This window comes from Hymenobacter sp. IS2118, from assembly GCF_000715495.1.
Lineage (GTDB): Bacteria > Bacteroidota > Bacteroidia > Cytophagales > Hymenobacteraceae > Hymenobacter.
On the sequence record NZ_JNLX01000191.1, the window covers coordinates 57672 to 114075 of the forward strand.

The 56404-nt window shown below is 59.1% G+C and carries 58 protein-coding genes and 1 pseudogene (2 of these 59 only partly in view); 6 read left to right on the forward strand and 53 right to left on the reverse strand.

Annotated features, from left to right (window positions below):
• The 3 genes and pseudogenes from GM79_RS21165 to GM79_RS26200 all read right to left on the reverse strand — a co-directional run.
• Positions 1-347 carry the 5' portion of a GNAT family N-acetyltransferase gene (locus tag GM79_RS21165; protein ID WP_035567813.1) on the reverse strand. It extends 169 nt beyond the left edge of the window, so the window shows 347 of its 516 coding nt (coding positions 1-347); the start codon lies at positions 345-347; its stop codon lies beyond the left edge, outside the window.
• 63 nt (positions 348-410) lie between these two features.
• The gene (gene dapF / locus GM79_RS21170; protein WP_035567815.1) at positions 411-1208 is read right to left on the reverse strand and encodes a diaminopimelate epimerase; all 798 of its coding nucleotides are present in this window, start codon (positions 1206-1208) and stop codon (positions 411-413) included.
• A gap of 199 nt (positions 1209-1407) precedes the next feature.
• Positions 1408-3228: pseudogene (locus tag GM79_RS26200) on the reverse strand (peptidoglycan D,D-transpeptidase FtsI family protein).
• A 164-nt stretch (positions 3229-3392) separates the two neighbouring features.
• On the opposite strand from GM79_RS26200, the gene GM79_RS21185 reads away from it, so the two are divergent.
• The 3 genes from GM79_RS21185 to GM79_RS21195 all read left to right on the forward strand — a co-directional run bounded on the left by GM79_RS21185 (position 3393) and on the right by GM79_RS21195 (position 6384).
• Complete coding sequence (locus tag GM79_RS21185; protein ID WP_035567822.1) at positions 3393-4277, forward strand: class I SAM-dependent methyltransferase; 885 nt, start codon at positions 3393-3395, stop codon at positions 4275-4277.
• Between the two features lie 88 nt (positions 4278-4365).
• Positions 4366-5310 (forward strand): hypothetical protein, encoded by a 945-nt coding sequence (locus GM79_RS21190; protein ID WP_035567824.1) that lies wholly within the window; start codon positions 4366-4368, stop codon positions 5308-5310.
• A gap of 9 nt (positions 5311-5319) precedes the next feature.
• Positions 5320-6384 (forward strand): Ldh family oxidoreductase, encoded by a 1065-nt coding sequence (locus GM79_RS21195; protein WP_035567826.1) that lies wholly within the window; start codon positions 5320-5322, stop codon positions 6382-6384.
• 92 nt (positions 6385-6476) lie between these two features.
• Here GM79_RS21195 and GM79_RS21200 read toward each other — a convergent pair whose 3' ends face one another.
• Positions 6477-7283 carry a murein L,D-transpeptidase catalytic domain family protein gene (locus tag GM79_RS21200; RefSeq protein WP_235184134.1) on the reverse strand — a complete coding sequence of 269 codons (807 nt, stop codon included), beginning with the start codon at positions 7281-7283 and terminating at the stop codon, positions 6477-6479.
• 202 nt (positions 7284-7485) lie between these two features.
• Positions 7486-8355 (reverse strand): murein L,D-transpeptidase catalytic domain family protein, encoded by an 870-nt coding sequence (locus GM79_RS23445; RefSeq protein WP_161787231.1) that lies wholly within the window; start codon positions 8353-8355, stop codon positions 7486-7488.
• 294 nt (positions 8356-8649) lie between these two features.
• Between GM79_RS23445 and GM79_RS21210 the strand changes: the two genes are divergently transcribed.
• On the forward strand, positions 8650-11043 hold the full coding sequence (locus GM79_RS21210) for a T9SS type A sorting domain-containing protein (RefSeq protein WP_035567829.1): 2394 nt from the start codon (positions 8650-8652) through the stop codon (positions 11041-11043).
• A 129-nt stretch (positions 11044-11172) separates the two neighbouring features.
• Here GM79_RS21210 and GM79_RS21215 read toward each other — a convergent pair whose 3' ends face one another.
• The 7 genes from GM79_RS21215 to GM79_RS21245 all read right to left on the reverse strand — a co-directional run bounded on the left by GM79_RS21215 (position 11173) and on the right by GM79_RS21245 (position 20377).
• Entirely contained in the window at positions 11173-12735 is a 1563-nt protein-coding gene (locus GM79_RS21215) for a DUF4139 domain-containing protein (RefSeq protein WP_161787232.1), read from the reverse strand.
• An 87-nt stretch (positions 12736-12822) separates the two neighbouring features.
• Positions 12823-15141 (reverse strand): TonB-dependent receptor, encoded by a 2319-nt coding sequence (locus GM79_RS21220; RefSeq protein ID WP_035567834.1) that lies wholly within the window; start codon positions 15139-15141, stop codon positions 12823-12825.
• 96 nt (positions 15142-15237) lie between these two features.
• A complete protein-coding gene (locus tag GM79_RS21225) occupies positions 15238-15471 on the reverse strand; it encodes a hypothetical protein (RefSeq protein ID WP_035567836.1) in 234 nt (77 codons plus the stop codon).
• A 124-nt stretch (positions 15472-15595) separates the two neighbouring features.
• Positions 15596-15985 carry a hypothetical protein gene (locus GM79_RS21230; protein ID WP_152560129.1) on the reverse strand — a complete coding sequence of 130 codons (390 nt, stop codon included), beginning with the start codon at positions 15983-15985 and terminating at the stop codon, positions 15596-15598.
• A gap of 106 nt (positions 15986-16091) precedes the next feature.
• Entirely contained in the window at positions 16092-16784 is a 693-nt protein-coding gene (locus tag GM79_RS21235) for a HupE/UreJ family protein (protein ID WP_051719160.1), read from the reverse strand.
• A gap of 1 nt (position 16785) precedes the next feature.
• Complete coding sequence (locus GM79_RS21240) at positions 16786-18114, reverse strand: tetratricopeptide repeat protein (protein ID WP_051719161.1); 1329 nt, start codon at positions 18112-18114, stop codon at positions 16786-16788.
• 112 nt (positions 18115-18226) lie between these two features.
• Positions 18227-20377 (reverse strand): DUF4331 family protein, encoded by a 2151-nt coding sequence (locus GM79_RS21245; RefSeq protein WP_072008693.1) that lies wholly within the window; start codon positions 20375-20377, stop codon positions 18227-18229.
• A gap of 311 nt (positions 20378-20688) precedes the next feature.
• Here GM79_RS21245 and GM79_RS21250 point away from each other — a divergent pair, with 311 nt between their 5' ends.
• Entirely contained in the window at positions 20689-22647 is a 1959-nt protein-coding gene (locus tag GM79_RS21250) for an Hsp70 family protein (RefSeq protein ID WP_035567843.1), read from the forward strand.
• Positions 22648-22667: 20 nt separating this feature from the next.
• On the opposite strand, the gene GM79_RS21255 is transcribed toward GM79_RS21250, so the two are convergent.
• The 40 genes from GM79_RS21255 to rplC all read right to left on the reverse strand — a co-directional run bounded on the left by GM79_RS21255 (position 22668) and on the right by rplC (position 55367).
• Positions 22668-23138, reverse strand: coding sequence for a hypothetical protein (locus GM79_RS21255; protein ID WP_152560130.1), 471 nt, complete (start codon positions 23136-23138; stop codon positions 22668-22670).
• Between the two features lie 56 nt (positions 23139-23194).
• On the reverse strand, positions 23195-25639 hold the full coding sequence (locus GM79_RS21260; RefSeq protein ID WP_051719163.1) for a TonB-dependent receptor: 2445 nt from the start codon (positions 25637-25639) through the stop codon (positions 23195-23197).
• A 7-nt stretch (positions 25640-25646) separates the two neighbouring features.
• Positions 25647-26582 (reverse strand): DUF4249 domain-containing protein, encoded by a 936-nt coding sequence (locus tag GM79_RS21265; RefSeq protein ID WP_035567847.1) that lies wholly within the window; start codon positions 26580-26582, stop codon positions 25647-25649.
• 300 nt (positions 26583-26882) lie between these two features.
• Positions 26883-30905 (reverse strand): CARDB domain-containing protein, encoded by a 4023-nt coding sequence (locus GM79_RS21270; protein WP_035567849.1) that lies wholly within the window; start codon positions 30903-30905, stop codon positions 26883-26885.
• Positions 30906-31006: 101 nt separating this feature from the next.
• Positions 31007-31321, reverse strand: coding sequence for an FtsB family cell division protein (locus GM79_RS21275; RefSeq protein ID WP_035567852.1), 315 nt, complete (start codon positions 31319-31321; stop codon positions 31007-31009).
• Between the two features lie 74 nt (positions 31322-31395).
• On the reverse strand, positions 31396-32667 hold the full coding sequence (eno, locus tag GM79_RS21280) for a phosphopyruvate hydratase (protein ID WP_035567854.1): 1272 nt from the start codon (positions 32665-32667) through the stop codon (positions 31396-31398).
• Between the two features lie 74 nt (positions 32668-32741).
• Positions 32742-33527 (reverse strand): LytR/AlgR family response regulator transcription factor, encoded by a 786-nt coding sequence (locus tag GM79_RS21285; RefSeq protein WP_035567855.1) that lies wholly within the window; start codon positions 33525-33527, stop codon positions 32742-32744.
• Entirely contained in the window at positions 33524-34579 is a 1056-nt protein-coding gene (locus GM79_RS21290; RefSeq protein WP_035567857.1) for a sensor histidine kinase, read from the reverse strand. The genes GM79_RS21285 and GM79_RS21290 overlap by 4 nt, the downstream gene beginning before the upstream one ends.
• A 46-nt stretch (positions 34580-34625) precedes the next feature.
• On the reverse strand, positions 34626-36983 hold the full coding sequence (locus tag GM79_RS21295) for an outer membrane beta-barrel protein (protein ID WP_161787233.1): 2358 nt from the start codon (positions 36981-36983) through the stop codon (positions 34626-34628).
• 206 nt (positions 36984-37189) lie between these two features.
• On the reverse strand, positions 37190-37792 hold the full coding sequence (rplQ, locus tag GM79_RS21300) for a 50S ribosomal protein L17 (protein ID WP_035567861.1): 603 nt from the start codon (positions 37790-37792) through the stop codon (positions 37190-37192).
• A 184-nt stretch (positions 37793-37976) separates the two neighbouring features.
• Positions 37977-38966 carry a DNA-directed RNA polymerase subunit alpha gene (locus tag GM79_RS21305; protein WP_035567863.1) on the reverse strand — a complete coding sequence of 330 codons (990 nt, stop codon included), beginning with the start codon at positions 38964-38966 and terminating at the stop codon, positions 37977-37979.
• A gap of 91 nt (positions 38967-39057) precedes the next feature.
• Positions 39058-39663 carry a 30S ribosomal protein S4 gene (gene rpsD, locus GM79_RS21310; protein WP_035567866.1) on the reverse strand — a complete coding sequence of 202 codons (606 nt, stop codon included), beginning with the start codon at positions 39661-39663 and terminating at the stop codon, positions 39058-39060.
• Between the two features lie 26 nt (positions 39664-39689).
• Complete coding sequence (rpsK, locus tag GM79_RS21315) at positions 39690-40082, reverse strand: 30S ribosomal protein S11 (RefSeq protein WP_035567868.1); 393 nt, start codon at positions 40080-40082, stop codon at positions 39690-39692.
• A gap of 87 nt (positions 40083-40169) precedes the next feature.
• Positions 40170-40547 carry a 30S ribosomal protein S13 gene (gene rpsM, locus GM79_RS21320; protein ID WP_035567870.1) on the reverse strand — a complete coding sequence of 126 codons (378 nt, stop codon included), beginning with the start codon at positions 40545-40547 and terminating at the stop codon, positions 40170-40172.
• Between the two features lie 111 nt (positions 40548-40658).
• A complete protein-coding gene (gene ykgO / locus GM79_RS21325; protein ID WP_035567872.1) occupies positions 40659-40775 on the reverse strand; it encodes a type B 50S ribosomal protein L36 in 117 nt (38 codons plus the stop codon).
• Between the two features lie 175 nt (positions 40776-40950).
• On the reverse strand, positions 40951-41169 hold the full coding sequence (gene infA, locus GM79_RS21330) for a translation initiation factor IF-1 (protein ID WP_035567874.1): 219 nt from the start codon (positions 41167-41169) through the stop codon (positions 40951-40953).
• Between the two features lie 87 nt (positions 41170-41256).
• Positions 41257-42045 carry a type I methionyl aminopeptidase gene (map, locus tag GM79_RS21335; protein ID WP_035567877.1) on the reverse strand — a complete coding sequence of 263 codons (789 nt, stop codon included), beginning with the start codon at positions 42043-42045 and terminating at the stop codon, positions 41257-41259.
• 9 nt (positions 42046-42054) lie between these two features.
• Positions 42055-43374, reverse strand: coding sequence for a preprotein translocase subunit SecY (gene secY, locus GM79_RS21340; RefSeq protein ID WP_035567878.1), 1320 nt, complete (start codon positions 43372-43374; stop codon positions 42055-42057).
• Positions 43375-43389: 15 nt separating this feature from the next.
• On the reverse strand, positions 43390-43839 hold the full coding sequence (gene rplO / locus GM79_RS21345; RefSeq protein ID WP_035567879.1) for a 50S ribosomal protein L15: 450 nt from the start codon (positions 43837-43839) through the stop codon (positions 43390-43392).
• A 13-nt stretch (positions 43840-43852) separates the two neighbouring features.
• Positions 43853-44032, reverse strand: a complete 180-nt coding sequence (gene rpmD, locus GM79_RS21350) for a 50S ribosomal protein L30 (protein ID WP_035567880.1) — start codon at positions 44030-44032, stop codon at positions 43853-43855.
• A 5-nt stretch (positions 44033-44037) separates the two neighbouring features.
• On the reverse strand, positions 44038-44613 hold the full coding sequence (rpsE, locus tag GM79_RS24410) for a 30S ribosomal protein S5 (protein WP_051719164.1): 576 nt from the start codon (positions 44611-44613) through the stop codon (positions 44038-44040).
• 6 nt (positions 44614-44619) lie between these two features.
• Complete coding sequence (gene rplR, locus GM79_RS24415; RefSeq protein WP_035567882.1) at positions 44620-44970, reverse strand: 50S ribosomal protein L18; 351 nt, start codon at positions 44968-44970, stop codon at positions 44620-44622.
• Positions 44971-44979: 9 nt separating this feature from the next.
• Positions 44980-45534: a 50S ribosomal protein L6 gene (gene rplF / locus GM79_RS21365; protein WP_035567885.1), complete on the reverse strand. Its 555-nt coding sequence runs from the start codon at positions 45532-45534 to the stop codon at positions 44980-44982.
• Between the two features lie 27 nt (positions 45535-45561).
• Complete coding sequence (gene rpsH / locus GM79_RS21370; protein ID WP_035567887.1) at positions 45562-45960, reverse strand: 30S ribosomal protein S8; 399 nt, start codon at positions 45958-45960, stop codon at positions 45562-45564.
• Positions 45961-46339: 379 nt separating this feature from the next.
• On the reverse strand, positions 46340-47884 hold the full coding sequence (locus GM79_RS21375; protein WP_035567889.1) for an aldehyde dehydrogenase family protein: 1545 nt from the start codon (positions 47882-47884) through the stop codon (positions 46340-46342).
• Positions 47885-48297: 413 nt separating this feature from the next.
• On the reverse strand, positions 48298-48639 hold the full coding sequence (locus GM79_RS25160; RefSeq protein WP_152560131.1) for a hypothetical protein: 342 nt from the start codon (positions 48637-48639) through the stop codon (positions 48298-48300).
• Positions 48640-48746: 107 nt separating this feature from the next.
• Positions 48747-49016, reverse strand: coding sequence for a 30S ribosomal protein S14 (gene rpsN, locus GM79_RS21380; protein ID WP_035567891.1), 270 nt, complete (start codon positions 49014-49016; stop codon positions 48747-48749).
• A gap of 12 nt (positions 49017-49028) precedes the next feature.
• Positions 49029-49583, reverse strand: a complete 555-nt coding sequence (rplE, locus tag GM79_RS24420) for a 50S ribosomal protein L5 (RefSeq protein WP_035567893.1) — start codon at positions 49581-49583, stop codon at positions 49029-49031.
• A 15-nt stretch (positions 49584-49598) separates the two neighbouring features.
• Entirely contained in the window at positions 49599-49940 is a 342-nt protein-coding gene (rplX, locus tag GM79_RS24425) for a 50S ribosomal protein L24 (protein WP_081867929.1), read from the reverse strand.
• A gap of 3 nt (positions 49941-49943) precedes the next feature.
• Complete coding sequence (gene rplN, locus GM79_RS21395) at positions 49944-50312, reverse strand: 50S ribosomal protein L14 (protein ID WP_035567895.1); 369 nt, start codon at positions 50310-50312, stop codon at positions 49944-49946.
• Between the two features lie 9 nt (positions 50313-50321).
• A complete protein-coding gene (rpsQ, locus tag GM79_RS21400; RefSeq protein ID WP_051719165.1) occupies positions 50322-50618 on the reverse strand; it encodes a 30S ribosomal protein S17 in 297 nt (98 codons plus the stop codon).
• A 5-nt stretch (positions 50619-50623) separates the two neighbouring features.
• Positions 50624-50836: a 50S ribosomal protein L29 gene (rpmC, locus tag GM79_RS21405; protein ID WP_035567897.1), complete on the reverse strand. Its 213-nt coding sequence runs from the start codon at positions 50834-50836 to the stop codon at positions 50624-50626.
• A 3-nt stretch (positions 50837-50839) separates the two neighbouring features.
• Entirely contained in the window at positions 50840-51265 is a 426-nt protein-coding gene (gene rplP, locus GM79_RS21410; RefSeq protein WP_035567899.1) for a 50S ribosomal protein L16, read from the reverse strand.
• Positions 51266-51350: 85 nt separating this feature from the next.
• On the reverse strand, positions 51351-52226 hold the full coding sequence (rpsC, locus tag GM79_RS21415; protein ID WP_035567901.1) for a 30S ribosomal protein S3: 876 nt from the start codon (positions 52224-52226) through the stop codon (positions 51351-51353).
• 6 nt (positions 52227-52232) lie between these two features.
• Positions 52233-52649, reverse strand: coding sequence for a 50S ribosomal protein L22 (gene rplV, locus GM79_RS21420; protein WP_051719166.1), 417 nt, complete (start codon positions 52647-52649; stop codon positions 52233-52235).
• A 1-nt stretch (position 52650) separates the two neighbouring features.
• Positions 52651-52929, reverse strand: a complete 279-nt coding sequence (gene rpsS, locus GM79_RS21425; RefSeq protein ID WP_035567903.1) for a 30S ribosomal protein S19 — start codon at positions 52927-52929, stop codon at positions 52651-52653.
• A 3-nt stretch (positions 52930-52932) separates the two neighbouring features.
• Complete coding sequence (gene rplB / locus GM79_RS21430; RefSeq protein ID WP_035567906.1) at positions 52933-53760, reverse strand: 50S ribosomal protein L2; 828 nt, start codon at positions 53758-53760, stop codon at positions 52933-52935.
• Between the two features lie 51 nt (positions 53761-53811).
• Positions 53812-54099, reverse strand: coding sequence for a 50S ribosomal protein L23 (rplW, locus tag GM79_RS21435; protein ID WP_035567908.1), 288 nt, complete (start codon positions 54097-54099; stop codon positions 53812-53814).
• Entirely contained in the window at positions 54099-54737 is a 639-nt protein-coding gene (gene rplD, locus GM79_RS21440) for a 50S ribosomal protein L4 (protein ID WP_035567910.1), read from the reverse strand. Before rplD ends, rplW begins: the two co-directional genes overlap by 1 nt.
• A 9-nt stretch (positions 54738-54746) precedes the next feature.
• On the reverse strand, positions 54747-55367 hold the full coding sequence (rplC, locus tag GM79_RS21445) for a 50S ribosomal protein L3 (protein ID WP_035567912.1): 621 nt from the start codon (positions 55365-55367) through the stop codon (positions 54747-54749).
• A gap of 345 nt (positions 55368-55712) precedes the next feature.
• Between rplC and GM79_RS25165 the strand changes: the two genes are divergently transcribed.
• Entirely contained in the window at positions 55713-56276 is a 564-nt protein-coding gene (locus GM79_RS25165) for a hypothetical protein (protein WP_152560132.1), read from the forward strand.
• Between the two features lie 71 nt (positions 56277-56347).
• Here GM79_RS25165 and rpsJ read toward each other — a convergent pair whose 3' ends face one another.
• Positions 56348-56404, reverse strand: the 3' end of a protein-coding gene (gene rpsJ / locus GM79_RS21450; protein ID WP_035567915.1) for a 30S ribosomal protein S10. 249 nt of this gene lie beyond the right edge of the window; the window shows 57 of its 306 coding nt (coding positions 250-306); its start codon lies beyond the right edge, outside the window — the gene reads right to left on this strand; it ends in the stop codon at positions 56348-56350.

Genomic DNA, 56404 nt, shown 5'->3' on the forward strand with positions numbered 1-56404 from the left:
AGACGCAGGGCATTTCGGGCGTGGTTTTTCAACCATTCCAGCGCCCGCCGGGCGTAGCCGTTTTCGCGCTCATTAGCCAGAATAGTGATGCCAACGCCGGCCCGCTGGTGCAGCGGGTCGAGGTCGAACAGGTCGACGACACCCACGGCCGGGCCACTAATCTCAGTAGTAATCACGAGCCGCAGCTGCCGCACTACGTAGAAATCCGCGGTGGCGTGCGCGAGGTATTCACGCAGGGCGTGCCGCGAAACGGGAGCCAGCGTATCGGACACGCCCCAGATAGCCGGGTCGTTTTCGAGGGCGTAGAGAAATTCGAGGTCGTCGGGTTCGAGGGCGCGCAGGTGCATGATGAGCTGTGGACGGCTTGGAAGCAGTGGTGGCAGACTTTTCTATTGGTAAAGCCTGCTTGCCTAGATTTCGCCGCCAAACACCCGCACAGCCGGCCCGCTCAGCCACACGTTGGCGAAACCACCATTGGGGTGCTGCTCAAAAGCAACTTCCAGCTCCCCGCCGGGCGTGCTGAGCCGTACCGGCGAGGTAGCCCCGCGTTGCGAAGCCGCCAGGGCCACGGCCGTCACGCCCGTGCCGCAGCTCAGGGTTTCGTCTTCCACGCCCCGCTCGTAGGTGCGCACGGGCCAGGGCTGGCCGGGGTCGGCGGGTACTTCCACGAAGTTTACATTGGTGCCGGCGGGGGCATAAGCGGAATGGCGGCGAATGGCCTGGCCGGTGGCGAAGACGTTGAAACCGGCCAGCGTGGGCGCCTCCGCGGGGTCAAGAAAGTGGACGTGGTGGGGCGAGCCGGTGTGCAAAAAGACGTCGTGCCCGCCGGTTTCGGCGGACTGCGGGGCGGCGGCATCCTGCATTTTCAGGCGCACGGTCCCGTCGGCGTCGACGCGGGCATCATGCGGGCCGTCCACAGCCAGGAAACGGGCTTCGCTTGCAATGATGCCCAAGTCTTTGGCAAAAGCCACGAGGCAGCGCCCGCCGTTGCCACACATGGAGCTAGGGCGGCCGTCGGCATTGAAATACACCATCTCAAAGTCGAAATCGGGCTTGTTGCGCAACAGAATCAGGCCATCGGCTCCAATACCAAAACGGCGGTGGCAAAGGCGCGCAACCAGCTCCTGGTCGGCCTCATCGAAGGCTTGGGCGCGGTCATCAATGATGATGAAATCATTGCCGGTACCCTGGTACTTGTGGAATTGCATGGCGCGGTTGTACTGGGCGGGCCGTAGTTGACGGCCTGCTGAAAAGCAAAGCTAGGTAATGAGCCAATAGCTTTCAGCCAGTAGCTGGGACGTAGCTTCCCTGGGCACTTATCCTATTTTGAATCTGCCTCCGCTATTCTGGCCTGCTGTTCAATTCGTCTGTCCGCCCCCAAATGCAGCCCAACTGCCTCTCCGGTCGCTACTCCTGCAAACGACTCCGACGTTTAATGCGGGCCTCCCAGCGCTTGCGGCTGGGCGCGATGCTGCCACGCAGGTACTTTTCGATGACCATAACGGCACACGGCGCGGCGGCAGTAGCCCCGAAGCCCGCGTTTTCGAGGTACACGGCTACGGCAATGCGCGGGTCGTTGGCCGGGGCGAAACCGAGGAAGGTGGCGTGGTCGTCGCCCTCGTCGTTTTGCACGGTGCCGGTTTTGCCCGCCACGGCGATGCCTACGTCGGCCAGGCTGGAGGTTTCGGCGGTGCCGCCGCGCTGCATCACGGCCAGCATACCGGGTATCAGGGCTTCAAAATGCACGCTATCGACGAGGGTGTGGTGCTTTTCGGTGAAGCGCGGCAGCGGGCCGTCGTCGCCCACACTGCGCGCAAAATGCGGGGTGTAGTACCAGCCTCGATTGGCCACGATGGCCGCCATATTAGCCATTTGCAGGCCCGTAAGGTTGATTTCGCCCTGGCCCACACTCAGGGAGTAAATGGAGCGGTAGGTCCAGCGCCTGGTGCGGCGGGCCTTGTCGTAATAGGCGGCGGTGGGCAGGAAACCGGGACTTTCGCGGGGCAGGTCCACGCCCAGCAGCGAATCGAGCCCAAACGAGCGGACGTAGCGCCGCCAGGCGTTGAGGTTGGCGTGGCGGGCGGCCACGGTGTCGGCCTGCAGGCTGTCGGGCACGTGGTCGATAAGGGCGCGCATTACTTGGTAGAAATACGGATTGCAGCTGTATTACAGGCCCATGGTCAGATTCTTGGCCCGCGGGTGGTAATGCACGCAGCTGATAAGCGTCTGGTCGCAGCGGAACGAGGCGTTGGGCGCGATGGCACCCAATTGCAGCGCCACGGCCGCGTTCACGAGCTTGAATACCGAGCCGGGCGGGTTGGCCAGCATGGCGGGGCGGTTGATGAGCGGCATGTCTTCGTGTTGCAACAGCTTGGCCCGGGCGCCAGCCTGGTCGGGCGCGGTGATGGTGCCGGCCGGGTACGTGGGGCCCGACACGGCGCACAGAATTTCGCCGGTGCGCGGGTCCAGGGCCACCAGGTAGCCTTTGCGGCCGCCCAGCAGACTTTCAGCGTAGGCCTGCAATTTCACGTCGAGGGCCAGGTGCAGGTCCTGGCCCTGCTGGAAGGTGGTATCGGCGGCCCAGGTACCGTGCTGCTGCCCCGCCGAATCCACGAGCGGGTGCAAAAAGCCCTGGCGCCCATTTAGCAAACCGTTGTAGTAGGTTTCGACCCCGCCATTGCGCAAGCGGTAGAAACGCCCGCGCCGGTAGCGCGCAGCCTGTCTCAAAAATGCCTGGGCGTTGGCATTGGTGTAGCCCAGCACGGGCGCCCCCACAGGCGTGGTGTAGGCGCGGCCCGGCCGCTCGGCGAGGGTAAGGGCGGGCCATTCGGAACGATGGCGGCGCACACGAGCGGCTTCGGCACTGGTCAGAAGCAGGTGCACCGGATAGCCGGCAGGGGCTTCTTCGTAAGGCAGGGCGGCGGCAATGCGCTTTTTGGTGGCCACCGGGCCCCAGCCCAGCAGTCGGCCCAGGGCAACGGTATCAAGCGGGGCGCGGCGCGGCAAACTCAGCACAAACTGCGGGCGGGTGGCCACCAGCACGGAATCGTTGCCGTCGAGCACGCGGCCCCGCCGGGGCACTTCCGATACTTCGCGGCGCGGGGTGAGGGGTCCGGTGGTGGAATCTGGCACCAGCACTTCGGGCTGTTGGGCCGGCGACGAGCAGGCATTCAGCAGCAGCCCACAGGCGAGGAGACCGATTTTCCAAGGAGCAAGAACCATTGACATCTGCTAAAGCTAGGCGGGAAACATCGGGGCAGCCGGTATTATTCGATAAACCAGCCTGACCCTATGCTGATTGCTGCGCTATACGGCCCCAAACTTTAAACGGTGCCGGCTAAGCGCCGGCCCCATCGGCCCTGCCGGACATGGCCCCTACCTTTGCACCTTCTATGTACGATTTCCTCACCACCTCTCCCTGGCCCGACTACGAGCTCATCGACTGCGGCAACTTTCAGAAGCTGGAACGTTTCGGCAAGTACGTGTTGGCCCGGCCCGAGCCCCAGGCCATCTGGGACCCGCATCTGCCCCTGAAAGAATGGGGACGGGCCGACGCCGCCTTCGCCCGCGCCCCCGGCAGCACCGAAAAGGGCCAGTGGCGCCTCAAGCCCGACATGCCCGAGCAGTGGGTGATTGGCTACGAGCGGCCCGACGGCCTGAAGCTGAAGTTTCGGCTGGGTTTGTCCTCGTTCAAGCACGTGGGCCTGTTTCCGGAGCAGGACCCGAACTGGCAGTTCATTTATAACCAGACGCGCCTGCGCCGGGCCAAGCTGCCGCGCGTGCTCAACCTGTTTGCCTACACGGGCGCGGCCACGCTGGCCGCCCGCGCCGCCGGTGCCGACGTTACGCACCTCGATTCGGTGAAGCAGGTGAACTTCTGGGCCCGCGACAACATGGAAGCCAGCCAGCTCGACGGCGTGCGCTGGCTGGTGGAAGATGCCATGAAGTACGTGCGGCGCGAAGTGAAGCGCGGCAGCAAGTACCAGGGCCTCATCCTCGACCCGCCCGCCTACGGCCGCGGCCCCAACGGCGAAAAGTGGCAGCTCGAAGACGAGTTGAATGAACTGCTCAAGCTCAGCCAGCAGCTACTGGACCCGGAAGACCATTTCTTCGTGGTGAACTTGTACTCCCTGGGCTTCTCGGCCCTGATTCTGGACAACCTGACGACGGCCATTTTCCCCGGCCCGAAAGCGGTGCGGGAGTTGGGCGAAATTTACCTGCACGATGCCGGCCAGCGCAAGCTGCCGCTAGGCACCTTCTGCCGGTTTGCAGTGTGAGGTAAGCTTTAGCTTACCGTCCGTTATTTACTCCTTATTTCCGTACGTCCCGCCGCCTCCTATCCGGCAAGCCAAAGCTTACCTCACTATGCACGCCCATCGCCGCCTCGCACTCATTGATTTGGGCACCAATACCTTCCACCTGCTCATTGTGGAGATGCCCACCCAGCCCGGCGAAAAGCCCGTAACCCTGCTGCGTACCAAAGCCGGCGTGCGCCTGGGCGAGGGCGGCATCAGCCAGGGCATCATCGCGCCCGAAGCTTACGCCCGTGCCCTGCACACGCTAGCAGGCTTTAAGGAGGAAATTGAGCTGCACGAAGTGACCGAAACGCGCGCCACGGCCACCAGCGCCATGCGCGTAACCAGCAACGGCCCGGACCTGGTGCGCGACATTTTCGCCCAAACCGGCATTCAGGTCGACGTTATTGCCGGCGAGCGGGAGGCGGAGCTGATTTGCGCCGGCGTACGCCAAGCCGTAGCGCTGGGCTCGGAGCCGAACCTGATTATGGACATCGGCGGCGGCTCCGTGGAATTTATTGTTGCCACGCAAACCACCATTTTCTGGAAGCAGAGCTTTGAAATCGGAGCCCAGCGCCTGCTCGACCGGTTTTTTCCGGACCCGAGCGGCATTTTTCCGGCCGCAGCCGTCGCGGCCGAGCAGGAGTACCTGCGCGCCGCACTCGACCCGCTGCTCGAAGCCGTGCAGCGCTACAAGCCCGTGGGCCTGGTCGGCGCCTCGGGCAGCTTCGACAGCCTGGCCGACATGCAGCTGGGCCGGCTGCGCACCGAATCCGAGCTGCCTCCTTACACGGAGCTGCTCGTGAGCAGCTTCCAGGCCAGCTACCGACACCTGCTGAGTGGCAACCACGAGCAACGAGCGGCTTTGCCCGGCATCCTGCCCATGCGGGCCAATATGCTGGTAGTGGCCGCAGTACTCATCGACTTCGTGCTGGGCATTTCTGAAATCACCCGCATCCGCACCTCAGCCTTCGCCCTTAAAGAAGGCTTGCTGGCGGAAATGCTCGCCGCTTAATCTCCTCCAATGACGTTTTCCTATAACCAGCTTTTCACCTTCACCGAGGCCGTTTTTCGCAGCATTGGCTGCCCCGAAGATGATGCCACGCTGGCCACCGAAACCCTGCTCGCAGCCGACCTCCGCGGCATCGACTCGCACGGCGTGGCCCGGCTGGTGGGCTACGTGCGCCTCTGGGAAGCGGGCCGCATCAACCCCACTCCCAGGGTGGGCGTGACCTACGAAACGCCCAGCACGGCCGTAGTGGACGGCGACGGCGGCCTGGGCCTCGTGGTGGGCCCCAAAGCCATGCGCGTGGCCATCGAAAAAGCCCGCCTGGTAGGCACCGGCTGGGTTTCGGTGAAGAACTCCAACCATTTCGGCATAGCCGGCTACCACGCCATGCTGGCCTTGGCCCACGACATGATAGGCGTGGCCATGACCAACGCCTCGCCCCTGGTGGCGCCCACCCACTCGCTCGACCGCCTGCTGGGCACCAACCCCATTGCCGTGGCCGTGCCCGCCGGCGAGCAGCCCGATTTTGTGGCCGACCTGGCCACCACCACCGCCGCCAACGGCAAGCTGGAAATTGCCCAGCGCAAGCAGCTGCCCGTGCCCGAAGGCTGGGTGCAGAACGCCGACGGCAGCCCCTCAACCGATGCCAACGCGGTGAAAAATGGCGGCGCCCTGCTGCCGCTGGGCGGCGCCACGGGCTCGCACAAGGGTTACGCCCTGGGCGCGGTGGTTGATATCTTTTCGGCGGTGCTTTCGGGGGCCAACTACGGGCCGTGGGTTCCGCCGTTTGTGGCGTTCCTGCAGCCCCCTACCGACCCGGTGGGGCAGGGCCTGGGCCATTTTTTCGGGGCCATGCGCGTCGATGCATTTCGGCCTGCCGACGAGTTCAAGGCGCACATGGATAATTGGATTACCACTTTCCGCAACGCGCACGCCATGGAGGGCAAAAAAATTCTTATTCCTGGCGACCCGGAGCGAGAAATGGCCGCCGTGCGCCTACTCGGTGGTATTCCGCTGCTGGATGCGGTAATAAAGGATTTGGAAAGCGTCGGGCAGAAATTTGGCGTGAAACTACAGTAAGACACCCCTGCAAACTGCTAAAGCCAGCTAATAAAAAAAGGCCCTTTCTGGAATTCCAGAACGGGCCTTTTCTATTTCATTGGGCTAGTTTTCTAGCTGTGAGTAGCGGTTGCTGAAGCCGTGGACACCAGCGCGGTGAGAGCGGCTTCCTGGTTTAGATATTTAGAGTCGTAGCCGGCGTTGGACTTGTTGATGAACAAGCAGGTGCCACCGTTCACGGCTTCGATAATTTCGTCCTTCAAATCCATTGGCAACGCGGGGCAACCGAGGCTGCGGCCCAGGCGACCGTTCTGCTTAATGAAAGCCTCACTAACGTAATCGGCGCCGTGCATCACCACCGAGCGGGCGGAAGCATTGGTATTGAAGCCTTCATCGAGACCTTCAAGGCGCAGGCTACGGCCGTGCTTGCCCTGGTACTCGTTGCTGGTGGCATAGAAACCCAGGCTACTCATGTTGCTCTGGTCGGTGTTGGAAAAGTTGGTGGCTTCGTTTTCACCGGAGTTGTGGCCGTGGGCCACGAGGGTGTGGAACTTGGTTTCGTTGGTAGCCAAATCGAAAACCCAGAGCCGCTTCTCGGTAGAAGGCAGGTCGAAGTCCACCACCGTCAGCAGCTGCTTGTCGTTGGCCAACTGGCCCGCCTCGCGCAGGTTGAGGTAACCAGTTATGGCCTTGGCGAAGGTTTCAAACTTGAGGCCCTGCTGCTCGGCACCCAACGCGTTGTAAGTAGCACGCAGCTTGGTATCGAACACGTTCGTGGGCGAAGCTGCCATACCGGACGTACTCATCTGATAACCAGTGCTACCGGCTACCGATTTGGCCACGGGCATTGCAATGGGAGTAGCCAGAAACAACGCCGCCAGAAAAGGCAAAACGCGACGTGTCACACGGGTTCGCATCATCTTGCGTTTACGCTGAATTACGCTGGTCTGGTACATATTTCCTGGAGTTAGCGGGTGAGGCAGGCCAAACCAATGGTTTGACTTGTAACTATTGGCTTGCCGCCTTATACGTAGTTCGCAGTCCGGCGGCTGCTTTGTAAACGGCTCTTTGGCCCGAATGATTCATTGGCCTGGTTTGGGAGCAGGGGTGCGGCCCGAAAAATTACTCCCAGCCACGAGCCAGAAAACGCTTGCCAGCGGCGGCGCCATCGAGCCAGCGTGAGGCCAGCCCCGGCCCACTGATGAGCAGCATGCTGCCCACTCGTACTGAGGCAATTATTTCTTTGTACTGCTCGGGTGGCAGCGCGGGACAGCCGCGACTATAGCCCAAACGGCCGTGCTGCGCAATGTATCTGGGGCTGGCGTAGTCGGCGGCGTGTAGCACCACGTAGCGGTCGAAGGCATTGGCATTCTGGCCCTTGTCGAGGCCCTCAATGCGGCGCGAATAGCCGTGAATACCGTCGTAGGTGCCAGCCGTGCGGTAGAAACCTAGCGAGGTGCAGGCCGATTTTTCCTGGTTGGAGAAGCGCGTGGCCCGCAGCCGGCCCGAACCTTCGCCGTGGGCCACCAAGCTGTGGTGCAGCACTTGGCCGGCGCGCAGGTCCAGCACCCACAGGCGGGGAGTGGTATTGGGCAGGTCCATATCAGCCACGGCCAGCAGGCCGGCGCGCTCAATGCGGCCGGTGGGGTGCAGGGTGAGGTAGCCCACGCAGGCTTGCTCCAGCACCTCGGGGCGCAGGCTGGCGGCCTGAGGGCCCAGGGCGGCATGCAGGTGCCGGATTGCCTGGCGCAAAGTATCGGGCACATCGGGCAGGGCCGACACCGGCGTGAGAGCCAGCGAGTCGGGGACAACCGCAGCAATAGCAGCTACCGGAACCACCGCACTGGCCGCCAGCAGCGGCCCCGCAATCGGCGCCTCATCAGCCCGCAGCTGGCAGCCCGCCACCAGGAGCAGGCCCAATATGTAACCCCGCGAAACAATGCTTGCAAACAGCGTGTCGAAAGCCGCTTCTGTTCTTTTTGACTTGGGCATAATCTTAAAGGTACTGCCGAAAGCATGTTGCCCAACCCTCGTGTGCGGCGCGGCGCATGCCATCGTCCCTGCCACCCGCTAGGTTGGCCGCCACCCACCGCTCCCCGGCGTAGCCCGGTTTAGTCTGAATGAAAAATACAATTTTTATCCAGCCTTCAAAACAGCGTGACGTTGCAATTTCAATGATTATAATTACCTTAACAAGCTAATTGAGTGCATAAACTACTTATTGCTTTCAATTCTTCGCAAACTTGCACGCTTCTTTTTTTCACCTTAAAACCCAATTCCCACGCCATGATGCACTTTTCCTCGTATTTCAGTCACCGCAAACGATTCCGGTGGACTGCGCTGCTAATCTTTCTTTCGTTATTTTCAGTAAATCAGCAGGTTAAAGCCCAGCAGGTTGTATTGCAGGGCTTTTGGTGGGACTACTGGAACACCAACTACCCCAATGGCTGGGCCAACTACATTGCCGACCTCGCTCCGCGCCTCAAAGCCATAGGTATCGACGCGGTATGGATGCCGCCGAGCATAAAAAACAGCAACCAGGGCAACGGCTATTCGCCCTTCGATAACTACGACTTGGGCGATAAGTACCAGAAGGGCTTTCTGGCCACCCGCGTGGGCAACAAGGACGAGTTGCTGCGCGGCGTGGCCATTCTGCACGCCAACGGCATCGATGTGGTGCAGGACATTGTGCTGAACCACAACGACGGCGCGGGCTCGGCCAGCGGCGGTGGCGGACAGGACCCGTCCGCCTGGGAAGATGGCACCACCAGCAAATACAAGAACTTTCGCTACGTGAGCTATACGAAGGCGGCCACCGACGAAACTGCTGCCAACTACCTGGCCCGCAACGGCCGCTTCTCCAAAAACTGGCAGAACTTTAACCCCAACCCCGGTAACAATTCCACCAGCGGCGACCTCAATTCCATCCTCTTCGGCCCCGACATCAGCTACTACAACGGCTCCTACGGCCAAAGCTCCAACGCCACCTTCAACCCGACCCAAAGCGCCGACTACATGCGCAACGGCAACCGCGACTGGCTGGTATGGTACAAGAAGCAGGTGGGTTTCGACGGCGTCCGCGTTGACGCCGTGAAGCACTTTCCAGCTTTTGCCATGGAAGACTTCCTCTATAACCTGCAAAGCAACGCCGGCTGGGCCAACGGCGGTGCTACCATGTACGCCGTGGGCGAATGGGTGGGCGGCGCCGGCCAGCTCGACCAGTGGTGCACCGATGTGCAGAACCGCGCCGGCACCTTCGACTTCGGATTCCGCGAGGGCCTCTACGGCATCGTGAGCGGCGGTGGCAACTTCAACATCGGCACGCTGCCGGGCTACCAGCAGGGCACCCGCACAGTGCTCACCAACGGTACATACGTGCACCGCACAGTGCCTTTTGTGAACAACCACGACACCTTCCGGCCCCAGGTAAGCAGCACCGGCAACTACACCGGCTGGAATTCCGGCTCGGAGCTGGCCCCGCACATCGACCCGTTCGACCCGCGCCTGTCGGCCGCCTACGCCGCCGCGCTGGCGTTTGATGGTTCGCCCCAGATTTTCTTCGAAGACTTGTTCAACATTGGCAATACGGGCAAGCGCTACTCGCACAGCCCCAAAAGCACCGTGGATTTGCCCGTACGCTCCGACCTCGAAAACCTGATTTGGTGCCACCAGAACCTGAAATTCAAGCAGGGTGCTTACAAAGTGCGCTGGCAGGCCGCCGACCACCTCGTGATTGAGCGCAGCACCAAGGCCATTATCGGCATCAACGACAACTTCAGCACCTGGCAGAACAGCACCGTGAGCTGCGACTTCGCGCCCGGCACCGTACTCAAGGACTACTCCGGTGCCAACGGCACGTCCACCGTCACGGTGAGTGGCTCGCAAACGGTGGTTATCAACACGCCGCCCTGCAACGGCACGGCCGCTGGCGGACGCCGCGGCTACTCGGTGTGGGCGCCCACCAACGCCGTCACCGGCTACGTGAAAACGCCCCGCACCACCACCCAGGAATGGGAACTGGCCGACGACCTCGGCGACAAGGACAGCCGCTCGTTGGGCCAGGGCGGCCAGCTGCCGGCTGCTTCCACAGCCGTGCGTAAGGCCGGCCGCATCTACGTGGCGTCGGGCAAAGCCATTTCCTACGTACTCTACCCCACCGACGCCACCCGCAGCCTCACGGTTTCGATAGCAAACAGCGCCGGCACCGTGGTGAGCACCCGCACCGGCACGGGCAACCTCACCGGTTCCTACACCACTACGGCCGAGGGCTGGTACACGCTGCGCGCCAACAACGCTTCTACGGCCAACCCTGCGCAGCGCTGCTTCATCAAAGCTACCTACATGCCTCCCGCGGTGGTAACCGGCGCCATGACCGGCCGCCGCGACGCTAACACCGACGCGCCCGCCGCCGCCCTGCAGGCCGCGCTGAGCACCGACCTGAGCGTGTACCCCAACCCGACGTCTTCCGACCGCATCGACGTGGTGCTGCAATCGGAGCTGCAGCAAACCGCCACCATTCGCCTGCACGACCTCACCGGCCGGCTGGTGCACGAAGAAACCGTGCGCCTTAACCCCGGCTCGAACGAGGTGCGCCTGGGCGTGAAGCGCCAGCTGGCAGCTGGCATGTACCAACTGTCGGTGCCGGAGTTCCGGCTCAGCCGCAAGCTCGCGCTGCGGTAAGCGGCTCTGGTCCTACTTGAGTTATTCTTCTCTCAAGAGACTGAGAAACACAAAAATGCCCATCTGCCATGCGGATGGGCATTTTTGTGTTTGAATTTTGCGAGCCGCGCAAGCCGTATCCGGTTGAGCTTACCGAAATTTCGGGTTGGATATTCGGACCTGGTGGTTGATTATTTCCACTTTTTTGTCTTTTGGGTAATCGACCTGGAAGCTGAAACGCAGTCGCTGACTGGCCCCGGAAGGCACGGTGAGCAGCCAGGTAAGCTTGCCGGAGCGCGCATCGAGCTGTGCGCCGCTCATTTCAAGCACTTTCACACTGATTTCCTTTTCCTCGGATATCGGTATTTGGTCGAGCAGGCGCAGGCGCACCGTTTCGGTGTGGCGGTTGCGCACGTTTAGCTCGTAGGTGAGGCGCACGCGGCGCTTGTCGCTCAGGGGCACGTTGCCGCTGTAATCTTCGAGCTTGGCCCGGCCCACCACCAACAGCTCATCGTGGCCCAGGGCCACTTCCAACGAGTCGTTGTAGGCGCGGTCATTCAACTCCGTATCGCCCACAAACATGCCTTGGTGGAATACTTTGGCTCTTTCGGGCAGCTGCAGCCCTTCCCAGCCCGATACTTTGGACTGTAGAAATACGTGCTCGGACAGCCGCGGCACGGCCAGATATTCGGGCCGGCCGGCCAGTTTCACCGAAGGCAGCGTAAGCTCGCGGCGGGCTCCCGGAGCCAGCGTCACCAGCTCGGGCACCTCGTAGCGGGTGCCCTGCGACACTTCTACCGGGCGGCCCTTGGCCGTGCCCTTCACCACAAACTCGTCGATACGGCCTTCACCAATGTGGTCACCCCCGTCAAAATCCAACGACCAAGGCTCTAAGTCGGGCCGCGAAACATCTTCCCCCTGCGCGTGGCGCATCAGCACCAAGCGGACCTGCTGCCAGGGTAGACCGGTGCTGTTGCGCACCAGCCCGTGCGGCACAAATTCCACCACCCGGCCCGGCGCATCCGCCCGGATGTCCAGCTTGGGATACCAAGGCATCCGGGTACGGACGAAATAGCGCACGCTCATTGTTACCGTGAGGGGGCGCGGGGCGCGCACCAATAGCACCTGCCAACTGCCCAGGCTGGTTTCGGTGGCGCGCGGGCGCAGCTTGTTGGTTTGCGTTTTCAGCAGCTCCTGCCGGGTTTTCAACTGCTCGGTTTCCTGCTGAATGAGCGGCAGGCGGGTACGCATGAGGGCGCTGCCTTTCTGCACCTCGGCGCTCCAGTTGGCTTGCGTGCCCGAAGGCAGCGTTTGATTGGCCAGCAGGAAGGCTTTCTCCTGCTGCAGGCCCTGCAACTCGCCTTCAATGGTTCGCAGCTCGGTTTCGGCGCGGACCAGGCTGTCGGCAGCAGTTTGGTTGAGTAGCTTGGGCGGCGGAGCCTCGTCGTCGTCGTCGCTCACCGAAAGCAGCTCGGCCGCCTCGCCGAGGCGCACTTCCAACGTTTGGGCGTCGATGCGGGGCGACAGGTTGCCGACCACCAGCCGGTTGAGGCCGGCGGCCAGGGTCACTTGTCCTTCATGTTCCAGCGCCGAGCCGTTCAGGTACACCGTCACGTTGGTAAGCCGGGGCTTTATGGTTTGAGTGGGCGTTTGGGCCGCGCTGCCGAATGCGGCGAACCAACCTGAGACGAGAAAGAGTAATTGTTTGCGCATAAAAAAGCGAAGGCTGACAAGCATAAATCAGGCGAAATTGCACAACTTTAGCTCAGCGCAGCCGCAAATTCCCTGCTCAGCCCCCACTTAGAAGAACACGCTGGCATTCACCTTCACGAAAAAGGGTGTGCCGGGCGTAAAATGCAGCTGTTCCTCCACGGGCGTGGTCTGGCCGCGCAGGCGGCTGGGGTTGGCAAACTGGGCTTCGTTCCAGTCCACGTTCAGCAGGTTTTCGGCAGTGGCCCCAATCTGGAAGCGGGGTTGGGTGTAGCTCAGCACACCGTCGAAGAGGAAGTAGCCGCGGGCGCGAATGGAGTTGTCCTCGTTGGCCGCGCGGCTGTCGAGGTGGCGGTAGCGCAGGCTGGCGCTGAAGCCCTGCGGGTTTTTGAGGGTGAGGCCGCCTACGCTGGTAAAGCGCGGCGCCAGCGGAATGAAGTTTTCGCCCTCGGCCACTCCTACCAGCCGGCCGTGGTTGTAGTTCAGGTCCACGTCGGCAAACAGGGCGTGGGTAAGCTGGTAGCGCACCGAAAGGTCGGCGCCGTAGCGGCGGGTGCGGCCGGCGCTTTCCACCACGGCTTCATCGCCCACGTACACCAATTCATCTTCCAGGTGCAGCGCCCAGAGTGCGGCGTTCACCACCACGCCCGGCAGCGGTTTGAAGGTGCTGCCCGCCTCGTAGCCCAGGGCGCGGGGCAGCACGTTGTCGTTCACGGTGCCGCGAATTACGCCGCGGGCGTCGTTGGAGTGAAACCCGTAGCCGGAGCGCGCAAACAGCTGCACCGTGGGCGTGAGCTGGTAGTACAAATTGAGCTTGGGTGACACGCGGGCGCGGGTTTTGCGGCCTCGCAGCGGCTCCCGGTTACCATCGTCGTTGGTGATGAGGCCGCGGAAATCGAACACGAATACGTCGGCGCGCACGGCGGCGTTCAGCGTGAGGCGGTCGGTCAGGGTCAGGGTTTCGTCGAGGTAGGCGTTGATGTTCTGCTCAAAAACCTTGCCGGCCGTGATGGTGTCGGTGATGGTGCGGCGCACGGCCCGGCGCAGGGTCAGGTCCGTATCATCGAGGCGGGTGCCCAGGCCGAAGGTGCTGTGCAGGCTGCGGGCGCCGATGCGGTCGTCGCGGTCGTAGGTGCCGGTGTAGCCGTAAATGTTGCGGGCGTCGGTCTGATTGATTTCGTCGCCATTCTCCTCATCGTTGAGGAAGAAAGTGAAGTTGGAAAACAGGTTGAAATTGTAGCGCGAGTAGTACACCTGCTGGCGAATAATGGCGTCGCCGGGCAGGCCGGTGGTGAGCACCGCCGAGGCGTTGGTGCGGTCGGTGTCGCCGCCCTCGCTGGGGTCGATGCTGCCGAAGCGCGTGATGAGGCCGTCGCGCACGGCGCTTTCCGGAATCTGGCCGCTGGCGTCCCAGCTGGAGGTGAAGTGCGAGCCCAGCAGCGTGAGCAAGGTGCGGTCCGATAGCTGCCCGGTGTACTTGGCCAGGCCGTTGAAGCGCCGGAAATCCTGCGGCTGGTCGAAGTAGGCGTTGGTGAAGTTGTACTCGGCGGCCACGTAGGCGCTTTCGGGCTTTTTGGAGAACAGATGGCGGTTGGTGTTGCCCAGCAAATCCAGCATCACCAGCGCCCGGTAGATGTCGAAACGGCCCACCTCCAGCTTCACCTGGCTGGCATCGAGGCGGGTTTTGGTACTGAACTCGCCCGCGCCAGCCGTGGCAAAATCGCCGAAGCGCGCCGTATACGGGCCTTTGTACACCTTCAGCTGCTCCACCGTTTCGGGAATCACGAAGTGAAAGTCGGCGTAGCCCTGGCCGTGGGCGTGGCTCACCATGTTCACCGGCAGGCCGTCCACGCTCACCGCAAAGTCGGTACCGTGGTCCACATCAAAGCCGCGCAGAAAAATCTGCTCGGCCTTGCCGCCGCCCGCATGCTGGGCAATAAAGAGGCCCGGCACCAGCCGCAGCAGGTCCTGGGCCGAGTTCACGGGCCGTAATACTTTGTCGATTTGGTTGATGGCGGCCAGGCTCTGGTTGGGGTCGCGCGGCTGGCTCACGGTCACTTCCGCGAGGTTCAGGGCCGCGCCGGCGATGGTAAACGGCACGGCGCGGGTTTCGCCGGCCGCCAGCGTCACGGCCTGGGTGGCGCTGCGGTAGCCCAGTGCGCTCACCAGCAGAGTGTAAGTGCCGGGCGCCACACCCGCGAGGCGGAAGTTGCCCAGCGCGTCGGTAGCAGTGCCGCCGGGCTGGCCTTGCAGGCCCACGCTCACACCCACCAACGGCTGACCGGAGAGCGAGTCGGCCACGCTGCCGCGCAGTGTAGCTGTGCCTTGGGCCTGGGCGCATTGCCCCGTTAAACCCAGCGCCAGAAAAAAGACCCACAAGAATGAGGTAGTAGTAACTAATTGTTTCATCTATAGAACAGAATGCGGGCTGATGAAGCCCTGCCGTAGCAGCGCTCCATTAGCAAATCCGGATTGAAAAATGAGAATGCGCCGGTGCCGACAGGCTTAAAAATTAGCCTTGCTCATGCAGTTGGCCCGGCACTGGGCCCGGTGTTGGGCCTGGTGCCGGGCCTGGCCGCTGCGCTGCGTGTTAACCAGCGAAGCCGATTGGTCCGAAGGCAGGCCGCGAACCTTGTCGAGGCAAGAAATGGCAATGCGGCCGGCGGCGGGCAGTTGCACACGGGAGGAAGCGCCCATAGCGCCCGCTACGGGTTGGAGGGAGTTGGCCCAGAAATTCATAAACAGTCGGGGATAGACGGGCCGGGGCATGTAGCCGCGCCGGCAGCGTCAGGTTGTGGATAAGACGAAACGGCCCGGACGCCCAGCGCTCGGTACCTCCCGGGCCCGCAGGCCCGCGCACGGCTTATCCCCGACGGGGTGGCAACTCAATCTGGCCCCGGTACCCACTGGGCACGGCTAGCTCGCGGGCGGCCAACCGGGGCTGAGGAAGACGAAAAACAGCCGTGCTCACCACCATCCGCACTTCGGGCAAGCAGTGCTTGTCCAGGCCTTTGAGGGTGTTGAGAAGCTGCTGCAAAGGCGGCCGCTCGCCGTTTTTCTTCACTTGGTACTGCACGCCGTTGCAATCGTCAAAACAGGCCAGGCGCAGGGTGTGCTGCAATTGGCAGTCGTGGCTGTGCACGTAGGCAAAAGGCCGGTCAATGACCCGCGCGGGGCGTTCCACGAGGCCAGCCCCAATTACCAAAAGGTAATTGAGGAGCAGCAGCAACGTAAAATGTGAGCGAAGGGCCACGGGTGAACTGGTAATCAGGTTGCGCAATCTACGGCAGACGGCGGGAATTGGATGCCGCTTTTAGTAGCAGCCACTTCTGGGTAATTGCTTTATTATTTCTCAGTTATCAGGTAAAAAACACGCGCTCTATCGTCCAATAGGCGGCAACCAGGCCAATAACTACGGACACCGGCACCACCACACGCTGCTTGTACCAACTCTTGCGGGCAGCCCAGCGGCCTACCAAGGCCCAGCACAGCAGTATGACCGAAACCTGGCCCAGCTCCACGCCCACATTAAAGGAAATGAGCGAGCCAACGTAGTCTTTGGCCGGCAGCCCCAGCCCGGTGAGGACGCTGGCGAACCCCATGCCGTGCACCAGCCCGAAACCGAATACGATAACCAGCCGCCACGGATTCAGCCGGTCGGTTATAATGTTTTCGAGGGCCACAAACAGAATGGACAGCGCAATAATAGGCTCCACGATTTCGGTAGGGGGCGAAATCAGCCCGTACATGGCCATTCCCAGCGTGATGGAATGCGCCACGGTGAAGGCCGTGGCCTGCAGCAGCACCGGCTTGAGGCGCGGCTCCAGAATGTAGAGGCTGATGATAAACAGAATATGGTCAAACCCCAGCGGGATGATGTGCGTGAAGCCAAGCTGCAGGTAGGTTCCGAAAATTTCGGTACGCGAGAGCTTGCTCAGGTCCGTGTTGAGCACGTGCGCGGCGGCGGGCACTGCCAGCAGCACCAGCAGCGGCAGCGCCACCAGGGCGCGACGCGGCAGGCGCAGGCTTTGTGCCGGGGCATTGGATTCCATATTAGCGGGCGGCGAGCAGTTTCTGACCTTCCGCCGCTACTTCAGAATCGAGGTAGGGCGCGGTGCGAAGCGAGGACTCAATCAGAGCCTGGCCTTCGCTGGCCTTACCGAGCTTGCTGAGTAGCAGACCGGCGCGGCCCAGCAGCACCGGGTTCTTCGAGCCCGTGCGGCGCGCCACTTGCATGTATTTCTGGGCCTCGGCGTAGTTACCGCGCTTGTAGAGTACCCAGGCCATGGTTTCGTTCACGTCGATGTTGTCGGGCCGCCGGTCATACTCGATTTTGGCGTGCTCCAGGGCCTTGTCCAGCTCATTGGTTTTGAGGTAGGCGTAGGCCAGCTCACGGTCGGCGTAATGGCCCATTTCCTCGTTGTCATCGGCAGCCTGCGCGGCATCGGCCAGCATGTCAATGGATTCCTTTGCCATTTTCCGGGCTTCCTCAGGCTGCCCGTTGAGGCGGTAAAGGTCCGTTAGCTCATCGGTAAAGGCATAGTCCTTAACCATGGCGCGGGCCCGTTGGTGGTATTTGATGGCTGTCGCGTAATCTTTTTTGGCGGCGGCTACGCGGCCCAGGCCCGCCAGCGCGTAGGCATAGCCGGGCCGGGCAGATAAGGCCATCAGGAAGGCATTGCGGGCACGGGCAGTATCGCCGCTTATTTCGTAGAGGCGCCCCAGCGCCACGCGGGTCCACTCCGTTTGCTCCAGGCCAATGTAGCCGGCTTTCACGGCATAATCCATGGCCTCGATAGCGCCCGGCATATCGCCATGAATCTCACGCAGGTAGCTCACGCGGGCATACGCCGGCAAATCGGGCCGGATAGTATTCATTTTATCGGCCATTTTCACGGCTTCTTCATAATGGCCCATTTCCACGTTGGCATCGGTCAGCAGGCCATACACGAAGCCACTGTTGGGGTTTAGCTGCTGGGCTTGCTGGGCCAGGCCAAGGCCTTGGGCAAAGTGGTGCTGGGTGAGGCTGAGTGCGGCCTTGCAGCACAAGGCCTCAAAGTTTTCGGGCTCTGCTTTCAGCACTACGTCCAGCAGCTGCACGGCGGCCCCGTCGTAATACGAGTGGTCGCCGGTCACGCGGGCTTCCTGCATGTACGCTTGGGCCAACAGCAGGCGGCTTTTCTGGTCGTCGGGGTTGGTGCGCAGCTTGGCTTGCAAGCCCTGCATGGCGGCCTTCGCGTTCAGCCACTCCTTGCCCGCCGAGAGGTCGGCACGCCGCTCCTTCAGCTCCGGCGTTTGAACTACTGGTTTTTTAAACAAAAAAATGGCCGCTGCCAGCAGGCAGAATACCACAATTAGGCTGGGGTAAAGGAATTTTTTCAAAATAATCAGAGAATAAAATGCGGTGGGAAGCCAGCGGTTAAAGCTACAAAAAAAGAGCCGTCGGGAGCCCAACCTGGACCCACGACGGCTCTTTTCAACTAGCTACGGTAGCTTATTGGCGCTGCAGGCGCACCGACTGAACTACGGTTTTGCCGTTGTACAGCGTCGCGATGTACTGACCGGGGGCCACATCACGGCCGGGCTGCCAGCTCACTTCGTTGGCACCTTTAGCAAAGGTCTTGTCCTTGGTAATGGTAGCCACCTTGCGGCCCGTCATGTCGCTGATTACGATGCTCATGTTGGCCTTAGAAGGCAACTCAAAGCGCAGCGTAGTGCGGTCCAGGAATGGGTTGGGGTAAGCTTGCGCCACGGTCAGGTTAGGCGAGAGGCCGAGGCTGCCCGAACGCTGCGAAAGGGCGGTACGCTGGGCGTTGGTGCCGCTCCAAGGCGTCTGAGCGTATGGGAAAGCAGTTTTGAACGTGGTATCGTTGGCCGTGATGCCAGCGTTGAAACCAAGCACGTTGCCCAACTGGGGCGTTACCGGGTTGGTAGCGGTAGCGGTGAAATCGTCGTACCACAGGCCGATTGCGGCCAGTACTACGCCACCTACAGCTTGCAACTCAATGCGCACCACGTCGTCCTCCAAACGGCGGCCGTTGGGGAAGCCGTCCATGTTGGGGATGTTCTGGATGGTCGTAGTGGTGTTGTAACGGGAATCGGTCAGACCCAGAACGGCGGCGGCCAACAGGCCCTCCGAGCTGAAGTCAGCCGAGGTACGGGAAGTAGGCGGCACGGCCATATTCAGGCGCAGCATGTCGCCACCGGGGTTGTTGGCGGCACCACCTACCAACAGGAAGTTGTTGATGAAAGGCTTGCCAGCGGCCAGCGGGTTACCAGCTTTGCCGGTAGCCAGCTGGTAAGGAACCAGATTAGGAACACCGGTGTGGAAGATTGGCAGCAAGTCGACCGAGCGCGGCTTGTCGGCACGCAGCAGGTAAGGACCGAAAGCCGTAGGAGCCAGTGCTGTACCGTTGAGGGCAGCGTTACCAACCAATACACTCAGACCGTCAGCACCGTTGCGGAAGTCGAAACCAGCAGTGGGCAGACCAGCGCGGCCAGCCAACGACTTGGTTTGAATGCGCAGGGGGCCGAGGCCGGGTACAGCCTCACCAAAGTAGGTTTGACCAGCAGGCTTAGGCGCGGCAGGAGCTACGGGCGTATTGTCGGCCATGTACAGGCCCAACTCAGGGTTCGAGAGATAGTCGTCGGTCTCCGCAGCTTCGGCGTAGGGCGTGCGGGCGTTCCAGGCGTCCTTGGAGCCGATGGGCTCGATTACTTCGTTGGTCAGCGGCATGCCAATGCGCGAAACCTGAATAAAGTTACCCGTGTGGGCCTGGGTGCCATTTACGTTAAGGGTACGGATGGCGCGGCGGCTGGCTGAGGCCCACACGCCGATGATGTAGTTAGAGTCCAGAATGTTGGTGCTGGCCGTCAGGGCCGGCGTACCGGTTTTTGCCAGCACCGATACCGGAATTTGCATGGCAATAGCATGGGTATTTTTCTTGGCCAGGCCGTCGCGGGCCGCGCCGGGAGCACGAATGCCACCCAGGTCAAAAATACCACCCAGGTCGGCGAAGAACGGGTCGTCGGTTGGGCCGCAGAAAATCTTGGTGCCGTCGGCCAGCGTTTCGATGGCGTTAGTTGCCAGGGTATTATAAGGAGTATTTAACCCGGCCGCGCCAGCAATGGAGCGCGGGCCGACGTTGGGTGGGGGCACAGCGCCATCGGTCACGATGGTGGTGAAGGCACCGTTGCCCACTTTTTTCTCGCACTTGTAGGTGGCTTTCAGATTTTCCTTGCCCAGGCGGATGTTGAAAAACGTGGTAGGGTCCTCGTTTTCCCGCTCAAACGTGAAGCGGTATGTGATGTCATCCCCGGCAGTTTCCGAGTTGTTTTTCACGTGGATTTCGTACTGGATGTTCTCACCGAACGTGTTGTAGTTCGGGCCACCTTGGGGCAGCTCCAACGGAATGTAGTTGGCGATAATCGTCACGGTGGCGTTGCCATTGTTGGCGGCCGACTCGGGGCTACGGAAGGCGTAGAGGTCGGTGTTATCGGCCAAAGGGTCGTCGGCGATAAGAGGCGCTTCGCGGTGGCTCGAAGCCTCCAGGGCGTTGTGTTGGCCACTCCAGGCCAAAATCCCTCCCACCGATGTTGCGAGTAGCGCAGCGTGGAAAAGGGGACGAGTAAGCAAATTTTTCATAAAATGAAAAGGACTTGAAATGAAAAAAAGGGAAACGAAGTAAGCTCCTCAGTGTGGGCATAACCTGCCAACATTCAACCAGCTGCATGTAGTATGCCCCGGCTTCCTGTTTCTACGAGAACCGGAGCTCATCCGGTTTCAAACGTTTGCGGATTCTTCTAAATAAAATTCGGGCTTCTGGTGCATCCATCACTTCATGACGAAGCGGGTTTCAATGCCGGGGTGGTTTACCCGCTACTTTTGCAGCGCGAGGGCGGCCGCTTTTTTTATCATTTCCCTGCGCTGTTTCTAAGCAGCATCGACCATAACTTATGGCTACCGTAGCTATCAATATTGCCACTGGCACCTTTCAACAGGAAGAAATTATCGTGGGCATCGACCTGGGCACCACCAACAGCCTCGTGGCCTACGTGCACCCCGACAGCCGACAGCCCGTGGCCATCAACGACCAGGGACGCGGCAGCATCGTGCCCTCCGTGGTGCACTTTCCGGCCGATGGTTCCGACCCTTTGATAGGAACCGAAGCCCGCGAATACCTGCTCACCGACCCGCAGCGCACCATTTACTCGGTGAAGCGTCTGCTGGGCAAAAGCTACGGCGACCTGAACGCCCACGCCGACCAGCTCGGCTATAAGGTCATCGACGACAACTCCGAAGGCCTGGTCAAAATCCGGGTTGGCGACCGGTTCTACTCCCCCATCGAGCTGTCGGCCGACATTTTGAAGGAGCTTCGCGCCCGCGCCGAGCACGCCCTCAAAACGCCCGTCAACCGCGCCGTTATCACGGTGCCGGCGTATTTCAACGACTCGCAGCGCCAGGCCACCCGCGATGCCGGTCGCCTCGCCGGCCTCGAAGTGCTGCGCATTGTGAACGAGCCCACGGCCGCCGCCCTGGCCTACGGCATCGGCCTCGACCCCGATGAGGAGAAAACGGTGGCCGTGTACGACCTCGGCGGCGGCACCTTCGACGTGAGCATTCTGCGCATTCAGCAGGGCATTTTTGAGGTGTTGAGCACCCACGGCGATACCTACCTCGGCGGCGACGACATGGACCGCGTGGTAGCCGAACACTGGACCAGCGCGTTCCAGCTGCCCGCCGCCTTTCGCTCCGACCCGCACCTGCAGCAGCAGCTGCGCCTGGCCGCCGAAATGGCCAAGAAATACCTCAGCCAGCACACCGATTTCACCACCCACCTCACCGACCAAACCGGCCAGAACATCACCGTTACCCTCACCCGCGCGCAGTTCAACGACCTGATACGCCCGCTGGTGGAGCGCACCATTGCCGCCTGCCGCCAAGCCGTGCAGGACGCCGGCTTAGGGAATGAGGGTAAGGGAGTAGGAGGATTTAAGGGTGAGGATTTGGCGAAGGGCAACCCCTCCCACCCTCCTACCCTCTCACCCTCCTACCCCAAACTGGATGCCGTGCTGCTGGTGGGCGGCTCGACGCGCGTGCCGCTGGTGTATGACGCGGTTTCGGCGTTTTTTGGCCAGCCCGCCAATAATTCTCTCAATCCCGACGAGGTAGTGGCTTTGGGCGCCGCTATTCAGGCCGACATTCTGGCCGGCAACCGTCGCGACGTGCTGCTGCTCGACGTAACGCCGCTCACGCTGGGCATCGAAACCCTGGGCGGCCTGCTGGACCCCATTATTCCGCGCAATTCCAAGATTCCGACCAAAGCCGGCCGCCAGTACACGACCAGTGTTGACGGGCAGGTGAACCTGAAAATTGGCGTGTACCAGGGCGAGCGCGACCAGGTGAGCCAGAACCGCAAGCTGGGCGAGTTCATCCTTTCGGGCATTCCGGCCATGCCCGCCGGCCTGCCCAAAGTCGACGTCAACTTCCTATTGAATGCCGATGGCATTCTCCAGGTCGAAGCCATTGAGCTGCGCTCTAACACGCGCCAGCAAGTCGAAATCAAGCCCCAATACGGCCTGACCGATGACCAGGTGGAACAAATGCTGATGGATTCGCTGGTGAATGCCAAGGATGACGTGGCCGCCCGCCTGCTCATCGAAGCCCGCACCGCCGCCGAGCAGCTGCTCTACCAGGTCAATAATTTCGTCCGCAAAAATCGCCCGCACCTCACCGAGGAAGAGTTGACCGCCACTGAGGCGCAGGCTGAAAAAGTCCGTGCCGCCCTCGCCGGCACCGAGCGCGACCCCATCCTGAAAAGCATGGATGAACTGGACGAGCTGACCCGGCCCTACGCCGAGCGGGTGATGAATATTTCCATTCAGCAAGCGATGGCGGGCAAGAAAATAAGCTAACCCAAACGCCGGCTTACGATTTAGGGCCGGGTTTTGCCCTGCGTTGGGCGCTGCACCGGGCGCAGGGCAAACCCCAGCACGGCCCGGGCGGCCGTGTCCCGGAACACCACTTCGAGCACTGCCGGCGGGGGCTTGACCGCCGAGTCGCGAACAAACGAAAAGTCATAAAACAGCCGCGACGAGCCGCTGGCTTCCAAGCGAATGCCCAACTTGTAAAGCTCGATTTGCGGGCCGCGTCGCTGACCACTTTTCCACAAGGGGTAGGCCGCCGTGGTGAAGCGCGGTAGGCTTACGCCCCGGCGCACTTCGGGTGCCAGGCGGCTGTAAGCCGCCGCGTAGTCAGCCCGCAGCACCGCCCGCAAAAACTGCCCGGCCGCCTGCCCCTGGCTGGGGCGGCGAGGCGGGCGCAATTTACCGGACCCGCCAGCTACTACCGCCGCCAAAAGCAGCACCAGGCCCAACACAAGCCGACGAATGAGAGGAAGCCGCATAAACAAAAATACGCGGGAGCGGCTAGGGCGACAGAATGCTAATACAGTCGTCACGCTCAAAAGCTGCGCTCGTAGCTGACTGCCGGCAGGATGGGAAATAAACTCAACTGATACAACCGCCGCTGTCCCTTGGTGTAGTACCCGTCATTCTCGCCCGCGCTGTAGTAAATGTAGTACGGATTGTGCCGGCTGTAGGCGTTGTAAGCCCCTACCCGCCAGATTCGCTCGCCGTGCCTGACCGATTTGGTAAAGGTGGCGCCCAGGTCCAGGCGGTGGTAGGCGCGTAGCCGGTAGCTGTTTTTGTCGCCATAAATCTCGGCTTCGGCGTAGAAATAACGGTCCGAGGCGGCTCCGGCAATGAGGCCGTAGCTCTGGTCCACCACGTTGTAGTTGCCCTGGGCCAGGGTCAGGGCGTTGCCGGTGCCGTAGGTCCAGGTCATCGAGAGCGTGATGTGGGGGCGCACCGTGTAGATGAGCACCACCGACGCATCGTGCCGGCGGTCGTACTTGTAGGGGTACCAGCGGCCCGTATTCAGCTGGTCGAACTGCCGCTCGTTGCGGGCCAGCGTGTAGCCCACCCAGCCCGTGAGGCGGCCGGTTTTGCGCTGCACCAGTACTTCCAGGCCCCGCACCCGGCCCTGCCCGCCGGTCACCACTTTGTCCTGCCAGTTCTGCGAGCTGTTGTAGAACGTGGCGCCTTCCCGAAATTCAATCAGGTCGCGCAAGGTCTTCTGAAAGGCTTCGATGCTGATTTCCAGGCCCAGCCCGGCCAGGGTGTGGGCCACGCCCAGGGCCAGCTGCCGCGCCCGCTGCGGGGCCACGCGCCGGGTGGCCGGCACCCACAGATCGGTGGGTAGGCCGGCCCCGTTGTTCGAGAGCAGGTGCAGGTACTGCTGCATGCTGGCGTACGAGGCCTTCACGGCGGTGTGCTCGCCCACCAGGTAGGTGGCCAGCAGGCGCGGCTGCACGCCGCCGAAGCCCTGCCCCTCCACCCAGTAGCGCACGGCCCGCAGGCCCACGTTGGCTGAGAGCCGGGCGGTTACCCGGATTTCATCCTCGGCGTACAGCGCCACCTCCTGCGCTCCCACGCGCTGCGCCCCAAAGGTGGTATCCTGCGCCGCGGCCGGGGTGCGGGTGGTGAAGAAGTTGCTGCCGGGCGTGAAGGCGTGCTGCACGGCGGTGCCCCCGAACCGGATTTGGTGGGCCGGCCGGGGGTAATAGTCGAAGTCCGCTTTCAGCAGAATATCCTGCACGCCGGAGGTGAAGCTGGCCTCGCTGTCCTCGGTCAGCGCGCCGCCCGGCGACCGGTCTTCCAGCTCGAAGGTTTGCTCGTTGGCGTAGCGAAACCGGGTGGCGGCCAGCGTGGCGTTGCCGAAGAGCTGGGGCGTGATTTTCCGGTTCCAGCGCAGCGAGGCCAGGGCGTTGCCGTAGCGCAGGTTGCTGGCGTTGCGGTAGCGCAGTTCGCCCTGTGGGCCACGAATGGTCTGGGGCTTTTGCCTCACAAACAGCCGGTCGCCACCCAGGTACACGGCCGCGAAGAGCTGGTCGCGGGGCGTGAGCTGGTGGCTAATTTTGACGCTGGCGTCGTAAAACGAGTAGCCCACCGTATTGTCTCCATCGGACGAGAGCCGGCTGGCCACCCGCGAAAACAAGTCCAGGTTGCCCCGCCGGGCCGACACGAGGAAGGTCGTCTTCCCGTCTTTGAGTGGCCCTTCCAGCGAGAAATGGGTGGCTAGCACCCCGATGCCGGCGCTGCCGCTCAGCTGTTGCTTGTTGCCCTCTTTTAGGCGCACGTCCAGCACCGACGAGAGCCGGCCGCCGTAGCGGGCCGGGAAACCGCCCTTGATGAGGCGCACGTCGCTGATGGCGTTGGCATCAAAGACGGAAAGAAAGCCACCGACGTGGCTGACGTAGTAAATCGGCACGTCGTCGAGCAGCGTCAGGTTCTGGTCGGGCGAGCCGCCGCGCACGTAGAGCGCGCCGCTGCCCTCGCGGCCGGCCTGCACGCCGGGCATGAGCTGGAAGGCGCGTAGCACGTCGGACTCGCCGAGCAGCGCCGGCAGCTGCTTGAGCTGCCGCACCGGAATCTGAACCGTGCTCATTTCCACCCGACGCTCCAGCGGCACCTCGGCCGCGCCGCTCACCCGCACCTCGTCCAGCTCGTTGCGGGCGGCCAGGGCAAAATCGTGGGCCGTCGTCCGGCGACCGGTCAGCACGACGGTGGCCCGGTCGTAGCCCAGGTAGCTGGCCGTAAGGCGCACCGAGTCCTGCGCCGGCAGGGTCAGGGAGTAGAAGCCCGCCGCGTTGGTGCTGGTGCCTACCTGGCCCCCGGCCGTGTACACGGCGGCCCCCGGCAGCTTCTCGCCGGTGCGGGCGTCCTGCACCGTGCCGCTGAGGGTAACGCGGGCGGTAGGGGTTTGGGCCTGAATGGTGGTCGTCGCGGCCAGTAGCAGGAACGGCAGAAAGCCCAGCGGCCTGCGGTAGATAGAATAGTCAGTCAAGGTCGTATTAGCGTTTGTGCAGGAAGCGGACAGTCTGGGCATGGCCCACCACCACGCCATAGCCGCCGTTCACGTTGGAATACATGCGGGAAGGGTCGCCCAGAAATAGCAGCTGGTTCAAATCACCGCCCGGCCCCTTGGTGCCCTGGTTGTAGAAGTGGCGGGCCCAGCTTTTGCGGTACTGGTAATAGGAGCGGCTGATGGAACGCAGTGACACAAACGCCTCGCCCAGTATTCGTTCTGAACCTGCGAAACTCCAGGGCTTAAACGAGGCCCGCAGCTCAAAAGCCTGGCCGTTGAACAGCTTGTCCGAAAAAACCAGCGAGCCGGGGCTGAATTCCGCGTCACCTTCGGCTACTAACGCGGCATTACCCCGCGCATCCAGCACGAAGTCCTGGCTCCGGAAAACCCGGCCCTGGCCCCCATACTGCTGCTGGTAAGCACTTATTTCGTAGTAATTGACCTCATCCGCCGGGTCATCGAATCGCACGACAATAGTCCCTAACAGCTCGTTGTTGCGGTCCGTACCCGTGGGATAGGAATACCACGTTTCCCGGATGGGCACGGCGGCCGGCACCGTGTCGGTGGCAAGCGCGGCCGGGTAGCCGTCGGCCTCGGCCCGCAACGTGTAAGCGCCCCCCTCGGCAGGTTTGTTCGGGCTCACGTACAGCCCCCGGCCCTGGTTACGCAGCTGCTCGTCGCTCCGGCCGGGGGTTTGCAGGTACACGCTGGCCGTGGAAAATAGCCGTGAAGAAGAATCCACCGTGCTGGTCACGCGGCTCACCTGCACCCGAAACACGCTATCCGGGTTCATTATCGAATTCACCACCAACACCTTGGGCGGCTCCGGCAAATCGGCGCTGATTTGGTCAACACAGCTGGCGGCAAGGACCGAGAGACCGGCGAGAATCAACAGGGCAAGTGGCTTGGGAAGGGCTTGCATTACGCGCAGTATAAGGATGGTGCAAGCAAACGGCAAACAACCGCTAATGGTATAAATACAAACGGGTTTTTCGGCTTTTGACTGGGCGATGCTTCTGCCGGCGCAGGCTCCAAGACGCTGGTTTTTCTACTACTCTCCCGCAGACCCCATCCCCTAACCCCTTCCCCTCCGGGGGAAGGGGACTAACTTCTAGTTTTCTAGTTTACGAAGTCTAAGTTAGAGCTAGTTCCCCCTTCTCCCGGAGGGGAAGGGGTTAGGGGATGGGGTTTACGGGCGGCGAGCCGGGCCTAATCCCCTAGCCTATTCGATTACCACTCGGCGCGTCACGTTCAGGCCCGGCCCGCTCAGGCGCACCATGTACACGCCGGTAGCTAGGTTTTGCGTGGCTATTTCTGCCTCATTGGCCCGGCCGGTGCCTAAGGGCAAGGGCTGCGAGCGGACGCGCTGTCCCAAGGCATTGTAGAGGTCAAGCGTGGCTTGGCCGGGAGTGCCCGCCCCGCTTAGCTGCACGCGCAACGGGCTGCCGCTGGCCACGGGATTGGGCGCGATGCTCACGGTGTAGCCGGCCGTTTGCGTGCGGTTGGGCAATACCTGCGTCACCGTCACGGCCAGCGCGGCGAGGTTGTTGGTTTCGTCCAGCTCACTCACCACATTTAGCGGGTCGGCCATAAACAGCACGTAATAAGTGCCGCCCGGCATATTGCCGGGCACGGCAGCGGTCAGGCGGCGGTTGGCGGTCAGGTTGGCGGCCATGATGCTGCCGGAACTGGTGCCCAACAGCAGGTCGCCCGCGTCCAGGGTTTGGTCGGTGGAAAGGTAGTAGCCCAGTACTGAGCTGGCGGCCGGGCCGGCGCCCTCGTTGGCAATCACGCTGCTTAGCGTCAGGCTGCCGCCTGCAACCACCGTCGTGGGCGAAGCCCCAATCTGGGTGAGCAGCAAATCGGGCTGAGGCGCCGCCAGGCAGCTCACCGTGGCCTCAAAGCCGGCAGCGGTCACGCCCGCATCGCTGGTGAACTGCACCGTGAGGGCGCCGCTGAGGCTGGTGGCCACAATTGGCGCGGGTATCTGGTAGCCGGTAAAAATGCCCAGCAACGGCGCATTGGCAGTAGGCCCGTCGTACACGCGCACGAAATCGTAGCCGTTTTCCAGGGCAAAGGCGGTAAATACCAACTGCACCACGCTGCCCGGTGTGCCGGGTAAAATGGTCAGCGAGCCATTGGCATTATCGGTGTAGTTATTGAAACCGCCGTTATCATAAATCGTCGTCGAGCAAGTGGTAATCGTAGCTCCGCTAGCAGCGGGCACGATGGTACCGGCAAAGGGACCTAGCACCGTGAGCGGCAGCGAAGCGGTGTTGTTGGTTTCGTTGGTTTCGGCCACCACGCCCAGGGGGTCGGCGTCGAAGTGCAGGTAGTAGCTGCCAGCTGAAGTGCCCACCGGCACCTGAAGATTGGTAGTGCGCACCGCACTGGCACTGGCCGGCAGGGCCGTACCAGGGGCAATGCCCAGCAGCACATCGGCGGCGGTGCGTACCGGACCGGTGCCCAAGTAAAAGCCCACCGCGCTGCTGGCGGACGTGGCATTGCCAATGTTCTCAACAAAGCACCTGACTGACAAAGAAAAGCCGGAGTTGACGTTACCTGAGGTGTTCAGAGGCTGCCAAATCCGTAAATCGATGCCCGGCGTGGCCACTTGCAGCGCGGCGGCGGCTACATTGTTGGTTTCATTGCTTTCGGCCACGGCATTTAGCGGGTCGGCCACAAACAGCACGTAGTAGTTGCCGGGAACTACGCTGGCGGGCACCATCAGGCCGGGGTTGCGGTATTGGGAATTGCTTTGGCCGGCCGCCAGGGGCCCGCCCGAAATGGTTGAGAGCAGCAGGTCGGTGGCTTCCCAGGTGGGGTTGGTCGAAAGGTAGTAGCCCACCGTGCTGCTGGCCGCCAGGGCATTGCCTTGGTTTTGAACAAAACAGTTGACGTAGACGATGCTGCCCGGCACCGATGCCTGCGAGTTCACATTAGCCTGCCTGATAGTTAGGTCTACTTCCGAGGCTACCACCCGCAGGGGCTGCGCCATCAGGTTGTTGTTCTCGTTGGTTTCGGCCACCACATTTTGCGGGTCGAGCACGAACAACACGTAGTAGTTGCCGGGCGCCGTGCCAGCGGGTACCACCGGGGCGTCGTAGCGCTCGTAATACTGCTGGGGCGACACCGGTCCGCCCGGGCTGGTCAGCAGCAGCACGTCGCCGGCATCAAGAACCTGGTTGGTCGATAGATATATCGCCACCGCGCTGCTGGGCGCAGTAACATTGCCCAGGTTCTGTAAGTAGTAGCTGGTGTAGAGGATGTTGCCCGAAGCCGTGTTATTGGAGAATGAGGGGGCCTGCGGAAATATAAGGTCGATGCCCGGCGCCAACACTTGCAGTGCCACACTGCTCAGGTTGTTGGTTTCGCTGGTTTCGGCTATCTGATTGAGGTGGTCGGCTGCGAACAGCACGTAATACGTGCCCACCGCCGTACCCGTCGGCACCGTCAGGTTGGTGTAGGGCGAGATGTACCCCCCGCCGGCCAGCGGCTCGCTGCTGGTGTTCAGCAGGACGTCGGTGGCATCCAAAACGGTGTTCCTGGACAGGTAGTAGCCCACCGTAGCGGGGTTGGCCGGCGCGTTGCCTTGGTTGTAGAGGTAGCAATAGGCCCCAACCGTGCCCCCCACGGCCACCGAAGTTGCGCTGAGAGAGGGGCTTTGGATGACCAAATCGATGGTTGGCGGCACCACCGTGAGGGGCAGGCTGCGCACGTTATTGGTCTCGTTGGTTTCCGCTACCCGGTTCTGCGGGTCGGCCACAAACAGCACATAATACGTGCCCGGCGCCGTGCCCGCGGGCACCACCGGATAAGCCGTGCTATAATCGGATTGGTAAGGAGCGAGGGCCCCGGTATTGCCCACACCCAACAGCACGTCGCCGGCGTCAAAGGTTTGGTTCGTCGAAAAATAAAAGCTCATGGAAGCCGAAGCTACCGCCGTGTTGCCCTCATTTACCAACGAGGCGCTTACCTGAATCTGCTGGCCGGCCACCATCGTATTGGGCCACCGCTCTTCGTACTGAACGACCAAATCGACACCGGGCGGCGCCACGGTCAGGCTGACCGCCGACACGTTGTTGGCCTCGTTGGTTTCGCTCACCTGGTTCTGGTAATCAACTACGAACAGAATGTAGTAGCTGCCCGGCGCCGTGCCGGCGGGCACCGCTGCCGAGCCGTAGCGCTGCTCCGAGTAAGCCGGCCAAAGTTGGCCACCGTACTGCGATGTCAGGAGCCGGTCGCTGGCGTCGAGCGTAGCGTCGCGCGAGAAATAGAAGGCCACATTGCTGCCGCTGGCAACCGAATTGCCCTGGTTGGCAACGTAGCAGGACATATCGAGTAGGGTGCCTGCCGCCGGATTAACCGGCGATACCGCGCCCTGAAGCGTCACCAGGTCTATGCTGGGTAGCGTCACCGTCAGAGTGGTGGCCGAGACATTGTTGGTTTCGTTGCTTTCACCGATTTGATTCAGCGGGTCGGCCACGAACAACACGTAGTAGCTGCCGGGGACCGTGCTGCCGGGCAGCGTAAAAGTGTCGTAGCGCGAAGCGTACTGGCCCGCCGATAGCGGATAGCCCTGCTCACTGCTCAGCAGCTGGTCGCTGGCATCCAATTGCGCATCGCGGGAGAGGTAGTAGCCAATGGGGCTGCTACCGGCCTGCGCCCCCGAAAGGTTATAGATACTACAGGTGGCCGTGAGCTGCCCCCCAGCTACCACGCTACCCGGCGATACTGCCGCTCCTTGCACCGTCAGGTCGGGCTGGGCCTGGGGCGGAATGGTTTGCACGCACCCAATTGTGGCCGCGAAACCATCGAGCTCCACCGAGCTGTCAGATGTCAGGCGCACCGTTAGCGCGCCCGAGGCGGAAGTGCCGTACACGGTGCCGGGCTGGTTGCCGGAGCTGTAGGCACCAATCAGGGGCGCGCTGGTGCTGGTGCCGTCGTAGATGTACAAAACGTCGTAGCCGCTTTCCAGCACCACCGACGTGAACGCCAGCCGAACCTTATTGCCGGCAATGGCCGGCAGCACGGTTATTGAGCCGCTGGCGTAGGGCGCGTACGTGCCGCTGGGGCCGCCATTGTCGTAGAGCGTGCCGGCGCAGGTGGTTACCACGCTGGTGCCGGTGGCCGGCAGCAGGTAGGTTTGGGCACGCAAGGCCGCTGGCGCTGCCATTCCCATGCCGACCAACCAAATCAAAACTCCCAAAAACAGCCGCGAACCGGCCGGGTAAATGTGTTTCATATGGCGGTAGCTACAAGGAAAGGCCGGGGGTGAATTAAGTAAATGGAACCGTTGAGAAAACGGCCGTCGGAGAATGTCTGCTCAGAAAAGCGTTTCACCCCCTATTCCTCGGTTGCTGGTACCAGCACAAAAACGTCCTCGCCGGGCCGTTTCATCAGGTAACGCTCCCGCGCAAATTTTTCCAGCAGTGCCGGTGAGCTCATCAGCTCGGCCCGCTCGCGCTTCACCACCTCAATGTTGTCGAGGTAATACTGCTTCTCATCGCGCAGCTCTTTCCACTTCTGGTAAATGTCGAACTGCTTGCTCAGGTCATTAGCATCGAACACCAGCATCCACACCAGAAAACTTGCTCCGGTAAGGAAATAAAAGCTGCGGGCTACGCGCAGAATCGAACTAACAAAAGGAGGTAATTGCATCAGGGTAAAAGTAATACAAACGGCCGATTCAGCTCTCGCTAAATCGGCCGTTTGGCAGTCACGAACGCAACAAATTACATTTTGCGGCCGGGGAAGTAGGCCACCTCGCCCAATTCCTCCTCAATGCGGAGCAGCTGGTTGTACTTGGCCATGCGGTCGGAGCGCGAAATGGAGCCGGTCTTAATCTGGCCGGTGTTCAGGGCCACGGCCAGGTCGGCAATAGTGCTGTCTTCCGTTTCGCCCGAGCGGTGGCTCATAACGCTCTTGTAGCCGTTGCGGCGGCCCAGGTTCACGGCCGCGATGGTTTCGGTGAGCGTGCCAATCTGGTTTACTTTGATGAGAATGGCGTTGGCAACTTTCTCGTCGATGCCCCGCTGCAGGCGGTCCACGTTGGTCACGAACAGGTCGTCGCCCACCAACTGGATTTTGTGGCCCAGGCTTTCGGTGTGCAGCTTCCAGCCGGCCCAGTCGTCCTCGTCCATGCCGTCCTCAATGCTGATGATGGGGTATTTGCTCACCCAATCGGCCCAGTAGTCGGCCATTTGCGAAGAGGTGAGCTTGTCGCCGGTACTCTTCTTGAAGTGGTACATGCCGTCGGAGTAGAACTCCGATACGGCGGCGTCCATGGCAATCATCACGTCCTCGCCGGGGCGGTAGCCGGCCACCTCGATGGCTTGCAGCACCACTTTAATGGCTTCTTCGTTGGATTTGATGTTGGGCGCAAAGCCGCCCTCGTCGCCCACGTTGGTGCTCAGGCCCTGCTTTTTCAGCACGCCTTTCAGGGTGTGGAAAATCTCCGAGCCCCAGCGCATGGCCTCCGTAAAGGACGACGCGCCCACCGGCATAATCATGAATTCCTGGAAGTCAATCGAGTTGTCGGCGTGCGAACCTCCGTTCAGGATGTTCATCATCGGCACGGGCATGGTGGAAGCACCCACGCCGCCCACGTAGCGGTAGAGCGGCATGTTGGCGTCGAGCGCGGCGGCGCGGGCGGCGGCCAGGCTCACACCCAGAATGGCGTTGGCACCCAGGTTGGCCTTGTTGGGCGTGCCATCCATCTCCAACATAATCTGGTCGAGCAGCGCCTGCTCATACACCGAAAAGCCCACCAGCTCCTCGGCAATGCGGCTGTTCACGTTGTCCACGGCTTTCAGCACGCCCTTGCCCATGTACTGGGAGTTGTCGTCGTCGCGCATTTCCACGGCCTCGTGCTTGCCGGTGCTGGCGCCGGAGGGCACAGCGGCGCGGCCCATCACGCCTGAATCGAGCGTTACATCAACTTCCACGGTGGGGTTGCCCCGGGAATCAAAAATCTGGCGGGCGTGAATCTGCGAAATGAAGCTCATAGCGTCTCGGTTTAGGTTCAGTTGAATGAGCTACAAACCTACGGGAATCAGCCCGCAAAAGCACAATACCCCCTTCATCCTTCGAGCCAGCGGCGGAAATCGGGCGTTTGGGCGGCGCTGGTCGTCAGTACTACCTCGGGCTTCACACGCAGCTTCACGGCCAGCCGGTTGTTGAAATAAGGCTCCATCTTCTCCACAAACGCAATATTGACGAGCTCCGAGCGGTTGAGACGACCAAAGCGGCTGGGGTCAAGCTGGCGCTCCAACTCCGCCAGGCTGCCATTGAGGGGGTAGCGCTGCCCGGCGCCGTCCACGGCAAAGGTCACGCCCTCGTCGGCCTGCACGTAGGCAATATCATCCGTCAGCAGCAGATGAAAACCCGTGCGCATACGCACCGAAAACCGCTGCTTGTACTGCGGCTGGGCTTGCTGGCGCAGGGCCGCGCTCAGCTCGCGCAGCACTTGCGGGCTGAGCGCGGGTTCGGCGGGGACGGCGGCGCGGGCACCTTGCAGCAGATGGTACTTGTCCAGGGCCTCGCAAAACTGCTCGTAGCTGAAGGGCTTGAGCAGATACGCAATGCCGTTGCCGCGAAACGCGGGCAGCAAAAACTGGTCGTAGGCGGTGGTGAAAATAACCGGGCACGTCACCCGAAACTGCTCATACAGCGAAAATACGTTGCCATCCAGCAGCTCAATATCGGAGAAAATCAGGTCGGGCATGGCGTTGGCGCCCAGCCAGGCCAGGGCTTTGTCCACGCTGCGCACCACGGGCGGCGCAGTGGCCGCCAGCCCGGCGCGCTCCAGAAACTGCACCGTTTGGCGGGCGGCCAGCACTTCATCTTCCAGAATCAGGATATTCATACGATGGGTTCGGGGTGGGTTTTGGCCGGGGCCACGGGCCGGTTTCGGGTGGCCGCCACCAGCGGCACGGCCACGGCAAACGTAGCGGCCGTGTCGCTCACCCTGATTTCCTGGCCCACCAGCAGGCGGTACCGCTCGCGCAGGTTAGCCAGGCCCGTGCCCAGCGAGTCGATGGCCGTGCGCTTGGGGCGGCGCGGGTGCGTCACGGTCAGCTCGGTGGCCGTGGCCCGAATGGTGATGAGCAGGGGCGCGTCCTCGTCGCCGGCGTTGTGCTTGATGGCGTTTTCGACCAGCAGCTGCACCGTACCCGGCACCACCAGCAGGTATTCCACGGCCAGATTATCGGCCAGCTCGGTTTGGAAATCGTAGGCCGTGCCGAAACGGTGACGCAGCAGGTACACGTACTCGTCCACGAAGCGCAGCTCGTCGGCCAGCGGCACAAAGTCGTCGTCCTTGTGCCGAATCAGGAAACGGTAGAGGTTGGCGAAGCGGCCCAGGTACTCGTTGGCCTCGGCGGGGTCCTGCTGAATGAGGCCGCGCAGCACGTTGAGGTTGTTAAACAGAAAGTGCGGGTCAATCTGGGCTTTGAGGTTGCGCAACTCGCTTTCGGTCTGGGCCTGCTGGGTTTGCAGAAGTCGGCGCTGCACGTCGGCGTAGCGTTTGCCGGCCAGCAGAATGCCCAGCATGCCGTAGCTCTGGGTGTGCCGCACCACGCCGCTCAGAATAACCAGCGGACTCCAACCAAAATCCTGGTACCCCAACACTATTCGGTAGCCTAGCCAGTAAAAATGGGCATCAATCAGTACGAACAGCACCAGCCCGCTTAACAAAATGAACGGGCTGCGGCCCCGCAGCACCAGCGGCAGAAATCCGAATACGAGCAGGTACACCGCCGCCGAGTCAAGGGTAATGGTATACAGAACGCCCGCCACGGCCCGTTCCAAGCCATAGGTGCGCTGGTTGCTAAAAACAATGATGGGTACCGCCAGCAGCCAGTACACCAGCACCAGAAGCAAGTCGGAGCGGCTGGGCCGCTGTAGCTGCATTTTCATCGCGTGAATAACTGAATAAAGTCTGAAGTGAAACAGGATACAGCGTCTATTCCTTGTCCGATTTCACCCGGCCGCGCTCCTCTTCGAGCCCGGTGCTGCGCTTGCGGGCGGCTTTCAGCTGCTGGTTGCCCAGCTTGTAGCTGAAGCTGGCGCGCAACTGCCGGCTCTCGCCGTAACTCAGGAAACTTACGTCGAGGTCCTGGTAGCGCACCGTGCCGCGCTGCCTAGCCGAAAACAGGGCATCGTTGAGCGAGAGCCGTAACGTGGCCCGCTCATTCAGCAGCGACTTCTGCACCCCCAAGTTCAGCGCCCCAAACCCGCGGAAGTTGATGAGGCCGTTCACGCCCGCCGTTTGGTAGTAGCCCGAAATCTCCAGGGCCACGCCCTGCGGTAGCTTCACGTTCGACTGCGCGTAGAACGTGGCCGCCGTGCGCCCGTTGCGGTAGGTGCTGCCCAGGTACTGGCTCAGGTATTGGTTGTAGAACACGTTCACGCCGGCGTAGCCCGTCATGCGCTTGCCCAGGTTCAGGGGAAAGTTCAGGGTGGCGCTGTACCGCTCCAGGTGGTCGAGGTTGGCAGTAGTTGAGTACACGGCGCTGTCCTCAGTGGCCGTCACCAGACTGATGGCATCCCGCGTGCGGCTGTAGCCCAGTAGGAAAAACGGCTGTTTCTGGTACGTGAGGGCCAGTTTGTAGTCGTTGGTGAATTGCGGTTTCAGAAAAGGGTTGCCGCGCTGCGATGTGTATGGGTCCAAGTACACGATGCTGGGGTTCAAATCCTGGTAGCTCGGCCGGTCGATGCGGCGGCTGTAGGCCAGGTTCAGGCCCACGGCCTTGTACACTACGCGGTCCAGGCTCAGGCTGGGAAATAGTTGGCCGTAGCTGCGTTCCACCGTGCGCTCCTCAGCGCGCGATATGGCGCGGGTGGTCGTCCACTCGCCCCGCAGCCCGCCCTGCCAGCTCACGCCCAACGCCTCCCCTTCCGCCCGCGCATACCCCGCCCTAATAGTCTCGGTGTAGCGGAAATCGTCGTTCCGGGGCATTGCGCCGCCGCTCAGCGCCACCACGCTCCCCACTGTAGCCTGGCTGGCCTTCGCCCCTACTGCCACCTTCAGCGCCGGGCTCATTGGCCGGCGGTAGTCTACTTTACCCGCCCGCAGGGTGATGTCCGTGAGCTGGTCGTTTTGCAGCTGTTCCATCCGGCTCCTGCTCCCGGCCGATACCTCATTCCGCAGTCGCCCGTAACTGTCCGACTGGTACCGGGAGTAGTCCGCATCGGCCGTCAGCTCCTCCCCCAGCGTGTCCAGCAGCGCCTTGTAGTTCACATTGGCCGCGTACGAGTCCGTGCGCCGACGGGTGTTGTTGGTCGTTTGCACGCCGGTGCCGCTGCTGGCCTCGGTCTGGTTCTGGCCCGTTACCTGCGTGCGGTTGGTGTAGCCGCTCAGGAGCACGCCCACGGTTTGCCGCGGCGTCAGGTTGTAGTCGGCGCCCAGGCGGGTGGTATGCACGCCGGCCACGCGCGGCTGGTAGCTGGTTTGCCGGTAGCTGCCCTCGGCTTCGGCGGCCTGCCGCTCCGTGTTCAGCTGGTCGTAGGTTTTACGATGCGTGTAGCCGTAGTTGCCAAACAGGTTCAGGCGCTTGGTGCGGTGGTTCAAATCCAGCGTCGCGCCGCCCTTGCCAAAGCGGCCGTAGCCTGCCATCAGCGTCAGCGTACCATTGGTGCCAAGATTGGCGTTTTTGCTCAGAATGATGTTGATGATGCCCGCGCTGCCCGCCGCATCGTGGCTGGCATCCGGCTGGGTCAGCACTTCAATCCGCTCGATGCTGCTGCTCGGAAAATCTTTCAGCACGCTCACCACGTCGGTATACTGTGTGGTGCGCCCATCAATCTGAATAATCACTCCCTCACGGCCCGCCAGGCTGATTCGGTTACTCATCACCACTAGGCCCGGCACCTTTTGCAGCGCCTCCAGCGCCGTGGCACCCGCCGTGAGGCTGCCGGCTACGTTCACCACCATTTTACCGGCCTGCATCTCCAATAGCGGCTTGCGGCCCAGCACCTCCACGCCTGCCAGCTCCTGCGTGGCGGCTACCATCATCAGGTCCGGCACCCGCACGCGGCTGCTGCCCACTACAAAAAGTCCGCTTCTCCGCTTCTCAAATCCCACTGCCGTCGCCGTCACCAGGTACTTGCCTGCCCGCTTCGCCTGCAGTTCATAAGCGCCCTGCTCATCGGCCTGCGTAGCTGCTGCCACCACCGAATCCGACGCCGCCAGCAGCAGGACCGTCGCATAGGGCACTGCTCGGTGTTGGGCATCTATCACGCGGCCCGTTACAGGCAGTTGCTGACCAAAGCTCCGGCCCATTGCCAGCAGCAGAACGAGAAAGATAAAGCAGGTTTTCATGGCATTGGGCTTTGGGTTAAAAGATGCCCAAAACACGCTCCCCATTCCACCCAAAATACTTCCTACTTGGCCAACCAACGCAAAAACTTCACGAACTCCGGTAAACCTGCCACGAACTAAAAGGCCTGTGCAGCTACCAGCTAACCCAAACAAAAAAGGGACGCACCTCACGGCGCGTCCCTTTCAACTGTAGCAAGAATGCTGGATTACGCTTTAGCCTCATCAGCCTGAGCTTCGTCGCGGCTCTCGCCGTCCTTAACGGTTTCAGTAGCGGTATCAGCCGGAGCCGACTGCTCAACTACTGCGTTAGGAGCAACTGCTTCGCCTTTCACCTCGGTGGCCGAAGTAGCGGCTTCGTCAGTCGTAGCCTTCTTACCACCACGGCTGCGCGAGCGGCGGGTAGTGGTCGACTTCTCAGCAGCAGCCGATTTAGCTTCCAACAGGGTTTCGTTGAAGTCAACCAACTCGATGATGCACAAGTCAGCATTGTCACCCAAACGGGTATCACTCAGCTTCAGAATGCGGGTGTAGCCACCGGGACGGGTAGCAATTTTGCTCGAAATGTTACCGAACAATTCCTTAATGGACTCCTTGTCCTGCAACGCGGCAAACACCATCCGACGCGAGTGCGTGGTGTCTTCCTTCGACTTGGTCAGCATCGGCTCCACGTACTTACGCAGGGCTTTCGCTTTGGCAACCGTAGTCGTGATGCGCTTGTGCAAGATGAGCGACGAAGCCATGTTCGACAGCATCGCGTGACGGTGGGCGGTAGTCCGGCCCAGGTGGTTGATTTTTCTTCCGTGTCTCATTGGACGTTTGAAAAAATGTGCGCTTGCGGGCGGCGACCACGGCGGGCCGAAGCCTCATTAGAACCGCTGCCCCTTGGGCGCACTGTGGATAAATGTGAAAGCAAAAAAATGTGGAGATGTGAAAATTATGGGCTGAGCGCGAAGCTCACATTTCCACATTTTCACATCTCCACATTAAAAAAATCTAGTCTTCTTCGAGGCGGTACTTGCCCAGGTCCATCCCGAACTCCAAACCACGCTCTTCAACGAGGTTTTCCAGTTCGGTGAGGCTCTTCTTACCGAAGTTGCGGAACTTCATCATGTCCGCAATTTCCAAGGTCACCAGTTCGCCCATCGTCTTGATGTCGGCTGCCTTGAGGCAGTTTTTGGCGCGTACGCTGAGCTCCATGTCCTCCAGAGGAGTTTTGAGCATCTTGCGCATCTGCATGGTTTCCTCATCAATCGGCTCGTCTTCCGTCACACGCGGACCTTCGAGGGTCATCGTGTTGTCCGAGAATAGCATGAAGTGCTGAATGAGAATGTTGGCTGCACCTTTCAGTGCTTCCTCCGGGTGAATCGAACCGTCGGTCTGAATCTCGATAACGAGCTTCTCGTAGTCCGTCTTCTGCTCCACACGGGTGTTCTCAATGCTGTACTTCACGTTCTTGATGGGCGTGTAGATAGCATCGATAGCAATCTGACCGAAAACCTGGTCAGTTGGCTTGTTTTCGTCGGCGGGCACGTAGCCACGGCCACGAGCAATCGTCAGCTCAAACTCCAACTCGGTGCTGGGGTCCAGGTGGGCAATTACGTGGTCGGGGTTCAACACCTCAAAACCGCTGGCGAACTTGGCGATATCAGCACCCGAAAAGGTCTCCTGACCTTTCACGCGCACCGTAATCTTATCCGAGATGGCATCGCTAACTTTCTTGAAGCGGACCATCTTCAGGTTCAGGATGATTTCGGACATGTCCTCAATCACCCCTTCAATGGTCGAAAATTCGTGCAGCACGCTGTTCGTACGAACCGACGTGATGGCGAAACCCTCCAGCGACGACAACAGAATGCGACGCAGCGCATTGCCAATGGTGACGCCGTAGCCCTTCTCGAGCGGCTTAAATTCAAACGTCCCGGTGAAGTCGTCGGATTTCTCCATTACCACTTTCTCCGGCATCTGAAAAGCTAAGATTGACATATGTGGGGCGTAAAAAATGTAAAAAAATGGGGGTAAAGTATAAGCACAAGAGCGGCCCGACAAATTGCCGGGCCGCTACCAGTAGCGCTATTTACTTCGAATACAGTTCGACGATGAGCTGCTCGGTGATTTTCTCCGGAATCAGCTCACGGGCGGGAGCGTTGATGAACTTACCCACCATCTCCTTGCCGTCCCACTCCAACCAGGAAAACTGGCGTGAGTTGCGAACCGACAGGCTGGTAGCAATAGCTTCCAACGACTTCGACTTCTCGCGTACACCAACTACGTCGCCAGCCCGGAGGTGGTACGAAGGGATGTTCACGACTTCACCGTTCACGGTGATGTGCTTATGACCAACGAGCTGGCGAGCAGCGCGACGCGTCGAGGCAATGCCCAAACGGTACACGGCGTTGTCCAGACGGGCTTCCAGCAGCGCGAGCAGGTTGTCGCCGGTGATACCGGGGAGCGCTGCTGCTTTGTGGAACAGGTTTTCGAATTGCTTCTCCAACATGCCGTACATGTACTTCACCTTCTGCTTCTCCATCAGCTGGACAGCGTACTCCGACTGCTTTTTGCGACGGCCGCGGCCGTGCTGGCCCGGAGGATAGGCTTTTTTGTTGAGCGCTTTGCTCGGGCCGAAAATCGCCTCGTTGAAGCGACGGGCAATTTTTGAGGTTGGGCCGGTATAACGTGCCATTGTAATCTAATTTCTGAAGTGAAAAACTAAACGCGACGACGCTTGGGAGGGCGGCAGCCGTTGTGGGGCAGCGGCGTTACGTCGCGGATGGTGGTCACCTCAATGCCCACGTTGCCGAGGGCGCGGATGGCCGACTCACGGCCCGAACCCGGACCTTTTACGAATACTTCGGCTTTGCGCATGCCCAGGTCGTGGGCTACTTTACCGCAGTCGCTCATCGCCATTTGGGCGGCGTAGGGCGTGTTCTTCTTCGAACCACGGAAGCCCATTTTGCCGGCCGAAGCCCACGAAATCACTTGACCGTTATTGTTCGTAATCGAGATGATGATGTTGTTGAACGAGGCACGGATGTGTACCTGGCCCACCTGCTCCACCACGACAACGCGCTTCTTGGCTTTGTCTTTTCTTTTTTGTGCCATTTGGTTATCGCAAAAAATACGGGAGGTGTTGGCGCTGGCTGCGCGGATATAGTATCCGCAGCCGCCAGCGCCGATTCCCGTGTGAATTTATTTGGTTGCCTTCTTCTTACCGGCTACCGTTTTACGCTTGCCCTTACGGGTACGCGAGTTGTTCTTGGTGCGCTGACCACGAACTGGCAGACCTTTGCGGTGACGCAGACCACGGTAGCAGCCGATGTCCATCAAACGCTTGATGTTCGTCGTTACTTCCGAGCGCAGCACGCCTTCGGTCTTATGCTCAGCAGCAATGATGGCGCGGACGGCACCCGACTCCTCGTCGGTCCAGTCCTTCACCTTCTTGTTGACATCGATGCCAGCTTTTACCAGAATCTTGCTGGCGTTGCTCCGGCCAATGCCGAAAATGTAGGTCAGCGAAATTTCGCCGCGCTTGTTGTCCGGGATATCAACCCCTGCGATACGAGCCATATTGGATGGTTATGTGTTTGCGGACAGAAACCCGGCAACTGCTTGGAAGGCGGGCCGGAGGTGAATAACCAACGACTCAGTACCCAAGGTTCCGGGGTTCTAAAAATTGAATTAACCCTGACGCTGCTTAAAGCGGGGGTTTTTCTTGTTGATAACGTAGAGCTTGCCGTTGCGACGCACAATCTTGCAATCAACGCTACGCTTTTTGATGGAGGTTTTGACTTTCATTGCTGAAAAGAGTTACTTGTTATTACTTGCGGTTTTACTTCTAGAGTTTCTGGGAGTGAAGTTGGCTGCTTTGTAAATACCGAAAACAACCAAGCAAGAACAAAAATGATAATTGCTGTATAACCATAAACGAATGGCTATCAACTATCATTGAACTCGTCTAGAAGCAAGGGTATTACTTGTAGCGATACTTAATGCGTCCCTTCGACAAGTCGTAAGGAGACATTTCCAGCTTCACTTTGTCGCCGGGCAGAATTTTGATGTAGTGCATCCGCATCTTGCCCGAAATATGGGCAATCAGCTGGTGACCATTCTCCAGCTCCACGCGGAACATGGCGTTGGAGAGGGCTTCTAGGATGGTTCCGTCCTGCTCAATCGAGGCTTGTTTGGCCATATAAGGGAATTGGGGTCTTTAGAGATTTGGGGCTTTATTTATTGTCAGAGCCGGCTAGTATAACCGAATTCCTATGCTCCCAAGTTCCTAAGAACCTTGAAATGCTTTTTCGATGTACTCAAAGGAGGTTAAAATCTCCGCCTTTTCTTTTCTTACAACTACGGTGTGCTCGAAGTGTGCCGACGCTTTACGGTCCTTGGTGCGGATAGTCCAGCCATCCTTTTCCTGTACCACGTCTTTTTTGCCCAAGTTCACCATCGGTTCGATAGCGATGACCAAGCCCGTTTGCAGAATCGGCCCGGAACCCCGCTTGCCGTAATTGGGCACCTCAGGTTTCTCGTGCAGCTTCGCGCCAACTCCGTGGCCAACCAACTCGCGTACCACCCCATAGCCCAGCGGGGCCACATGGTTCTGGATAGCATAGCTGATATCACCTACGCGGTTGCCGCTCACGGCTTGTTCAATGCCCTTGTACAGCGCAGCTTTGGTTTCCCGCAGCAAGGCTAGTACATCCGGCGCTACTTCCCCGATTGGGTAAGTGTAAGCACTATCTGAATGAAAACCATTCAGGAAAACCCCGCCGTCCACCGTCAGAATATCGCCGCTTTTCAGCGGCTCATCCGTGGCGAAGCCATGCACTACCACCGAATTTGGCGAGAGGCACAAGCTGTGCGGAAAACCATATAACCCTTTGAAAGATGGTACCCCACCATGGTCCCGGATGAATTCCTCCGCGCGCTTATCAAGCTGCCGCGTCGTCACTCCTTCCTTCATCAGACCCGCGACTTCGCCGTGAGCCTTTGCCAGCAGTTGAGCGCTGGCCCGCATGAGGTCAATCTCTTCTTCGGTTTTGTATTGTATGCTACCGCTTGCCATTGCTACTACTTACGAGGCTACCGAAATAGGCTGTGCCGTGCGCCCACGCAGCTTGCCCGATTTCATCATGCCATCGTAATGTTGCATCAACAAGTAGCTCTGTACCTGATTCACCGTATCGAGCACCACACCCACCATGATGATGAGCGACGTGCCGCCATAGAAAGCCGAGAATGGACGCGTGACACCCAACAGCAGCGCAATAGCAGGGAAAATGGCAATGAGGGCCAGTGCCACAGCACCCGGCAGAGTGACGCGCGTCAGGATTTCATCGATAAACTCCGAAGTATCCCGGCCGGGCTTCACGCCAGGCACGAAACCACCACTCCGCTTCAGGTCATCCGCAATCTGGTTGGGATTAACGCTAATGGCCGTATAGAAGTAAGTGAAGATGATAATAAGCAGCGCAAAAGTCAGATTGTACTGCCACGAAGTGTAGTCTGAAAACTTCACACCGATGTAGCTGGCCATATCGCTTTGGTTCTGCCAAACCGAAGCCACGATAGCTGGCACAAACATCAGCGACTGCGCAAAGATGATAGGCATAACGCCGGCTGCATTCACCTTAAGCGGAATGAACTGACGCTGAGCATCAAGTTGCGTAGTGCCGCCTACCTGCTTAGCATACTGAACTGCAATGCGCCGAACAGCCTGCGTGAGCACGATAACAGCCATTACCACAAGGAACAGAACCACCATCTCCAAAAGGAAGATAAGAGATTTGTTCACTCCTTTCGCAACTGCCTCGCCAATAATAGCACCGGGAAGACGCGAGACGATGCCAATCATAATGAGCATCGAAATACCATTACCGATGCCCTTATCCGTGATTTTCTCACCCAGCCACATGCAGAACAACGTGCCGGCCGTGATAATAATCATGGTCGAGACGGTGAAAAACGTGCCCGGGTTGATGATGGCATCCGCGTTGATGGTAGCAATAAAGCCAACCGACTGCGCTAACACGATTGGAATCGTGAGAATACGCGTGTACTGGTTGATTTTCTTGCGGCCCGACTCGCCCTCCTTCTGCAATTTCTGGAAGTAAGGAACAGCAATCGTGAGCAGCTGCAACACGATACTGGCCGAGATGTAGGGCATGATGCCCAACGCGAAGATGGAAGCGTTGCTGAATGCTCCTCCCAAGAGGGTATCCAGAATGCCAAACAACCCTTCGGCACCTGTTTTCAGGCGGGTAGGGTCTACACCAGGCAACACCACGTACACGCCGAGGCGATAGATGGCAATGAAAAAAAGCGTATTGAGGATTCGCGTACGCAAATCCTCAATCGCAAAAATGTTTTTTATCGACTCGATAAACTTATTCATTGCCGAAGGTAGCTATTAGAGCGTTACCGCTTTGCCGCCCGCCTTCTCGATGGCTTCAACAGCCGACTTCGAGAATGCGTGAGCATGAACTTCTACAGCCGTGGCAATTTCGCCGCGACCAAGAATTTTGATTTTAGCGTTCTTGGAAACCAAGCCGTTAGACACGAAGTAAGCAGCGTCCATCGTAGTGGTGCTGTTCTTTTCGAGAAGAGTAGCTAAGGCATCAAGATTGATACCCTTATATTCTACACGGTTGATGTTCGTGAAGCCGAACTTAGGCACACGACGCTGAAGGGGCATCTGGCCACCTTCAAAGCCGGACTTGCGCTTGTAGCCCGAACGCGACTTGGCGCCTTTGTGACCACGGGTCGACGTGCCACCGCGCGTGGAGCCTTCGCCCCGGCCAATCCGCTTCTCGTTTTTAGTCGAGCCGTAGGCGGGCGATAAATTGCTGAGATTGAGCATGACGATTATAGTCTTACAGTTCGGTTACGAGGAGCAAATGCTGCACGCTTTTCACCATGCCCATAACGGACGGGTTTACTTCGTGGGTAGCAGTGCTGTTGAGTTTGTTCAGGCCGAGGGACTGAACGGTGCGCTTCTGACGCTCGGGGCGGTCAATGGCGCTGCGCACGAGCTTTACTTGAATTTGTGCCATGTCAATTAACCGTTAAAAACGCGGGCCAAAGAGATACCACGGGCTTGAGCGATTTGCAACGGGTCGCGCATTTTAGCGAGGGCTGCAAACGTCGCTTTCACCACGTTGTGAGGGTTCGACGAGCCTTTCGACTTCGCCAGCACATCCTTGATACCAGCGCTCTCGAACACGGCGCGCATTGCACCGCCGGCGATTACACCCGTACCAGCCGCTGCGGGCTGGATGAGCACGAAACCACCGCCGTAGCGGCCTTCCATGAGGTGAGGAACGGTATGCTTGTACATCGGTACTTTCACCACGTTCTTCTTAGCGTCGTCAATGCCTTTGGCAATGGCGTCGGTTACTTCGTTGGCTTTGCCGAGGCCATAGCCTACGTTGCCGTTGCCGTCGCCTACTACCACAATGGCAGAAAAGCTAAAGCGGCGACCGCCTTTCACCACCTTCGCTACGCGGTTGATGGCTACTACTTTTTCCTTGAAGTCGGAGTCAGCACCCATGCGGGAGTTGTCCTTATTCCGGTCGCGGTCGTTGCTGCGCTGACGGTCTCCGCCAGGACGATTGTTGTCGCGTTCTTGCGCCATGATAGTTTAGAAATTGAGGCCGCCTTCGCGAGCACCTTCAGCCAATGATTTAACGCGACCGTGGTAGAGGTAACCCGAGCGGTCGAACACCACTTTGGTAATGCCTTTTTCCAGAGCTACGGCGGCAACTTGCCGTCCTACGGCAGCAGCCAGAGCTACACCGTTGCCGCCCTCGGCGGTTACTTTTTTCGACGTAGCAGACGCCAGCGTACGGCCGGTGGTGTCGTCGATAATCTGAGCGTAGATGCCCGTGTTGCTACGGAACACCGAGAGCCGCGGCCGCTCGGACGTGCCAGCCACCTTGGAACGGATGATGCGCTGAATCCGCTTGCGGCGTTGTGCCTTATCAAATGCCATGATGCGAACTTATTTAGAGGCCGTTTTACCAGCTTTGCGACGGATGATTTCGCCCACGAAACGTACACCTTTGCCTTTGTAAGGCTCAACTTTACGCAACGAACGAATTTTAGCAGCTACCTGACCCAATAGCTGATTGTCGATGCTGTTGAGCGTGACAATCGGGTTTTTGCCTTTGTCGGTAACGGCCGTAGCAGTTACCTCTTTTGGCAGGGCGATGAAAATGTTGTGCGAATAGCCCAGGGCCAACTCCAACGTCGAACCAGAGAGGGAGGCTTTGTAACCTACACCAACCAGTTCCAGCTTCTTCTCGAAACCGTTGCTCACACCGAGCACCATGTTGTTGATGAGCGAGCGGTACAGGCCGTGCATGGCCTTGTGGCGCTTCTGCTCCGTGGGACGGGTCACCAGGAGGGAACCATCTTCGATGGCAACGGCGATGTCGCGGTCTACTTGCGTAGTGAGCGAGCCCTTAGGGCCTTTCACCGTCACCGCGTTGTCTTTGTCGACCGAAATATCAACCCCAGCAGGGACGGAAATCGGCAGTTTACCAATACGTGACATAATTGAATTTGCTAAAGCGGTTCCGGATTAGTACACGTAGCACAGCACTTCGCCGCCCACGTTCTCGGTTTTGCACTCTTTCTCCGTCATCACACCCTTAGAGGTCGAGATGATGGCGACGCCCAGGCCGCTGAGTACGCGGGGCAGGTTGTCGGCGGCCACGTACTGACGCAAGCCGGGCGTCGAAACGCGCTGCAGCTTGGTGATGGCAGGTGCCTTCGTGGTCGGGTTGTACTTCAAGGCAATCTTGATGATGCCCTGAACCGAAGAATCATCAAAACGGTACGACTGAATGTAGCCCTTGTGATAGAGCACCTTCGTGATTTCCTTTTTGATGTTGCTGGCCGGAATTTCTACCACCCGGTGGTTCGCCTTCATGGCGTTGCGCACCCGGGTCAGGTAGTCGGCAATGGGGTCAGTGTTCATTATGTGTTAAATACGTCCGCTTTTTTCGGAGCGCAAAGATAAGAAAATTTCGCCGGGTGCCCAACGGGACCAACGAAATTTCGGTTAAGACTACTTGGCACGTCCGGCGACGGCTCGGCCAATGGTTTCTTTTGGCAACCTGCCAAATGGTTTTCGAGGCAAGCCTCAGGTTTTGGGAGTGCAAAGGTAGCAGGCTCACAGGGGTTTTGCAAGTGTTACGTTGAAGTTTCCTGCATGCTGTATGTAGATGGTGCGGCCCGCACTGCCTGCCCGGCTATATGTGCTTTGTGTGAAAAGCCCCAGCCGTCAGCACGGCTGAGGCTCAAAACAGCTTTCTTCTCGGTCTCTTCTGCCTCTTTAGTTAAGCAGCGTTTAGCTGTTAGGCTTTTTCGGGCAGGTAGGTGGCGTCGGGGTAGTTGCCGAGTATGGGCTGGCCAACAGGACCTTTGGTTACTGCTTCCACCAGTAGCTTACCGCCTACGAAGGCTCCTTTCCAAGATTCGCCCAAACCTCCAAACACTTCTTCGCGGTCACCACGCGAGCGCAACTTGTTGATGCCTACCTTAAAGGAGCGTATCTCGCGGGCCGTGCGGCGGGCCAACTCCTCATCATCGGAAGCAATAGCGGCTACGAGAGCGCCATTCGAGATATTCATCTCTCCTACCAACTCCTCCATCCGGTCAACCAGCACGATGCTGTCGATGGGACCAAAGGGCTCTTTAAAATAGAGCTCACTCTGCCGGGGCAGATTTACCAGTGCGCGGGGCATGGCATACGCCGACCGGTCCTGGCCGGGCAGGAAGAGACTATCGTCGAACTTACCCTCATAAATAGGTGTGGCACCGGTCTTAAGGGCGTCAGCGTAGAGACGGTCAAGGTCTTGGGCTTGTAAGGAATTGATGACCGGACCAAAGGCTAGGTCCGGCAGTTTGTCATTTGCATTATCAACCAACGTAGGATTGCCCACCTTCAGGTTGCGCACGGCTTCGGTATAAGTTTCGAGGAATTGGGGAAATAGCCGCCGCTCCACCACGAAACGCACATACGCGGTGCAGCGCTGCTTGCCATAGTCGTAGCCTTTTTTGATTTGGTCGGCCAGAGCACTCCAGTCGCTGTAATCCCAGATGCCGTAGGCGTTGACACCCTCCATTTCGAGCATGTAGCGCTTATCAGTGGTAGAAAGCGCATCGGCAATGTTGCGGGCATTTTTGCGGCCGCCCACGAAGCTGAGGCAATCGATGGCGGGGTGCTTTACCAGCGCGTCGCTCAACTCACCACCGGCGCCACTCACCAGCGTCACGGGCAAGCCGGTCCGGCGCATTAAGGCAAATGCCAAACTCAGGGAGATAAAGCCCCCGTCAGTGGGCGTCTTGGCTACAACCGAATTGCCGCACAAAGTTTGGACCAGTACGGCGTGGAGTAGCACCGACATGGGATAGTTCCAGGACGCAATGTTGGACACTAGGCCCAAAGGGGTACGATTCCTCAGCATCGAATCAATGTTATCGACGTACCATTGCGCGCCCTCCACGGCTCGGTCAATGTCGGTGAAGCCTAGCTTATAGGTCTTACCGATTTCCCACATCAACAATTTTCCGATGAGCTCTACTTGGGGCCGTAATAAGTCCAAGGCATCCTGAACCTTGTTGCGACGCTCATCATGGCTGATAGCGGCCCAGGCGACGGATTCGTTCTTAGCAGCCACCACAGCGCGAATAGCCTCGTCTTGGTTCAGCATGGGCAAACTCCCCAGTACGGTACCATCAATGGGCGAACGAAACTCACGAGGCCGGCCGGTTTCCTGCCAACGCCCCTCCATCAAATTAAGGAAACCACCCTCGGCGGTGAATATTTCCGGAGTCACCTGCTTCACCTGGGCCAGCAGGGTGGCGTATTCTACCTGGGGAGAAATGATTTTGGGCATGGGCTAGGTACTGGTTTGCAATAGAGAGCGTAGGTGAATGATGAGTATAGACATCAAGCACGAGTTTAACAAATTGTTTTCCAGCATGAAACAGCCTTGTGCAACCGCTACGCCAGCAAAGGCCCTAGTACCGTGAGATTCATTACACCGCCCACCTATGTTGCCGCCTGATACGCAACACTCAGCATGTTCCTACAGCCTTTCGGTAGCTTCACAGTCTGCTGCAGTAGGGGACTCTGAGTTCTATAATTTCAGGAATTTGTAGAGTGACCGCCAGTCAATTTATCTCCCCCGCCCCCACCACCCGCCGCCCCAGCATCTGATGAAACGGGAGTGGCAAGAGTCAAACGTACATATCACCGCGCCAAGCGCATTGGTATTACCCGGACGATGATGTCACCCAGAAAGAGTAGCTATTTCACACGTCTGAATTGAATATCATAATTTCCCATCATTGTCATCGTCCCGTCTTTATTGGGATAAAAATCAAATAGAATAATCATACCTGCATGGTTTTCTCCTTGTACGCGTAACACCTGAGCATCCATCAGTACTTCTCCTGGCAGATTGAAATCATTTGATTTAACGTTGTAAACACCTTGCCTTTTTTCAATCACAACTGAGATATTTGGAGCTTCAGATGTTTTCTCGGAAACCCATTCTCCAACCAGCAACTCCTCAAATTTTGTTTTCCCTGAACAGGAGCAAGTATGGATGAGGAGAATGATTGAGAAAATGTATAGTAGCTGTTTCATACTGATTTGTTATATAGATTGATTGCACTTGAATAAAACAAAGATAGCCGCCCCAACTAAAGTTGGGACGGCTATCAAACTACTAAGCGAGAAGCCTAAACCGGGTACTACCAGCTCGACTTGGTCACACCGGGAATCTTGCCGGCGAGGGCCATTTCGCGGAAACGCACGCGGCTGATGCCAAACTTGCGCATGTAGCCGCGGGGGCGGCCGTCAATCATGTCGCGGTTGTGCAGGCGCACGGGCGAAGCGTTTTTGGGCAGCTTGTCGAGACCTTCGTAGTCGCCGGCAGCTTTCAGTGCCTTGCGCTTCTCAGCGTAGCGGGCCACGGTGGCAATGCGCTTGCGCTCCCGTGCTTTGATGGATTCTTTAGCCATAAGAGGTAGGGATTAAGCGTCTTTTTTAGCGTTGGCGAAAGGCATACCGAAAGCCTTGAGCAGCTCGTAGCTCTGCTCGTCATTCTCGGCGCTGGTCACGAACGTGATGTCCATGCCCGAGATGCTTTTGATTTTGTCAATCGAGATTTCGGGGAAGATGATTTGCTCCTTCACGCCGAGCGTGTAGTTGCCACGACCATCGAAACCCTTGTCGTTGATGCCTTTGAAGTCACGTACGCGGGGCAGGGCTACCGTCAGCAAACGGTCCATGAACTCGTACATTTTCTCGCCGCGCAGCGTCACTTTCGCACCGATAGGCATGCCTTCGCGGAGCTTAAAGTTCGACACTGATTTCTTGGCGATAGTGGCAATGGCTTTCTGACCGGTGATAACCGTCAGCTCTTCCACGCCGTTGTCTACCAATTTCTTGTCAGCTACCGCAGCGCCAATGCCACGGTTGATGCAGATTTTGGTGACACGGGGTACCTGCATGATGCTCTTGAACTGGAATTTCTCCTGGAGCGCGGGTACGATGTCTTTTTTATAAATGTCTTTGAGACGGGCCATGATGCGGGGGGCTGCTTAAGCCGTTTTGGCAGTGGCACGCTTGGCCTTGGCAGGCGCAGCCGGAGCTGCGTTAGCTGCCGCGCCTTTGCGCACCCGCTCACCGGTGGTGGGGTTGATAGCCTGCACGTTGCTCACGTGCATGGGCGCCTCCATCTTGGTGATGCCGCCCTGGGGCGATTTGGCGCTCGGCTTGTTGTGTTTCGTCACCAGGTTCAACCCCTCAACGGTTACGCGCTGGGTTACCCGGTTTACCGACACGATTTTGCCGGTTTTGCCCTTTTCGTCGCCAGCAATCACCTTCACGGTATCGCCCGACTTTACGTGCAGCTGCACGGGGTCTGCTTTTCTGATAGCCATGATTTAGAGTACTTCGGGTGCTAGGGATACGATTTTCATGAACTGACGCTCACGCAGCTCACGGGCCACTGGGCCGAAGATGCGCGTGCCGCGGGGCTCGTCGTTGTTGTTGAGCAACACGGCAGCGTTGTCGTCGAAGCGAATGTACGAACCGTCCTTACGGCGTACTTCTTTCTTCACACGCACTACTACGGCCTTGCTCACGGTGCCTTTCTTAGCGTTGCCCGAAGGAATAGCCGACTTGATGGCTACTACAATCTTGTCGCCAACGCTGGCGTATTTCTTGCCCGTGCCACCCAAAACGCGGATGCAGAGGACTTCCTTAGCGCCGCTGTTGTCGGCCACCGTCAGGCGGGATTCTTGCTGTATCATCGAATTAGATTATTTAGCGCGTTCAATAATTTCCACCAGGCGCCACCGCTTGGTTTTGCTCAACGGGCGGGTGCTCATGATGAGAACCGTGTCGCCTTCGCCACACTCGTTTTTCTCGTCGTGGGCGTGGAATTTCGTGGTTTTGGTCACGAACTTGCCGTACATGGGGTGCTTCTGCTTCTGCACCACAGCCACGGTGATGGACTTGTCCATCTTCGAGCTCGTCACCTTGCCGGTGATTTCCTTGCGCATGTTGCGCGAGGCTTCAGCAGCAGTTTGGTCTTGGGTTGTTTCGTCGGTTGCCATCGGAATTAAGCGGGGTTAGAGGCCTGCTCGTTGTTCCGACGAGTCTGCTCGGTGAGCAAGCGGGCGACGTTTTTACGGTTGGCCTTGAGGCGGGCAGGGTTTTCCAGGGGCGAAATCGCATGAGCGAAACGCAGCTGCTGGCCCGTAGCCTGCTCGGTTTTGATTTGCTCTTTCAGCGCGTCGGCGGAAAGGCCTTTGTGGTCGGTCTTGTTCTTCATGACTTAAGCGGCGTCCGTGTAGTCGCGGCGAACCACGAATGAAGTACGAACCGGCAGCTTCTGAGCCGCCAGACGGAGCGACTCCTTAGCTACTTCCAGCGATACGCCGTCCGACTCGAACATGATTTGACCCGGCTTCACGCAGGCTACCCAATACTCGGGCGAGCCTTTGCCCTTACCCATCCGCACTTCAGCAGGCTTCTTGGTAATAGGTTTGTCGGGGAAAATGCGAATCCATACTTGCCCTTCGCGTTTCATGGCGCGGGTCATGGCAATACGGGCAGCCTCAATTTGGCGAGCCGTAATCCAAGACACTTCCAGCGACTTGATAGCGAACGAACCGAAGTCGATGGAGCTGCCGCGGTAGGCCAGGCCAGTCACGCGACCCTTTTGCATCTTGCGATACTTGGTCCTTTTCGGTTGTAACATTTTATTGAAATTTTAAAGAGAATCGAGAGAAAATCAGAACGTCATGCTTCGCGGCGCGCTGCATGACGCTCTTACTTAGAAACGTCTAGCGACGCGGGCCACGGCCGGCACCACCGGCACCAGCACCCTGCGCGGGGCCGTTGCGACGGGGACCAGCGTTGTCGCCACCACCGGCGTTGCCACCACGGTCGTTGCCACCACGGCCACCAGCACCACCGTCACGACGGGGGCCACGGTCACGGTCGCCCCGCTCGCCACGAGGGCCACGGTCGTCACGACGTCCGCCGGTGTCGCCACCGGGGTTGGTGAGCTGCTGGTTGGGCGAAAGGTCAGGCTTGCCGAATACCTCACCGCGCATTACCCACACCTTGATGCCGATTTTGCCATACACGGTCTGAGCTTCCGACAAAGCGTAGTCGATATCGGCGCGCAGCGTGTGCAGCGGCGTACGACCTTCTTTGTACTGCTCCGAACGGGCAATTTCCGCACCGCCGAGACGGCCACCGCACTGAATCTTGATGCCTTCGGCACCAACACGCATCGCAGCCTGAATCGACATCTTCATGGCGCGACGGAAGGAGATACGAGCGGCCAGCTGCTGGGCGATGCTCTCGCCGACCAGCTTGGCATCCAACTCCGGACGCTTGATTTCGAAGATGTTGATTTGAACGTCTTTGCTGGTGATTTGCTTCAGCTCGTCCTTAATCTTGTCAACCTCCTGGCCGCCTTTACCAATTACCACACCCGGACGAGCCGTGTTGATGGTGATGGTGATGCGCTTCAGGGTGCGCTCAATCACAATGCGGCTGATGCCACCTTTCTGAATGCGGGCGTTGATGTACTTGCGGATTTTCTCGTCCTCCACCAATTTCTCGGCGAAGTCCTTGCCTCCGTACCAGTTCGAGTCCCAGCCTTTAATAACTCCCAAGCGGAAGCCAACCGGATTTACTTTCTGTCCCATATTAAATTAGGATTTGGCGTCGGCCTTAGGGTTTTCGGTAGTTTCAGCTTGGGCGCGAGCCGCTTTCGAACCAACTTTCTCCACTTTCGTGTCGATTTTCAGGGTCACGTGGTTGCTGCGCTTGCGGATGCGGTGGCCACGGCCCTGGGGGGCGGGGCGCAGGCGCTTCAGCTGGCGTCCTTCGTCCACGAAGATTTCGCTGATGTAGAGGTTTGCGTCCTCAATCCGCTCTTCTTCGTTGTGCTGCTGCCAGTTGGCCAAGGCCGAAAGGAGCAGTTTCTCAATCTTCTCGGCGCCGATATTGGCTTCGAAGCGCAACAGGCCGAGGGCCTGGGTCACTTTCTTGCCGCGCACGAGGTCGGCCACCAGTCGCATCTTACGAGGCGAGGTCGGCACATTGCGGAGTTTTGCTACTGCTTCCATCTTAGCGCTTGCCTTTATCTTTTTTGGCGACGTGACCACGGAAGTTACGCGTCGGGGCAAATTCGCCCAACTTGTGTCCTACCATGTTCTCGGTCACATACACCGGGATGAACTTATTGCCGTTGTGAACAGCGAATGTGTGGCCAACGAAATCGGGGGAAATCATCGAGCGGCGCGACCAAGTCTTCACCACTGATTTTTTACCGGCCGTTTCGAGTGCCATGACTTTCTTTTCCAGCCGGAAGTCAATGTACGGCCCTTTTTTGAGTGAACGTGCCATATATTACTTCTTGCCTTTGCGGCTCACAATCAGGTTCTCCGAATACTTGTTCTTGTTACGGGTCTTCTGGCCCTTAGCCAAAATGCCGTTACGGCTACGCGGGTGACCACCCGACGATTTGCCTTCGCCACCACCCATGGGGTGGTCGACAGGGTTCATCACCACACCACGAACGCGGGGGCGACGACCAGCCCACCGGTTCCGGCCAGCCTTACCCATCACAGTGTTCATGTGGTCGCCATTCGACACGGTACCAACGGTAGCCATGCAGGTAACGAGTACCATGCGCATCTCGCCGGAAGGCAATTTGAGCGTGGCGTACTTCTCTTCGCGGGCTACGATTTGGGCGTAGGTACCAGCCGAGCGGGCCATGGCCGCACCCTGACCGGGCTGCAATTCGATGTTGTGGAGGATGGTACCGAGGGGAATCTCGCGCAGCGGCAAGGTATTGCCCACTTCGGGAGCCACGCCGGGGCCCGATACAATCTTCGCGCCTACCTGCATGCCGGCGGGAGCGATGATGTAACGCTTCTCGCCGTCAGCGTAGCTGAGCAGGGCAATGCGGGCGGTCCGGTTCGGGTCGTACTCGATGGTCTTCACCGTGGCGGGCACACCGGCCTTGTCACGCTTGAAGTCCACGATACGGTACTGGGTTTTATGACCACCGCCGATGTAGCGGTTGGACATTTTACCGGAAGAGTTCCGGCCACCCGATTTGGGGAGGGAAGTCATCAAAGACTTCTCCGGCGTCGACGTTGTAATCTCGTCGAACATCGGCGCAACGCGGTGGCGTTGCCCTGGGGTTGTTGGTCTGAGTTTTTTAAGTGCCATTACTAGCTAGTTGTGCTTTTGCGGCGGAAGAATCTTTTGTTGGCGAAAGGCCTACAAGTTGCCGTAGAAGTCGATTACATCGCCTTCTTTCACGGTAACAATGGCTTTCTTGCCGTGAGCACGACGACCGGAAACCTGGCCGCCTTTAGTGCCTTTCGACTTCATTTTGCCAATGGTGCGCATCGTGTTGATGTCGGTAATCGTCACGCCGTACAGCGTTTCAATGTCCTTCTTGATTTGCACTTTGTTGGCGGTGCGCTCCACTTCGAAAGTGTAGCGACCTTTCTCGTTGAGGCCAGTGGCCTTTTCAGTAACGATGGGGCGTTTCAGCGTGCTCATTATTCGGCGGTGCTATAGAGTTCAACCAATGAAGCCATGCCGTCTTCCGAAATCAGCAGCGTGTCCGTGTTCAACAGGTCGTGGGTGTTGAGGCCGATAGGCGTCGACACTTTCACTTTCTGTAGGTTGCGGGCGCTCAGGAGCACGTTTTTGTTAACCTCACCGGTCACGAGCATGGTCTTTTTGCCATTGTTCAGCTTGAGGCCGTCCATTATGGCAACGAAGTCCTTGGTGCGGGGAGCATCCATGGCAATGTTCTCCACGATGGAGATTTTGCCATCCTTCGCCAGGCTCGACAGAGCCGAGAGACGAGCTACGCGCTTGGTCTTCTTGTTCAACTTGAAGCCGTAGTCGCGGGGCTGCGGACCGAACATCCGACCACCACCAACAAACACACCCGACTTCATGCTGCCGGCACGGGCGCCGCCCGTACCTTTTTGCTTCTTCAGTTTCTTCGTGGTGCCGTGCACCTCGTTGCGCTGCTTGGACTTATGCGTACCCTGGCGCTGGTTGGCCAGGTACTGCTTCACGTCCAGGTACATCACGTGCTCGTTTACTTCGAGACCGAAGATGGCGTCAGACAGGGTCACTTTGCGGCCGGTGTCTTCGCCTTTGAGGCTATATACTGCGAGTTCCATCGTACTAGTCTATTTCTCGATTACCACGTAAGAATTCTTAGCACCGGGAATCGAGCCGCTCACCAGAATCAGGTTCTTGTCGCCTACTACGCGCATCACCTTCAGGTTCTGCACTTTCACGCGGTCGTTGCCCATCCGGCCACCCATGCGCATTCCTTTGAATACGCGCGAAGGCCAGGAGCAGGCACCAATCGAACCGGGGTGACGCAGACGGTTGTGCTGACCGTGGGTCTGGCCACCAACACCCTGGAAGTTGTAACGCTTTACAACACCCTGGAAACCCTTGCCTTTGGAAGTGCCAACTACGTCAACAAACTCGCCTTCCTCGAAGAGGGTAGCGTCGATGGTGGCGCCGGCGGCGTAAGTCGATTCAGCGTCGAGGCGGAATTCAACCAGTTTTTTCTTGGGGGTCGTACCGGCTTTAGCGAAGTGACCAACCAATGCTTTGGTGGTGTTCTTCTCTTTTTTCTCGCCGTACCCAATTTGAATGGCGGTGTAACCGTCATTCGCGATAGTCTTAACCTGCGTCACTACGCACGGACCCGCTTCGATGAGCGTGCAGGGAATGTTTTTCCCATCCGGAGTGAAGAGGCTTGTCATACCGATTTTTTTACCGATGATTCCAGGCATTCTATTTGGTTATTAATGAACACTAAAAGAAAACGGCCGAGTGCCGTTTTCGCTAAGGGAGTGCAAAGATAGGAAAAAAGGCCGGGCCATCCCAATGATGGTGAGAAATAATTTCGTGGTGAGGCTGTTAGCTCGGTAACAACTCACCCTTGGTCCCTCTTTTTAGGGAGAGGCGAGCCAATGCTCAGTAATACATAAAAACCCAGCGGCGATGAAAGTACTAACGATGACGAACCCGCAGAACAACAGGGCGGCGCAGTGTGGAAGGGCAAGAGTTAAGGTGAATTGTATTCAAACGGAAGTGGTGACACCTAGTGCATCAGCTATTGAACGCTACCTTCCGATATGCTAACTGATTTTATCGACAAATATCAAACAGCCAAAATTGTCCTGCTTCAAACGACTTACATGCACTTGGCAGTAGGTGATGGAGTGTTCAAAATTGCCTTTAAGGATAAAGCAGAGTATTTTCTGAAACGCGGAAAGAGTGGTCCACTGTCATACTACACAAATCATCCCCTACTGTTAAACCATAACGAACCTCGAACAACATTATACATCAACTCTAAACCGCCTGACCCACAGAGCTTACTGGAGGACATAGTGACAGGTATAAACGCTATCTACCAAGATTGGCGTGATTGGCGCACAACCCTTTTCGGAAATCGCAAGCAAGCTGCTGCCGCTTTAGCCCAGCAAAACCTATTGCATGGCAACGGTATCCTACTTGATTATGCTCCCGCACCAATAGTTCGAGCTGTTATAGCTGCCTGCGAAAAGCATGGTGTAGCAACAAGATATTTTGGCTCATTGGAAGCTATTCCCTCACCTCGCGGAGAATTCAAGGTCTTATTCATTGGGCCATATTATGTAATCGCCCGCGATTTTCGAATTTCTACTGTTTCATAATTCTAAAGAAAAAGCCCCACTGCAACCAAATGCAGTGGGGCTTTTTCTCAATTAAGACTGAAACCGAATCCTCAGACTTTGATTTCTACGTCAACGCCGCTGGGCAATTCCAGCTTCATCAGGGCATC

Bases quoted from the DNA above. Each gene is read 5' to 3' on its own strand.
- dapF (WP_035567815.1), bottom strand. From the start codon at position 1,208: ATGCAATTCCACAAGTACCAGGGTACCGGCAATGATTTCATCATCATT.
- GM79_RS21185 (WP_035567822.1), top strand. From the start codon at position 3,393: ATGTACGATTTCCTCACCACCTCTCCCTGGCCCGACTACGAGCTCATC.
- GM79_RS21190 (WP_035567824.1), top strand. From the start codon at position 4,366: ATGCACGCCCATCGCCGCCTCGCACTCATTGATTTGGGCACCAATACC.
- GM79_RS21195 (WP_035567826.1), top strand. From the start codon at position 5,320: ATGACGTTTTCCTATAACCAGCTTTTCACCTTCACCGAGGCCGTTTTT.
- GM79_RS21200 (WP_235184134.1), bottom strand. From the start codon at position 7,283: ATGATGCGAACCCGTGTGACACGTCGCGTTTTGCCTTTTCTGGCGGCG.
- GM79_RS23445 (WP_161787231.1), bottom strand. From the start codon at position 8,355: ATGCCCAAGTCAAAAAGAACAGAAGCGGCTTTCGACACGCTGTTTGCA.
- GM79_RS21210 (WP_035567829.1), top strand. From the start codon at position 8,650: ATGATGCACTTTTCCTCGTATTTCAGTCACCGCAAACGATTCCGGTGG.
- GM79_RS21215 (WP_161787232.1), bottom strand. From the start codon at position 12,735: ATGCGCAAACAATTACTCTTTCTCGTCTCAGGTTGGTTCGCCGCATTC.
- GM79_RS21220 (WP_035567834.1), bottom strand. From the start codon at position 15,141: ATGAAACAATTAGTTACTACTACCTCATTCTTGTGGGTCTTTTTTCTG.
- GM79_RS21225 (WP_035567836.1), bottom strand. From the start codon at position 15,471: ATGAATTTCTGGGCCAACTCCCTCCAACCCGTAGCGGGCGCTATGGGC.
- GM79_RS21235 (WP_051719160.1), bottom strand. From the start codon at position 16,784: ATGGAATCCAATGCCCCGGCACAAAGCCTGCGCCTGCCGCGTCGCGCC.
- GM79_RS21245 (WP_072008693.1), bottom strand. From the start codon at position 20,377: ATGAAAAATTTGCTTACTCGTCCCCTTTTCCACGCTGCGCTACTCGCA.
- GM79_RS21250 (WP_035567843.1), top strand. From the start codon at position 20,689: ATGGCTACCGTAGCTATCAATATTGCCACTGGCACCTTTCAACAGGAA.
- GM79_RS21255 (WP_152560130.1), bottom strand. From the start codon at position 23,138: ATGCGGCTTCCTCTCATTCGTCGGCTTGTGTTGGGCCTGGTGCTGCTT.
- GM79_RS21265 (WP_035567847.1), bottom strand. From the start codon at position 26,582: ATGCAAGCCCTTCCCAAGCCACTTGCCCTGTTGATTCTCGCCGGTCTC.
- GM79_RS21270 (WP_035567849.1), bottom strand. From the start codon at position 30,905: ATGAAACACATTTACCCGGCCGGTTCGCGGCTGTTTTTGGGAGTTTTG.
- GM79_RS21275 (WP_035567852.1), bottom strand. From the start codon at position 31,321: ATGCAATTACCTCCTTTTGTTAGTTCGATTCTGCGCGTAGCCCGCAGC.
- eno (WP_035567854.1), bottom strand. From the start codon at position 32,667: ATGAGCTTCATTTCGCAGATTCACGCCCGCCAGATTTTTGATTCCCGG.
- GM79_RS21285 (WP_035567855.1), bottom strand. From the start codon at position 33,527: ATGAATATCCTGATTCTGGAAGATGAAGTGCTGGCCGCCCGCCAAACG.
- GM79_RS21290 (WP_035567857.1), bottom strand. From the start codon at position 34,579: ATGAAAATGCAGCTACAGCGGCCCAGCCGCTCCGACTTGCTTCTGGTG.
- GM79_RS21295 (WP_161787233.1), bottom strand. From the start codon at position 36,983: ATGAAAACCTGCTTTATCTTTCTCGTTCTGCTGCTGGCAATGGGCCGG.
- rplQ (WP_035567861.1), bottom strand. From the start codon at position 37,792: ATGAGACACGGAAGAAAAATCAACCACCTGGGCCGGACTACCGCCCAC.
- GM79_RS21305 (WP_035567863.1), bottom strand. From the start codon at position 38,966: ATGTCAATCTTAGCTTTTCAGATGCCGGAGAAAGTGGTAATGGAGAAA.
- rpsD (WP_035567866.1), bottom strand. From the start codon at position 39,663: ATGGCACGTTATACCGGCCCAACCTCAAAAATTGCCCGTCGCTTCAAC.
- rpsK (WP_035567868.1), bottom strand. From the start codon at position 40,082: ATGGCACAAAAAAGAAAAGACAAAGCCAAGAAGCGCGTTGTCGTGGTG.
- rpsM (WP_035567870.1), bottom strand. From the start codon at position 40,547: ATGGCTCGTATCGCAGGGGTTGATATCCCGGACAACAAGCGCGGCGAA.
- ykgO (WP_035567872.1), bottom strand. From the start codon at position 40,775: ATGAAAGTCAAAACCTCCATCAAAAAGCGTAGCGTTGATTGCAAGATT.
- infA (WP_035567874.1), bottom strand. From the start codon at position 41,169: ATGGCCAAACAAGCCTCGATTGAGCAGGACGGAACCATCCTAGAAGCC.
- map (WP_035567877.1), bottom strand. From the start codon at position 42,045: ATGGCAAGCGGTAGCATACAATACAAAACCGAAGAAGAGATTGACCTC.
- secY (WP_035567878.1), bottom strand. From the start codon at position 43,374: ATGAATAAGTTTATCGAGTCGATAAAAAACATTTTTGCGATTGAGGAT.
- rplO (WP_035567879.1), bottom strand. From the start codon at position 43,839: ATGCTCAATCTCAGCAATTTATCGCCCGCCTACGGCTCGACTAAAAAC.
- rpmD (WP_035567880.1), bottom strand. From the start codon at position 44,032: ATGGCACAAATTCAAGTAAAGCTCGTGCGCAGCGCCATTGACCGCCCC.
- rpsE (WP_051719164.1), bottom strand. From the start codon at position 44,613: ATGGCGCAAGAACGCGACAACAATCGTCCTGGCGGAGACCGTCAGCGC.
- rplR (WP_035567882.1), bottom strand. From the start codon at position 44,970: ATGGCATTTGATAAGGCACAACGCCGCAAGCGGATTCAGCGCATCATC.
- rplF (WP_035567885.1), bottom strand. From the start codon at position 45,534: ATGTCACGTATTGGTAAACTGCCGATTTCCGTCCCTGCTGGGGTTGAT.
- rpsH (WP_035567887.1), bottom strand. From the start codon at position 45,960: ATGAACACTGACCCCATTGCCGACTACCTGACCCGGGTGCGCAACGCC.
- GM79_RS21375 (WP_035567889.1), bottom strand. From the start codon at position 47,884: ATGCCCAAAATCATTTCTCCCCAGGTAGAATACGCCACCCTGCTGGCC.
- GM79_RS25160 (WP_152560131.1), bottom strand. From the start codon at position 48,639: ATGAAACAGCTACTATACATTTTCTCAATCATTCTCCTCATCCATACT.
- rpsN (WP_035567891.1), bottom strand. From the start codon at position 49,016: ATGGCTAAAGAATCCATCAAAGCACGGGAGCGCAAGCGCATTGCCACC.
- rplE (WP_035567893.1), bottom strand. From the start codon at position 49,583: ATGGCCCGTCTCAAAGACATTTATAAAAAAGACATCGTACCCGCGCTC.
- rplX (WP_081867929.1), bottom strand. From the start codon at position 49,940: ATGGCTATCAGAAAAGCAGACCCCGTGCAGCTGCACGTAAAGTCGGGC.
- rplN (WP_035567895.1), bottom strand. From the start codon at position 50,312: ATGATACAGCAAGAATCCCGCCTGACGGTGGCCGACAACAGCGGCGCT.
- rpsQ (WP_051719165.1), bottom strand. From the start codon at position 50,618: ATGGCAACCGACGAAACAACCCAAGACCAAACTGCTGCTGAAGCCTCG.
- rpmC (WP_035567897.1), bottom strand. From the start codon at position 50,836: ATGAAGAACAAGACCGACCACAAAGGCCTTTCCGCCGACGCGCTGAAA.
- rplP (WP_035567899.1), bottom strand. From the start codon at position 51,265: ATGTTACAACCGAAAAGGACCAAGTATCGCAAGATGCAAAAGGGTCGC.
- rpsC (WP_035567901.1), bottom strand. From the start codon at position 52,226: ATGGGACAGAAAGTAAATCCGGTTGGCTTCCGCTTGGGAGTTATTAAA.
- rplV (WP_051719166.1), bottom strand. From the start codon at position 52,649: ATGGAAGCAGTAGCAAAACTCCGCAATGTGCCGACCTCGCCTCGTAAG.
- rpsS (WP_035567903.1), bottom strand. From the start codon at position 52,929: ATGGCACGTTCACTCAAAAAAGGGCCGTACATTGACTTCCGGCTGGAA.
- rplB (WP_035567906.1), bottom strand. From the start codon at position 53,760: ATGGCACTTAAAAAACTCAGACCAACAACCCCAGGGCAACGCCACCGC.
- rplW (WP_035567908.1), bottom strand. From the start codon at position 54,099: ATGAGCACGCTGAAACGCCCCATCGTTACTGAAAAGGCCACTGGCCTC.
- rplD (WP_035567910.1), bottom strand. From the start codon at position 54,737: ATGGAACTCGCAGTATATAGCCTCAAAGGCGAAGACACCGGCCGCAAA.
- rplC (WP_035567912.1), bottom strand. From the start codon at position 55,367: ATGCCTGGAATCATCGGTAAAAAAATCGGTATGACAAGCCTCTTCACT.
- GM79_RS25165 (WP_152560132.1), top strand. From the start codon at position 55,713: ATGCTAACTGATTTTATCGACAAATATCAAACAGCCAAAATTGTCCTG.